The organism is Sphingosinicella xenopeptidilytica (assembly GCF_042676985.1).
Lineage (GTDB): Bacteria > Pseudomonadota > Alphaproteobacteria > Sphingomonadales > Sphingomonadaceae > Sphingosinicella > Sphingosinicella xenopeptidilytica.
This window is the reverse complement of the sequence record NZ_JBHTIK010000015.1, coordinates 395,427-449,834: the sequence shown is the minus strand read 5'-3', so window position 1 is coordinate 449,834 and position 54,408 is coordinate 395,427. Positions and strand designations below refer to the sequence as shown.

55 protein-coding genes and 3 tRNA genes (2 of these 58 running past the window's edge) are annotated in these 54,408 nt (G+C 64.0%); 35 read left to right on the top strand and 23 right to left on the bottom strand.

The window, feature by feature from the left end:
- Positions 1 to 1,574, bottom strand: partial view of a 3-hydroxyacyl-CoA dehydrogenase NAD-binding domain-containing protein gene (locus tag ACFQ00_RS18890; protein WP_381494628.1) — the 5' portion only. 493 nt of this gene lie to the left of the window's left edge; 1,574 of the gene's 2,067 nt are visible here — the first part of the coding sequence; its start codon is at positions 1,572 to 1,574; its stop codon lies beyond the left edge, outside the window.
- Between the two features lie 133 nt (positions 1,575 to 1,707).
- Between ACFQ00_RS18890 and ACFQ00_RS18885 the strand changes: the two genes are divergently transcribed.
- Both ACFQ00_RS18885 and ACFQ00_RS18880 read left to right on the top strand, forming a co-directional pair.
- On the top strand, positions 1,708 to 2,880 hold the full coding sequence (locus ACFQ00_RS18885; protein WP_381494626.1) for a multidrug effflux MFS transporter: 1,173 nt from the start codon (positions 1,708 to 1,710) through the stop codon (positions 2,878 to 2,880).
- 69 nt (positions 2,881 to 2,949) lie between these two features.
- A complete protein-coding gene (locus ACFQ00_RS18880; protein WP_381494623.1) occupies positions 2,950 to 3,726 on the top strand; it encodes an SDR family NAD(P)-dependent oxidoreductase in 777 nt (258 codons plus the stop codon).
- Positions 3,727 to 3,736: 10 nt separating this feature from the next.
- Here ACFQ00_RS18880 and ACFQ00_RS18875 read toward each other — a convergent pair whose 3' ends face one another.
- Entirely contained in the window at positions 3,737 to 4,219 is a 483-nt protein-coding gene (locus ACFQ00_RS18875; protein WP_293781529.1) for an Lrp/AsnC family transcriptional regulator, read from the bottom strand.
- Between the two features lie 157 nt (positions 4,220 to 4,376).
- Here ACFQ00_RS18875 and ACFQ00_RS18870 point away from each other — a divergent pair, with 157 nt between their 5' ends.
- The 6 genes from ACFQ00_RS18870 (at position 4,377) to ACFQ00_RS18845 (ending at position 11,665) form a co-directional block, all read left to right on the top strand.
- Entirely contained in the window at positions 4,377 to 6,119 is a 1,743-nt protein-coding gene (locus ACFQ00_RS18870) for a sensor histidine kinase (protein WP_381494620.1), read from the top strand.
- A 58-nt stretch (positions 6,120 to 6,177) separates the two neighbouring features.
- Positions 6,178 to 7,143 carry a thioredoxin-disulfide reductase gene (trxB, locus tag ACFQ00_RS18865; RefSeq protein ID WP_381494616.1) on the top strand — a complete coding sequence of 322 codons (966 nt, stop codon included), beginning with the start codon at positions 6,178 to 6,180 and terminating at the stop codon, positions 7,141 to 7,143.
- 2 nt (positions 7,144 to 7,145) lie between these two features.
- Positions 7,146 to 8,066, top strand: coding sequence for a LysR family transcriptional regulator (locus ACFQ00_RS18860; RefSeq protein ID WP_381494614.1), 921 nt, complete (start codon positions 7,146 to 7,148; stop codon positions 8,064 to 8,066).
- Between the two features lie 242 nt (positions 8,067 to 8,308).
- Positions 8,309 to 9,340, top strand: a complete 1,032-nt coding sequence (locus tag ACFQ00_RS18855; protein WP_381494611.1) for a polysaccharide deacetylase family protein — start codon at positions 8,309 to 8,311, stop codon at positions 9,338 to 9,340.
- A gap of 40 nt (positions 9,341 to 9,380) precedes the next feature.
- Positions 9,381 to 9,456 (top strand) — tRNA-Ile (locus tag ACFQ00_RS18850).
- An 85-nt stretch (positions 9,457 to 9,541) separates the two neighbouring features.
- Positions 9,542 to 11,665, top strand: a complete 2,124-nt coding sequence (locus ACFQ00_RS18845) for a transglycosylase domain-containing protein (protein ID WP_381494608.1) — start codon at positions 9,542 to 9,544, stop codon at positions 11,663 to 11,665.
- Here ACFQ00_RS18845 and ACFQ00_RS18840 read toward each other — a convergent pair.
- The 3 genes from ACFQ00_RS18840 to pgsA are packed head-to-tail and all read right to left on the bottom strand — an operon-like array spanning position 11,662 to position 12,912.
- Complete coding sequence (locus tag ACFQ00_RS18840) at positions 11,662 to 12,102, bottom strand: molybdenum cofactor biosynthesis protein MoaE (protein ID WP_381494604.1); 441 nt, start codon at positions 12,100 to 12,102, stop codon at positions 11,662 to 11,664. The genes ACFQ00_RS18845 and ACFQ00_RS18840 overlap by 4 nt on opposite strands.
- A complete protein-coding gene (moaD, locus tag ACFQ00_RS18835) occupies positions 12,099 to 12,350 on the bottom strand; it encodes a molybdopterin converting factor subunit 1 (RefSeq protein WP_381494601.1) in 252 nt (83 codons plus the stop codon). The genes ACFQ00_RS18840 and moaD overlap by 4 nt, the downstream gene beginning before the upstream one ends.
- 4 nt (positions 12,351 to 12,354) lie before the next feature.
- On the bottom strand, positions 12,355 to 12,912 hold the full coding sequence (gene pgsA / locus ACFQ00_RS18830; protein ID WP_381495297.1) for a CDP-diacylglycerol--glycerol-3-phosphate 3-phosphatidyltransferase: 558 nt from the start codon (positions 12,910 to 12,912) through the stop codon (positions 12,355 to 12,357).
- Positions 12,913 to 12,969: 57 nt separating this feature from the next.
- On the opposite strand from pgsA, the gene ACFQ00_RS18825 reads away from it, so the two are divergent.
- Both ACFQ00_RS18825 and ACFQ00_RS18820 read left to right on the top strand, forming a co-directional pair.
- Positions 12,970 to 13,641, top strand: coding sequence for a nitroreductase (locus tag ACFQ00_RS18825; protein ID WP_381494598.1), 672 nt, complete (start codon positions 12,970 to 12,972; stop codon positions 13,639 to 13,641).
- Positions 13,638 to 14,117, top strand: coding sequence for a hypothetical protein (locus ACFQ00_RS18820; RefSeq protein WP_381494595.1), 480 nt, complete (start codon positions 13,638 to 13,640; stop codon positions 14,115 to 14,117). Before ACFQ00_RS18825 ends, ACFQ00_RS18820 begins: the two co-directional genes overlap by 4 nt.
- Here the strand turns inward: ACFQ00_RS18820 and ACFQ00_RS18815 are convergent.
- The 3 genes from ACFQ00_RS18815 to uvrC are packed head-to-tail and all read right to left on the bottom strand — an operon-like array spanning position 14,114 to position 17,195.
- On the bottom strand, positions 14,114 to 14,509 hold the full coding sequence (locus ACFQ00_RS18815) for an MAPEG family protein (RefSeq protein WP_381494593.1): 396 nt from the start codon (positions 14,507 to 14,509) through the stop codon (positions 14,114 to 14,116). The genes ACFQ00_RS18820 and ACFQ00_RS18815 overlap by 4 nt on opposite strands.
- Positions 14,510 to 14,533: 24 nt before the next feature.
- The gene (locus ACFQ00_RS18810; protein ID WP_381494591.1) at positions 14,534 to 15,226 is read right to left on the bottom strand and encodes a glutathione S-transferase family protein; all 693 of its coding nucleotides are present in this window, start codon (positions 15,224 to 15,226) and stop codon (positions 14,534 to 14,536) included.
- 49 nt (positions 15,227 to 15,275) lie between these two features.
- A complete protein-coding gene (uvrC, locus tag ACFQ00_RS18805) occupies positions 15,276 to 17,195 on the bottom strand; it encodes an excinuclease ABC subunit UvrC (RefSeq protein ID WP_381494588.1) in 1,920 nt (639 codons plus the stop codon).
- Positions 17,196 to 17,342: 147 nt separating this feature from the next.
- Between uvrC and ACFQ00_RS18800 the strand changes: the two genes are divergently transcribed.
- On the top strand, positions 17,343 to 18,158 hold the full coding sequence (locus tag ACFQ00_RS18800; protein ID WP_381494585.1) for an SDR family NAD(P)-dependent oxidoreductase: 816 nt from the start codon (positions 17,343 to 17,345) through the stop codon (positions 18,156 to 18,158).
- Positions 18,155 to 18,568, top strand: a complete 414-nt coding sequence (locus tag ACFQ00_RS18795; protein ID WP_381494582.1) for a dihydroneopterin aldolase — start codon at positions 18,155 to 18,157, stop codon at positions 18,566 to 18,568. The genes ACFQ00_RS18800 and ACFQ00_RS18795 overlap by 4 nt, the downstream gene beginning before the upstream one ends.
- On the opposite strand, the gene ACFQ00_RS18790 is transcribed toward ACFQ00_RS18795, so the two are convergent.
- Complete coding sequence (locus tag ACFQ00_RS18790; RefSeq protein WP_381494579.1) at positions 18,556 to 19,374, bottom strand: hypothetical protein; 819 nt, start codon at positions 19,372 to 19,374, stop codon at positions 18,556 to 18,558. The two genes, ACFQ00_RS18795 and ACFQ00_RS18790, sit on opposite strands and share 13 nt — an antisense overlap.
- Positions 19,375 to 19,688: 314 nt before the next feature.
- Between ACFQ00_RS18790 and ACFQ00_RS18785 the strand changes: the two genes are divergently transcribed.
- From ACFQ00_RS18785 to ACFQ00_RS18770, 4 genes are all read left to right on the top strand, one after another.
- Positions 19,689 to 20,339: an energy transducer TonB gene (locus ACFQ00_RS18785; RefSeq protein WP_381494576.1), complete on the top strand. Its 651-nt coding sequence runs from the start codon at positions 19,689 to 19,691 to the stop codon at positions 20,337 to 20,339.
- Between the two features lie 144 nt (positions 20,340 to 20,483).
- The gene (locus ACFQ00_RS18780) at positions 20,484 to 21,221 is read left to right on the top strand and encodes a MotA/TolQ/ExbB proton channel family protein (protein ID WP_381495294.1); all 738 of its coding nucleotides are present in this window, start codon (positions 20,484 to 20,486) and stop codon (positions 21,219 to 21,221) included.
- Between the two features lie 77 nt (positions 21,222 to 21,298).
- On the top strand, positions 21,299 to 21,766 hold the full coding sequence (locus ACFQ00_RS18775; protein WP_381494573.1) for an ExbD/TolR family protein: 468 nt from the start codon (positions 21,299 to 21,301) through the stop codon (positions 21,764 to 21,766).
- A gap of 19 nt (positions 21,767 to 21,785) precedes the next feature.
- The gene (locus ACFQ00_RS18770; RefSeq protein ID WP_381495291.1) at positions 21,786 to 22,205 is read left to right on the top strand and encodes an ExbD/TolR family protein; all 420 of its coding nucleotides are present in this window, start codon (positions 21,786 to 21,788) and stop codon (positions 22,203 to 22,205) included.
- Between the two features lie 82 nt (positions 22,206 to 22,287).
- Here the strand turns inward: ACFQ00_RS18770 and ACFQ00_RS18765 are convergent, their stop codons facing one another.
- On the bottom strand, positions 22,288 to 23,508 hold the full coding sequence (locus ACFQ00_RS18765; RefSeq protein ID WP_381494570.1) for a polyhydroxyalkanoate depolymerase: 1,221 nt from the start codon (positions 23,506 to 23,508) through the stop codon (positions 22,288 to 22,290).
- Between the two features lie 165 nt (positions 23,509 to 23,673).
- Between ACFQ00_RS18765 and ACFQ00_RS18760 the strand changes: the two genes are divergently transcribed.
- From ACFQ00_RS18760 to ACFQ00_RS18720, 9 genes are all read left to right on the top strand, one after another.
- Complete coding sequence (locus ACFQ00_RS18760) at positions 23,674 to 24,468, top strand: 3-hydroxybutyrate dehydrogenase (protein WP_381494566.1); 795 nt, start codon at positions 23,674 to 23,676, stop codon at positions 24,466 to 24,468.
- Complete coding sequence (locus tag ACFQ00_RS18755; RefSeq protein WP_381494563.1) at positions 24,465 to 25,223, top strand: SDR family NAD(P)-dependent oxidoreductase; 759 nt, start codon at positions 24,465 to 24,467, stop codon at positions 25,221 to 25,223. Before ACFQ00_RS18760 ends, ACFQ00_RS18755 begins: the two co-directional genes overlap by 4 nt.
- A gap of 96 nt (positions 25,224 to 25,319) precedes the next feature.
- A complete protein-coding gene (locus ACFQ00_RS18750; RefSeq protein ID WP_381494559.1) occupies positions 25,320 to 25,652 on the top strand; it encodes a hypothetical protein in 333 nt (110 codons plus the stop codon).
- A gap of 41 nt (positions 25,653 to 25,693) precedes the next feature.
- Positions 25,694 to 27,475, top strand: coding sequence for an ABC transporter transmembrane domain-containing protein (locus ACFQ00_RS18745; RefSeq protein WP_381494556.1), 1,782 nt, complete (start codon positions 25,694 to 25,696; stop codon positions 27,473 to 27,475).
- A 1-nt stretch (position 27,476) separates the two neighbouring features.
- Positions 27,477 to 28,313, top strand: a complete 837-nt coding sequence (locus tag ACFQ00_RS18740; RefSeq protein ID WP_381494553.1) for a c-type cytochrome — start codon at positions 27,477 to 27,479, stop codon at positions 28,311 to 28,313.
- A gap of 75 nt (positions 28,314 to 28,388) precedes the next feature.
- Positions 28,389 to 29,033: a PepSY-associated TM helix domain-containing protein gene (locus ACFQ00_RS18735; RefSeq protein WP_381494550.1), complete on the top strand. Its 645-nt coding sequence runs from the start codon at positions 28,389 to 28,391 to the stop codon at positions 29,031 to 29,033.
- A gap of 12 nt (positions 29,034 to 29,045) precedes the next feature.
- Entirely contained in the window at positions 29,046 to 29,561 is a 516-nt protein-coding gene (locus ACFQ00_RS18730; RefSeq protein ID WP_381494548.1) for a DUF2271 domain-containing protein, read from the top strand.
- Between the two features lie 13 nt (positions 29,562 to 29,574).
- Positions 29,575 to 30,393, top strand: coding sequence for a DUF4198 domain-containing protein (locus tag ACFQ00_RS18725; RefSeq protein WP_381494545.1), 819 nt, complete (start codon positions 29,575 to 29,577; stop codon positions 30,391 to 30,393).
- Positions 30,394 to 30,485: 92 nt separating this feature from the next.
- A complete protein-coding gene (locus ACFQ00_RS18720) occupies positions 30,486 to 31,382 on the top strand; it encodes an FAD:protein FMN transferase (RefSeq protein WP_381494542.1) in 897 nt (298 codons plus the stop codon).
- Here ACFQ00_RS18720 and ACFQ00_RS18715 read toward each other — a convergent pair whose 3' ends face one another.
- The 5 genes from ACFQ00_RS18715 to ACFQ00_RS18695 all read right to left on the bottom strand — a co-directional run bounded on the left by ACFQ00_RS18715 (position 31,383) and on the right by ACFQ00_RS18695 (position 39,892).
- A complete protein-coding gene (locus ACFQ00_RS18715) occupies positions 31,383 to 32,138 on the bottom strand; it encodes an energy transducer TonB (protein ID WP_381494539.1) in 756 nt (251 codons plus the stop codon).
- A 93-nt stretch (positions 32,139 to 32,231) separates the two neighbouring features.
- A complete protein-coding gene (locus ACFQ00_RS18710) occupies positions 32,232 to 32,915 on the bottom strand; it encodes a Fe2+-dependent dioxygenase (protein ID WP_381494536.1) in 684 nt (227 codons plus the stop codon).
- Positions 32,916 to 33,160: 245 nt separating this feature from the next.
- The gene (locus tag ACFQ00_RS18705; RefSeq protein ID WP_381494533.1) at positions 33,161 to 35,518 is read right to left on the bottom strand and encodes a TonB-dependent receptor; all 2,358 of its coding nucleotides are present in this window, start codon (positions 35,516 to 35,518) and stop codon (positions 33,161 to 33,163) included.
- Between the two features lie 350 nt (positions 35,519 to 35,868).
- The gene (locus ACFQ00_RS18700) at positions 35,869 to 38,028 is read right to left on the bottom strand and encodes a TonB-dependent receptor domain-containing protein (RefSeq protein WP_381494530.1); all 2,160 of its coding nucleotides are present in this window, start codon (positions 38,026 to 38,028) and stop codon (positions 35,869 to 35,871) included.
- A gap of 91 nt (positions 38,029 to 38,119) precedes the next feature.
- Positions 38,120 to 39,892 carry an ABC-F family ATP-binding cassette domain-containing protein gene (locus ACFQ00_RS18695; RefSeq protein ID WP_381494526.1) on the bottom strand — a complete coding sequence of 591 codons (1,773 nt, stop codon included), beginning with the start codon at positions 39,890 to 39,892 and terminating at the stop codon, positions 38,120 to 38,122.
- A gap of 128 nt (positions 39,893 to 40,020) precedes the next feature.
- On the opposite strand from ACFQ00_RS18695, the gene ACFQ00_RS18690 reads away from it, so the two are divergent.
- From ACFQ00_RS18690 to ACFQ00_RS18680, 3 genes are read left to right on the top strand one after another with little or no spacing between them, the layout of a single operon-like run.
- The gene (locus ACFQ00_RS18690) at positions 40,021 to 40,329 is read left to right on the top strand and encodes a PepSY domain-containing protein (RefSeq protein ID WP_339711231.1); all 309 of its coding nucleotides are present in this window, start codon (positions 40,021 to 40,023) and stop codon (positions 40,327 to 40,329) included.
- Positions 40,330 to 40,339: 10 nt separating this feature from the next.
- A complete protein-coding gene (locus tag ACFQ00_RS18685; protein ID WP_293781605.1) occupies positions 40,340 to 41,008 on the top strand; it encodes a response regulator transcription factor in 669 nt (222 codons plus the stop codon).
- 1 nt (position 41,009) lies between these two features.
- On the top strand, positions 41,010 to 42,395 hold the full coding sequence (locus ACFQ00_RS18680; protein ID WP_381494519.1) for a sensor histidine kinase: 1,386 nt from the start codon (positions 41,010 to 41,012) through the stop codon (positions 42,393 to 42,395).
- Between the two features lie 48 nt (positions 42,396 to 42,443).
- Here the strand turns inward: ACFQ00_RS18680 and ACFQ00_RS18675 are convergent, their stop codons facing one another.
- From ACFQ00_RS18675 to ACFQ00_RS18665, 3 genes are all read right to left on the bottom strand, one after another.
- Complete coding sequence (locus ACFQ00_RS18675; protein ID WP_381494516.1) at positions 42,444 to 42,776, bottom strand: hypothetical protein; 333 nt, start codon at positions 42,774 to 42,776, stop codon at positions 42,444 to 42,446.
- A 97-nt stretch (positions 42,777 to 42,873) separates the two neighbouring features.
- The gene (locus ACFQ00_RS18670; protein ID WP_381494513.1) at positions 42,874 to 43,545 is read right to left on the bottom strand and encodes a DUF4197 domain-containing protein; all 672 of its coding nucleotides are present in this window, start codon (positions 43,543 to 43,545) and stop codon (positions 42,874 to 42,876) included.
- Between the two features lie 86 nt (positions 43,546 to 43,631).
- Positions 43,632 to 43,705: transfer RNA gene (locus tag ACFQ00_RS18665), tRNA-Gln, on the bottom strand.
- Positions 43,706 to 43,896: 191 nt separating this feature from the next.
- Here ACFQ00_RS18665 and ACFQ00_RS18660 point away from each other — a divergent pair.
- Genes ACFQ00_RS18660 through aguB form a run of 4 tightly spaced genes read left to right on the top strand, consistent with a single transcriptional unit; the run spans position 43,897 to position 47,513 of the window.
- A complete protein-coding gene (locus tag ACFQ00_RS18660) occupies positions 43,897 to 44,952 on the top strand; it encodes a Ppx/GppA phosphatase family protein (protein ID WP_381494510.1) in 1,056 nt (351 codons plus the stop codon).
- Between the two features lies 1 nt (position 44,953).
- Positions 44,954 to 45,697, top strand: coding sequence for an RlmE family RNA methyltransferase (locus ACFQ00_RS18655; RefSeq protein ID WP_381494507.1), 744 nt, complete (start codon positions 44,954 to 44,956; stop codon positions 45,695 to 45,697).
- Positions 45,694 to 46,668, top strand: a complete 975-nt coding sequence (locus ACFQ00_RS18650) for an agmatine deiminase family protein (RefSeq protein WP_381494503.1) — start codon at positions 45,694 to 45,696, stop codon at positions 46,666 to 46,668. The genes ACFQ00_RS18655 and ACFQ00_RS18650 overlap by 4 nt, the downstream gene beginning before the upstream one ends.
- Positions 46,665 to 47,513, top strand: coding sequence for an N-carbamoylputrescine amidase (gene aguB, locus ACFQ00_RS18645; RefSeq protein WP_381494500.1), 849 nt, complete (start codon positions 46,665 to 46,667; stop codon positions 47,511 to 47,513). Before ACFQ00_RS18650 ends, aguB begins: the two co-directional genes overlap by 4 nt.
- A gap of 6 nt (positions 47,514 to 47,519) precedes the next feature.
- Here the strand turns inward: aguB and ACFQ00_RS18640 are convergent, their stop codons facing one another.
- Positions 47,520 to 48,098 (bottom strand): lambda-exonuclease family protein, encoded by a 579-nt coding sequence (locus ACFQ00_RS18640; protein WP_381494496.1) that lies wholly within the window; start codon positions 48,096 to 48,098, stop codon positions 47,520 to 47,522.
- A gap of 4 nt (positions 48,099 to 48,102) precedes the next feature.
- Complete coding sequence (locus tag ACFQ00_RS18635; protein ID WP_381494493.1) at positions 48,103 to 48,756, bottom strand: uracil-DNA glycosylase; 654 nt, start codon at positions 48,754 to 48,756, stop codon at positions 48,103 to 48,105.
- Between the two features lie 23 nt (positions 48,757 to 48,779).
- On the opposite strand from ACFQ00_RS18635, the gene folK reads away from it, so the two are divergent.
- From folK to ACFQ00_RS18620, 3 genes are all read left to right on the top strand, one after another.
- Positions 48,780 to 49,304 (top strand): 2-amino-4-hydroxy-6-hydroxymethyldihydropteridine diphosphokinase, encoded by a 525-nt coding sequence (folK, locus tag ACFQ00_RS18630; RefSeq protein WP_381494489.1) that lies wholly within the window; start codon positions 48,780 to 48,782, stop codon positions 49,302 to 49,304.
- Between the two features lie 51 nt (positions 49,305 to 49,355).
- Positions 49,356 to 49,431 (top strand) — tRNA-Lys (locus ACFQ00_RS18625).
- A 289-nt stretch (positions 49,432 to 49,720) separates the two neighbouring features.
- Complete coding sequence (locus tag ACFQ00_RS18620; RefSeq protein ID WP_381494486.1) at positions 49,721 to 50,791, top strand: phosphatase PAP2 family protein; 1,071 nt, start codon at positions 49,721 to 49,723, stop codon at positions 50,789 to 50,791.
- Between the two features lie 180 nt (positions 50,792 to 50,971).
- Here the strand turns inward: ACFQ00_RS18620 and ACFQ00_RS18615 are convergent.
- The 3 genes from ACFQ00_RS18615 to ACFQ00_RS18605 all read right to left on the bottom strand — a co-directional run.
- A protein-coding gene (locus tag ACFQ00_RS18615; RefSeq protein WP_137708757.1) for an IS5 family transposase occupies positions 50,972 to 51,729 on the bottom strand; the annotation gives its coding sequence in 2 pieces (ribosomal slippage) (positions 50,972 to 51,396 and positions 51,396 to 51,729; 759 coding nt in all).
- Between the two features lie 124 nt (positions 51,730 to 51,853).
- The gene (locus tag ACFQ00_RS18610; RefSeq protein ID WP_381494483.1) at positions 51,854 to 53,563 is read right to left on the bottom strand and encodes a hypothetical protein; all 1,710 of its coding nucleotides are present in this window, start codon (positions 53,561 to 53,563) and stop codon (positions 51,854 to 51,856) included.
- Between the two features lie 9 nt (positions 53,564 to 53,572).
- A protein-coding gene (locus tag ACFQ00_RS18605) for a GtrA family protein (RefSeq protein WP_381494480.1) crosses the window boundary here: on the bottom strand, positions 53,573 to 54,408 show its 3' portion. 1,072 nt of this gene lie beyond the right edge of the window; only the last 836 of its 1,908 coding nucleotides appear in the window; the start codon falls outside the window, past its right edge; it ends in the stop codon at positions 53,573 to 53,575.

The window sequence follows — 54,408 nt, the reverse complement described above, 5'->3', positions numbered from 1 at the left end:
GCGAGATCGGCCATCTGGAAGGGCCCCATCGGAAAGCCGAAGTCGTAGAGCACGCGGTCGACGTCCCACGGCATCGCGCCTTCGAGGATCAGCGCCTGCGCCTGATCCTGACGGGCACGAAGCATACGGTTGCCGATGAAGCCGAAGCAGACACCGGCGACGACCGCAACCTTGCCGATCGTCTTGGCGAGCCCCATCGCGGTGGCGAGCACGTCGGGCGCCGTTTTCGCGCCGCGCACGACCTCGAGCAGCTTCATCACGTTTGCGGGCGAGAAGAAGTGGAGGCCGACGACGTCCTGCGGCCGCGACGTGGCCGAGGCGATCTCGTCGACGTCGAGGTACGAGGTGTTGCTGGCGAGGATCGCGCCGGGCTTCGCGATGCGGTCGAGCTTCGCAAAGATCTCCTTCTTGACGGCCATGTCCTCGAACACCGCCTCGATGATGAGGTCGCAGTCCTTCAAAGCTTCAAGGTCGAGCACGGGGGTGAGGCGCCCCATGTTGGCTTCGACCGCTTCGGGCTTCAGGGCACCCTTGGCGGCGCTTGCCGCATAGTTCTTGCGCATGATGCCGACGCCGCGCTCGAGCGCTTCCGGGTTCGTTTCCACGATCGTGACCGGGATGCCCGCCGACAGGAAGTTCATGGAAATGCCGCCGCCCATCGTGCCCGCGCCGATCACGCCCACCGACTTCACGGGGCGCGGCGAGGTGCCTTCCGGCAGGTCCTTGATGCGCGCGGCCTGACGTTCGGCGAAAAAGATGTGGCGCTGCGCGGCGGACTGCGTGCCCGTCATCAGCTCCATGAACAGCTCGCGCTCGCGCTTCATGCCCTCTTCGAAGGGCAGGCTGACGGCGGCCTCGATACACTTGATGTTGGCTTCGGGCGCATCGAAGCCGCGGAACTTGCGGGCGTTCGCGGCGCGGAATTCGGCGAACAGCGCGGGCTCGGCAGTAACGCTGCGGTCGCGAATCTTCTTCAGCGGGCGATTTTCGGCGACGACCTTCTGCGCGAAGGCGATCGCGCCGCCGCGAAGATCAGCTTCATCGACGAGTTCGTCGACGAGGCCCGAATCGAGCGCTGCCTTCGCACCGATGGGGTTCCCGGACGTGACCATCTTGAGCGCAGCCTCGGCGCCGACGACACGCGGCAGGCGCTGTGTGCCGCCCGCGCCGGGAAGGAGGCCAAGCTTCACTTCGGGAAGGCCGAGCTTCGCGGACGGCACGGCGACGCGGTAATGCGCGCCGAGCGCGGTTTCGAGGCCGCCGCCAAGCGCGGTGCCGTGGATCGCGGCGATCACGGGCTTCGTCGCGCTTTCGATCACATCGATCATCTGGTGCAGGCTGGTACCGCGCGGCGGCTTGCCGAACTCGGTGATATCGGCGCCCGCGATGAACGTGCGGCCCGCGCAAATCAGCACGATCGCCTTCACTTCGGCATCGGCCACGGCAGACGTTACGCCCTCTGCGATACCGTCGCGCACCGGCGCCGAGAGCGCGTTCACGGGCGGTGAATTCACCGTGATCACGGCGATTTCCCCGTCGCGGGAAAGGTCGACAACGTCGTTGATGGCAGTCATAGCGGCAGTCTCCATCCGATGGCCCGAATCGGCGATCACGCATAGTGACACCTGTGCGGAGAGTCACCCGCCTAGAGGAACAGGAAGCGTGCACGGAACTTCACGAGAAAACGCGTCGAAATCGACGCTGGGCATGGTCGTCCTGCTGGGCGGCCTGACGGCGTTTGGGGCGCTCTCGATCGACATGTACCTGCCGGCGCTTCCTGTGATCGCTGCGGATTTCGGCGCGTCCGACGGTGTCGTCGAACGCTCTCTGGCGACGTTTCTTGCAGGCCTCGCACTCGGGCAGTTGTTCTACGGGCCGCTTTCGGACCGGATTGGGCGGCAGCCGCCGCTGATCGCGGGCATCGCCATTTATGTGCTGGCATCCGTGCTGTGCGTTTTCGCGACGTCTCCCAACATGCTGGCCGCACTTCGCTTCGGACAGGGGCTGGGAGCGTGCGCGGGTATGGTGATTTCACGCGCCATCGTTCGTGATGTGTTCGATCATCAGGAATCGGCGCGTGTGTTCTCGCTCATCATGCTCGTGTTCGGGCTGGCGCCGGTGCTGGCGCCGCTGCTCGGCAGCTATCTGATGGTGCTGACGAGCTGGCGGGCGATTTTCGTCTTCATGACGCTGTTCGGTCTCCTGATGCTCTATGCCGTCCTGTTCCGTCTCGGCGAGACGCGCTCCGATGCGACCGAAGCGACAGCGCGGGGCGAGCATCCGATCGCCGCGCTGACGCTGCTGGCGACCAACCGCAAGCTGCTCGGCTATATGCTCGCGAGCGCCTGCAACAGCGCGTGCCTCTTCACCTATATCTCGGCGTCCCCGGCGCTCATAATGGGCACCCACGGCGTTTCGCCGACCGGTTTCGGTTGGCTTTTCGGGATCAATGCCCTCGGACTTGTGCTTGCCAGCCAGTTCAATCGCTTTGCGCTTGCGCGCTTCCGGGCGGACAGCATCCTTGCCGTTGCGAGTATCATCGCCGCCTTGTTCGGGTTCACGTTCCTCGTGTTTGCGCTTCTGGACGTCGGCGGGCTTCCGGTGGCCATGGTGATGCTGTTCGGCATCCTTTCCAGCTTCGGCTTCATGATGGGCAATGCGAGCGCGGGTGCGCTTAGCGTGGACCCGTCTCGGGCGGGCTCGATCAGCGCGTTGATGGGCGCTACCGGTTTTACGGTAGGCGGCCTCGCGATGACGATTGCCAGCCTGTTCGCGGACGGAACCGCGGTTCCCATGGCGGCGGTGATGTGCGTGTCGCTCACGATCGCTGCGGTGGCCTTTTTCGGGCTGACACGCGGCGCCGCAGCCGCCCGTGGATGACCGTTTTCATAGCTGACGCCGCGGTGATGTGACGTCACAAATAGCCTCCGGACCAGAGGGAGGCGCGATATGGGCAAGCTCGCAGGCAAGACGGCGATCATCACGGGCGCGGCGAGTGGCATCGGCCGCGCCAGCGCACGGCTTTTCGCGGAGGAAGGCGCGCGCGTCTTCATCGCCGACCGCAGCGATGCGGTTCGCGATGTCGCCGCCGAGATCGGGAACGCGGCCACGGCCTTCACGGGAGACGCTGGCGACAAAAGCTTCGTCGATAGCCTCGTGGCGGCGGCGACGGCGGACGGTCCGCTCGACATCGCCTTTGCCAACGCCGGCATTTCCGGCGGCTTCAACCGGCTGCTCGAACTTGAGGTCAGCGAGTGGGAACAGGTACTGCGCGTGAACCTGATCGGCGTGTTCCTGCTGGTGCAGGCCGCCGCGCGGGAGATGGTGAAGACAGGGAGGGGGGCAATCCTCTGCACGGCCTCGGTCGCGGGTATCCGATCTGGCGCGGGCGGCTCGCCGTACAGCGCTTCCAAAGCGGGCGTGATCAATTTCGTGCAGACGAGCGCCTACCAGCTTTCCGGCACGGGCATCCGCATCAACGCGATCTGCCCGGGCGTCATCGAAACCGGGATGACGCAACCGATGTTCGATATGGCGCGCGAACGCGGCACCGAAGGCAAGATCGGCCAGCTCAACCCGCTGAAACGCGCTGCGCAGCCGATCGAGGTCGCGCGGCTGGCGGCATTCCTCGTTTCGGACGATGCGTCCTATGTGAACGGGCAGGCGGTTGCGGTCGACGGCGGATTGTCCGCCTCGCATCCGGTCATGCCCGGCAAAATCTGGTAAGTTCGCCCGGTCAGGCGTCGTCGACGGGGATGCCCGGCTGGTTCTTCGAAGTGCGGATGGTGAGCGACGTTTTCACGTGCTCGACATTCGGCGCCGAGGTGAGATGTGCGGTGAGGAAGCGCTGGAACTCCTGAAGGTCATGCGCGACGATTTTCAGGATGAAGTCGATCTCGCCGTTCAGCATGTGGCATTCGCGAACGGGCGGGAGCTGCGCGACGTGCTCCTCGAAGGCGCGGAGGTCGTTCTCCGCCTGACTCTTGAGGCTGACCATCGCGAAGACCATGATGCTGTAGCCGAGCGCCTCGGGATTGAGATCCGCATGGTAGCCGCGGATGATCCCGGCGGTTTCCAGCGCGCGGACGCGGCGGAGCGTCGGGGGAGCGGTGAGTCCGGCGCGTGCGGCGAGATCGACATTGGTGAGGCGGCCCTCGTCCTGAAGGCTTTTCAAAACGATCCGGTCGGTTTCGTCGATAATATGTCGATTCGACGGCATTCGCCGCAACCTTTCAATGATTTCTTGCGAACGGTTATAATATAGTTGCGAAGAAGCGCAATTCGAACACGTCGTAAAGGCGGATTTAACCGGAAGACTTCAAAACTCGCGCCAAACGGGACACATTACGTTCCCGAAAGGACTGCGCGATTCCGCGATGCGCCACGACGATACAATAAGAACGGCCGTTGCGCTGGCGGAGCGGGATTCTCCCGACGCCCGCGCGGCTGCCTTTCGTCAGCTCATCGACCTGTCGCTCCAGCGCCGGGATTGCGCGGATGCGCGCCTGCGGCGGCGTGCGCTGCGGGCGCTGTCGCGGCTGAGCCGGGATGTACCCGAATCGCTCAGGAACGCGATGATCGACAAGGCGGCGCGCGCGGGTGCGCGGAGCCTGCATCTGCGCCTGTTCCGGGGCCATGTTTCTCACCACTACGATCGGATGCTGCAGGTCGCACGCCTCGACGAGCCGGAATGGTGGCGGCTGGCTAGGCGCGCGCCAAGGCACCTCCATGCCGGGATGCTCTCTCGCCGCGATCTGCCGGGGCCGGTGCGTGAGCTGCTTTCGGGCGGTGCGGGGCCTGCTGCCGGAGGTGGGGCCGAACGGCTGTTCGTGCCCGATGCCGCGATTGCCGTGACGCCCGCCGCAGTGGTCGACAAAGCCCGCTTCGCGCCCACGATGCCGCCCGCAGTGCTCGATGAACCGGCCGCCCCGGCGCTCGAATCGGGGCGCAGCCAGATAAAGGAACTGCTGGACCGGATTTCGGCATTTCGCTCGCGCGGGCACGAGCCTGAAGAGGGCGAAGCCCCAGGAGAAGCGGCCTTCGAACCGCGTGAAAGCCCGCCTGTCGAGGAGCTGGAACGCCGATGGACCTGGCGCTGCGACGAGCAGGGCGTCCTCATCGAAAGCCCGGCGACGCCGCCGCAGCTTGTCGGCCACTGGCTTGTCGAGTTCGATACGCCGGACGGCAGCGGGCAGGTGCGCCGCGCGGCGGAGCGCCGCGTGCCGTTCCGCGACGTGATCGTCACCTGCCAGCCGGAGCTTGGGCTTCCCGGCCGCTGGCGCATGTCCGGCCTGCCGCAGTTCGATCGCAAGACCGGACGTTTCACGGGCTATTGGGGAAGCGCGATCGCGCTCGATCCGCCCGAGCGCATCGCCGTGGCGGCATCGCAGGCGGCGGGCCTCTTCGGCACGGGCGCATCGAGCGAGGCGTTCGCGACGATGGCGCACGAGGTGCGTACGCCGCTCAACGCCATCATCGGCTTCGCGCAGCTGATCGAGGGTGAAATCCTCGGCGAGGCGGGGGCCGAATACCGATCGCAGGCGGGCAGTATCCTGAAGCAGGCTGAGAAACTGCTGAGCGCGTTCGACGACCTTTCGGATGCCGCACGCATCGAACAGGGACGTTACCGGCCGGGACTCGGCACGTTCGACGCGGCCGCGAAGGCGCGTGAGGTGATCGCGCGCTACGAGGGGCTCGCCGGGGATCGCGGTGTGGCGCTGGTGCCCTTCGTGGCCGACAATATCCCCGCCGTCGCCTCCGATTCGTCGATTTTCGAGCGCGCGCTGGCGCGGTTGCTCACTGCCGCGGTGGCCTCTGCAGCGGCCGACGAATCGGTGCTGGTGATCGTGCAGGCCGAAGGCAGTGCGCTTCGCGTTGCGGTGACCCGGCCGCGCGCCACGCTCGGCAAGAGCGAGGACGAGCTGTTCGATCCTGCGGGCATCCCTCGCGGCGAGGATGCAGCGCCCATTCTGGGCGTTGGCTTCGGGCTCAAGCTTGTCGGCAGCCTTGCCGCGACCGTGAGCGGCACGTTCCGGCTGGCGCCGCACGTTTTCGAGCTTTCCATCCCGCTCGGGCAGCCGCGGCAGCGTCAGGATGAAGACGCAAGCGAGGCCTCGTAATTCGCGCATCCAGCGACTACATCTCCTGTCGACTTTTGGGCAGCAGGGATGAGGTGTGATGGGTGATACAAAGCAGGTTCGCGTTGCGGTGATTGGTTCGGGTCCGGCCGGATATACGGCCGGCGTCTATGCGGCGCGCGCAGCGCTCAATCCCGTCATCATCCGTGGCCTGCAGCCGGGTGGACAGCTCACCATCACCACGGATGTCGAGAATTGGCCGGGCGAATCGATGATCATGGGCCCCGACCTCATGGAGAAAATGGCCGCACAGGCGAAGCACGTGGGCGCAGAGATCGTCGACGACATTGTCTCCGACGTGGATTTCTCGCAGCGGCCGTTCCGGCTGACGCTCGATTCGGGGAATGTCTACCTCGCCGATACGGTCGTGATCGCGACCGGCGCGCAGGCGCGCTGGCTCGGGCTTGAGAGCGAGGGACGCTTCCGCGGCTTTGGCGTTTCGGCCTGCGCGACCTGCGACGGCTTCTTCTATCGCGGCAAGACCGTCGCGGTGGTCGGCGGCGGCAATACGGCCGTGGAGGAAGCGCTGTTCCTCACCAACTTCGCGCAGAAGGTGTATCTCATCCACCGCCGCGACGAACTGCGCGCGGACAAGACGAACCAGGCGCGCCTGCTCGCCAATCCGAAGGTCGAGGCTGTCTGGAACGCAGAGGTCGCCGAAGTGATCGGCGCCAGCGATCCGCTTGGCGTCACCGGCCTCAAGCTGCGCGGCACGAACGGCGGGTCCGACCGTACGCTCGATGTCGACGGCCTGTTCATCGCGATCGGTCACGATCCGGCGACGGCGCTGTTTAAGGGCAAGCTGAACATGGACGGGGAGGGCTATATCCTCACCGCGCCCGACAGCACCGCAACCTCCGTGCCCGGCGTGTTCGCGGCGGGCGACGTGAAGGACAAGGTGTTCCGTCAGGCCGTGACGGCCGCCGGCATGGGCTGCATGGCGGCGCTGGAGGCTGAGCGCTTCCTTGCGCACAATGAAGCCGGACTCGCGGAAGCGGCCGAGTAGCCGTGCTCGACTGGGAAAAGCTCAGGCTTTTTCATACGGTATCGGAAGCGGGCAGCTTCACCGAGGCTTCGCGCCGGCTTGGCATGAGCCAGCCGGCGCTGTCGCGCCAGATCGCATCGCTCGAGGAGACGCTCGGCGCCAAGCTGTTCCATCGCCACGCGCGCGGCCTCGCGATGACGCATGAGGGCGAGCAGCTTGCCGCCACCACTACCGAGATGTTCGAAAGCGTCGAACGCACGCGCCAGGCGATCGATCTTTCCAAAGACCGGCCGACCGGTGAGATTCGGCTGACGACGACCATGTCGTTCGGCTCGACGTGGCTGCCGACCATGCTTCCCGAATTTCTGGAGCGTTACCCGGATATCGAGATCAACATGGTGCTGGCGGACGACGATCTCGACCTTCAGAGGCGAGAAGCGGATGTCGCCATCCGGTTTCATCCCTCCACGCAGAACGATCTGGTGCAGCGGCAGCTCGCGGCGATCCGCTACCGCCTGTGCGGTTCGCCCGACTATTTCGCGCGCTACGGCGTGCCGCAAACGATCGCCGATCTCGATCATCACCGCATCATCGCCTTCGGCGAGACCGCGCCATCGACGATTCGCGGCGTCAACTGGATTCAGGATGTCGGCCATCAAGGACCGCCACGCCGTCCGGTGCTCGTCGTCAACAGTGTTTTCGGGATCCTGCAGGCGGTGGAAGCCGGTGTGGGCATTGCAGCATTGCCGAGCTATCTGATCCGTGCTTCCGGCCGTGTGAAGGTGATCCTGCCGGAGGTGCAGGGGCCTGTATTCCGAACCTATTTCGTTTATGTGCCTGAGCTTAGAAATGCTATAAGAATCAAGGTGTTACGTGATTTTCTCATCGAGAAGATGACCCCCGCGACGCTCGACATCGACGAGAGTTATGCGCTGGGCGCATAGCTGCATTGTGATTTGCGGCAGTGCACAATAGAGCCGGCTTTCCGTACATCACTCCCAACGCAGCAACACACCGCTGCAACGGAAATCGAAGGCCCGCTCCCCTCCCTCCCCGCGGGCCTCGGTAGACGGGTCCCCGGCTTCACCTCCCTCCCTCCCAAGAAGCCGGGGACCTAACCCTTTCCGAAACCTCCCCTTTTTGCAGCTTTACTTGCCGGAAACGTCCGAACGCTTATTGTCGCGACATGCTGGCCCCTTCGGACAATCAATACATCTCTTTCGGCCCGGAATTCGGCCAGCGCGTGCTCGTTTTCGTCGATACCGAAGAGGAGTTCGACTGGACGCAGCCGAAGAGCCGCGATTCGACATCGGTGAAATCGGTGAAGTCGCTGCGGAAGGTGCACAGCCTGATGCGCGGCTTCGACATCAAGCCCGCGTACATGGTCGACTATCCGGTGGCGACGACCCCCGAGAGCGTCGAGGTGCTGCGCGCGCTTTCCGAAAATGATGGCGCCACGATTGGCACGCAGCTGCATCCGTGGGTGAACCCGCCGTTCCTCGAACGTGTGGGCGGCCCGAACAGCTTTCCCGGCAACCTGCCGCGCGAGGTGGAGCGCGCCAAGATCAAGGCGCTGACCGAGGCCATCGACGAGAACTTCGGCGCGGCGCCGATCGTCTACAGGGCAGGGCGCTATGGTGTGGGGCCGAACACCGAGGCGCTGCTCGATGAACTCGGCTACCGGATGGACGTGTCCGTTCGGCCCTATTTCGATTATAGCGACGAAGGCGGTCCCAGTTTCCGCAACATCCGCCCGCAGCTTTACTGGACAGGGCCGGAACGCCGACTTCTCGAACTGCCGCTGACCTCCACCTTCACCGGCGGTCTGCGCGTGTTCGGCGAGCGCGCGTTTGAACTTGCAACGCGCGTACCGCGCCTGAACGGTCTCCTCTCGCGCACGTCGCTGCTCGGCCGCGTGGCGCTGACGCCCGAAGGCATACCGCTCGACGAGGCGATCCAGGCGATCGAGCTGCTCGTCGAGGCCGGAACGCAGATCTTCTCCATCTCCTTCCATTCGCCTTCGGTCGAGCCGGGCCATACGCCCTATGTGCGCGATGCGCGCGACCTCGCCGATTTCTATGCCTGGTGGGATGGCGTGCTGACGACTTTGACGCGCGCCGGCGTGAAGCCCGCCAGCGTCGAGGAGGTCGTCGCCGTAGCCCATGCCCAGCGCGACGGGAAGGCCGCCACTCTTGCGGAGCACGCCCTGAGCGTCTAAGCGCTGCGATCGTCCGGCACGGGGGAAAAGGCGGGGCGACGGGCCTGTAGCTCAATGGTTAGAGCTGGCCGCTCATAACGGCTAGGTTGGGGGTTCGAGTCCCTCCGGGCCCACCACGCATCGCCCCATCGGCCGCCCACGACTGATTGAACGGGCCACTGTTTTGCGTAAGTATGACAGTATGAGAATGGCGACTCCGCAATGATATTCCGCCGCCCGCGCGTCGAGTCGCTCGATCCGGATGATTACCGCGCATGGTCCGCCGAGTTTGGCGGAGAGGAGGCCCCCCCTCCCGACGAGCCCCAGAAACCCCGCCGACGCTGGCTGCGCTGGCTCCCCAAGATCGCGGCGGGCGTGTTGCTCGTGTTCTTCGGCATCGTCGCGTGGCTCGCGATCACGGCGCCGCTCGGCAAGGCGCTCGAACCGCTGGAAACGCCCGCGCTGGTGCTGACTGCGGCCGACGGCACGCCGATCGCGCGCCGGGGCAGTTTCAAGGCCGAGCCGGTCGACGTGACGAAGCTGCCCGATCATGTCGGTGAGGCGTTCGTCGCGATTGAGGACCGGCGCTTCTACGATCACATCGGCATCGACATTCGCGGCATCCTCCGCGCCGCGCAGGCGAACGCGGCGGCGGGCCGCGTGGTGCAGGGCGGCTCCACGATCACGCAGCAGCTCGCCAAGACGAGCTTCCTCAGCCTCGACCGTAGCCTGACGCGCAAGGCGCAGGAGGTGATCATCGCCTTCTGGCTGGAAGCCTGGCTGACCAAGGACGAGATCCTCTCGCGCTACCTCTCCAGCGTCTATTTCGGCGATGGCGCCTATGGCCTGCGCGCGGCGTCGGAGCAGTATTTCAGCAAGGAGCCCGAGCAGCTGACGCTCGGCGAGGCGGCGATGCTGGCGGGTCTCGTGAAGGCGCCCTCGCGGCTCGCGCCGACCAATAACTATGAAGCGGCGCGCGAACGCGGAAAGCTCGTCATCGCCGCGATGAAGGAACAGGGGCTCATTACCGACGCCGAGTGGCGCGGCGCCCGGCGCGCGGCGCTGCTTCCGGGCCGGAAAGGCCTGCCGACCGGGAGTTATTTCGCCGACTGGGCCTGGGGTGAGGCCGCGAACAGCGCGCCCGACACGTTCGGCGAGGTGAAGGTCGCGACCACGCTCGACAGCCGCCTGCAGAAGCTCGCCGAGCGCGTCGTGAAGCGCAATCTCGACCGTGCGGGCTGGCACAATGTCGGCGAGGCGGCGATCGTCGCCATGCATCCGGACGGCCGCGTCGTCGCGATGGTCGGCGGCCGGGACTACCAGAAGAGCGAATTCAATCGCGCCGTGCAGGCGAAGCGGCAGCCGGGTTCCGCGTTCAAGCTGTTCGTCTACCTCGCCGCGCTGCGCAGCGGCATGGACGTCGACACCGAGATCGAGGACGAGCCCGTCACCATCGGCGACTGGAGCCCCAAGAACAACGACGGCAAATACCGCGGCCCCATCACGCTGAAGCGCGCATTCGCGCTGTCCTCCAACGTCGCGGCGGCAAGGCTGGCGAACGAAGTGGGGGCAGGGGCGATCCGCAAGGCGGCGCGCGACCTGGGCATCAAGGACGAGATCGGCGACGACCTCACCATCGCGCTCGGCACCTCGACGATGTCGCTGCTCGATCTCACTTCGGCGTATGCGTCGGTTGCGGGCGGCACGCCGCCGGTCGTGCCCTATGCGGTCTCGGCGCCGCCGCGTGAGGAAGGCGTGATGTCACGCCTGCGCGCGCTCGGTGGCGACAGCCTCCCCGAACGTGCTGCACTGCGCGAGATGATGCGCGCAACGATCGACTACGGCACGGGTACGCGCGCGAAGCTGCCGGTCGCGGCCTTCGGCAAGACCGGCACGACGCAGGATTCGCGCGACGCGATCTTCGTGGGTTTCGCGGGCGATCTCGTCGTCGGCGTTTGGGTCGGCAACGACGACAATTCGCCGATGAAGGGCGTGCTCGGCTCCACAATGCCGGCCGTGATGTGGCACGAGTTCATGATGGAAGCTCTGCCGGAAGTCCGCCAAATCTCGGAGCGTCAGGCCGAAGAGCGGCGCGCGCGCGAGGAGGCGGACGCCGCCGCGCAGGTCGATCTCTCGGTCCTGCTCGGGCCGGACGCGGAGGCGGTGATGCGCGGCGAACAGATTGATGTCGCGCGGGCGGCGGCGCTGCTCGGGCAGCTCGGCAATGTCATCGCCAATACGCCGGAGGATGCGGAGGGTATTCGTGCCGCCGCGCGCGCTCTTTCGGACCGGATCAACAAGGCGGTTACGGAAGACGCGCCGGCAGAGCCGCCGGCCACACCCTAACGCCAGCGATCGCGCGCGGCGTCGTCTTCGGCCCTGGCCTCCACCCACCGGCTTTCGCCGCCGGTTTCCTCTTTCTTCCAGAACGGCGCGCCCGTCTTCAGGTAGTCCATGATGAAGGCGCACGCCGCGAAAGCGTCGCCGCGGTGCGCGGCGGCGATGGCGACGAGCACGATGGGATCGCCGGGAAGCAGCCTGCCGTGCCGGTGAATGACCGTTCCGTCCAGCAGCGGCCAACGCCCTGCAGCCTCGGCGGCGATGGCTTCAAGGGCCTTCGCGGTCATCGCGGGATAATGTTCCAGCGTCATCGCCTCGATCTCGCCGCCGCGCACGAGGCCGACGAAGCTGGCGACGGCACCGATATCGGTGCGCCCGTCCGAAAGCGCGTGGGTCTCTGCTCCCAGATCGAAGGCTTCGGTCTGGACGCGGACGGTGATCATCCGCCGGTCACGGGCGGGAAGATGGCAAGCTCCGCGCCTTCGCGAAGCGCCGCGTCGGCATCGACGAAATCCTGATCGAGCGCGAAGCGCAGGCGGTGCGGCTCGGCGAATGCGGACGCATAGCCGTCGCCGAGCGCGGAAAGCGCCGTGAGCGCTTCGCCGACCGTGTGTGCCGCAAGGTCGCGCGTTTCGCCATCAAGGCCGATGCGTTCACGCACCCATGCGAAATAGAGGAGATCGAGCTTCACCGGTTCAGGCCATGTGCTTGAGGCCGACCCTCAGATAGTCGTAGCCCGTGACGAGCGTGAGGATCGCGGCCGCCCAGAGCGAGGCAACGCCCACTTCATAAGCCGGGAGCCACGTGAACCTGATCTCCGCCGCGCCCGCGAGGATCAGCGCGCCGATCGATATCATCTGAAACGCGGTCTTCCACTTGGCGAGCTGGCTGACAGGCACGGAAACTTGGATCCCGGCGAGATATTCGCGAAGCCCCGAAACCGTGATCTCGCGGATGAGGATGATGATCGCGGCAATCACGGTCCAGCCGCGAACGATATTGTTCTCGACCAGCATGATGATCGCGCCCGCCACCATGATCTTGTCCGCGATCGGATCGAGAAACACGCCGAGCTTCGAGACCGTACCCTGCGCGCGCGCCAGATATCCATCCAGATAATCGGTTGCGCCGGCGATGCAGAAGACAACGAAGGCAACGAGATAGCCAAGCCAGCTCGCATTCCACATCAGGATGACCAGAAGCGGCACCGCGAGGATGCGCGAGAGCGTGAGCAGATTGGGGAGGCTGGACAGCATGGGCGGACGTTAGGCTATCGTATGCGCCTGCTCAACATGGCTTTGGGAGATGAAGTGGACGTCAGCGAAGCAATCGCAACCCGGCGCTCGGTGCGCGGCTTTCTCGATCGGCCCGTCGATCCCGCGTTGCTGCGCGAGATCATCGAGAAGGCGGCGCGTGCGCCTTCGGGCGGCAACCTGCAGCCGTGGCACATCTACGTCGTCGGCGGCGACGAACTGACGCGGCTGAAGGAGATCATGGCGGGGCGTATCGTCGAAGCGCCGCGCGGCGAGGACATGGAATACGACATCTACCCCAAGGCGCTCGGCGAACCTTATGCCTCTCGCCGTTTTCAGGTCGGCGAGGAGATGTACGGCCATGTCGGGATTCCGCGCGAAGATCGGGAAGCGCGGCGGCGCTGGTTTGCGCGCAACTTCATGTTCTTCGGCGCGCCGGTCGCGCTGTTTTGCTACGTGAGCCGCACGATGGGGCCGCCGCAATGGTCCGATCTCGGCATGTATCTCGAAAACGTGATGCTGCTGCTGCGCGAGGCGGGACTCGATTCCTGCCCGCAGGAATGCTGGGCGATGTATCCCAAGACGATCGGCACGTTTCTCGGCGCGCCGGACGCATGGATGCTGTTCACCGGCATGGCGATCGGCTGGAAAGATCCCGACGACCCGGCCAACAAGCTCCATGCGAAGCGCGTACCGCTCGCCGAATTCGCGGAGTTCAGGGGTTTATGAAGCGCGTCGCCGCGCTTGCGATGTTGCTGCTCGTCGCAGCCTGCGCCACGCGGGCGCCAACTTACAATCGCGGCTGGGCGATCTTCGATGCCGAGCCGTCAGAGGGCAATGCCGTGAAGCTGGTCTACGGCGTGCCGAACAGCGATGATCTGGACCTGTTCGCGGTTTGCGACCGTGACGCCAAGGTCTTCGAACTTGCGTTCTTCACGGCGGATTCGGATCGGTCCGTGGCGGAAGGGACGCGTACCCAGCTTCTCATCGGGCCGCCGAATCGAATCACGCCGCTGATGGCGTCGGTCCAGTATCATTCCTCGGGCGAGATGATGGTCGTCGCGCGGGCCAGCGTGCCGCCGACCTTCGTGCGCGACTGGGTCGGCAAGCGTGTAACGCTGGCGGGGCAGGGGACAGCGATGACGCTGCTTGCCCGCCCCGACAAGGCGTTGATCGAGGATTTCCTGAAGCGTTGCGGCGGTTAGCGGACCAGGTCGATCACTACGGCGACAATCGCGCCGACCAGTGCTGCGAGGCTGGCGAGGCTCGAGATGAGGAAACCCGCGCCGCGCTTTTCCGCATCCTTGATGTAGCCGATCACATAAGCGATTCGGCCCACCACCCAGGCCGCCGAATAGATGCCGCCCCAAAGGTCGCCGAACAGCGTCGCCACGATCCAGACGAGCGGCAGGAAAAGGACGATCTGCTCCATCGTGTTCTGGTGGGCGCGGAAGGCGCGCTCGAACTCGGGATGGCCTGTGACGGCGGGTGCCTTGACACCGTGCTTGCCGCGCGCCTGCCCGACCGGGATCGACGCCCATACGAAAACGGCCAGCGCGGCGAGCGTGCCGAGCAGCGTCAGCGGGTACATCTGCATTGTTTCCCCCCTCCTTGAAGGCGATCAGGCGGGCTTGCCCGTCACCACGATCTTGCGTGCCTGTTCGGCGAATTTCTTGGCCGAATCCTCATCGTCGTCGCGAATCCGCGCGCGCATGTCCTCGGGCACGGTGATGCCCTTCTGCACACCGGGGCGCGCCATGATCGCTTCAAGCCAGCGCTGGAGGTTCGGCAGGCCGTCGATCGGGATGCCCGACCATTTGTGCGTGCGCACCCAGCACCAGTTGGCCATGTCTGCGATCGAATAGTCGCCCGCGAGATATTCGGTGCGCGAAAGCTGACGCTCCAGCACTTCGAACAGGCGGCGGCCTTCGTTCTGATAGCGGTCGATCGCGGGCTGAATCTTTTCGGGGAAGTAGCGGTAGAAGACGTTCGCCTGACCCATCATCGGGCCGATGCCGCCCATCTGGAACATCAGCCACTGCTCGACACGGCTCTGTGATTTGGCATCGGTGCCATAGAATTTGCCGGAAAGCCGGGCGAGGTAGAGCATGATCGCGCCCGATTCGAAGATCGGGAAATCGTCGTGGACGAGCGCCGGGATGCGGCCGTTCGGGTTGATCTCCAGGAACCAGTCCTGCTTCTGCACACCGCCGGTGAGGTCGATCTTCTCGAATTCGTAATCGAAGCCCATTTCTTCGAGCGCGACCGAGGCCTTGTAACCGTTCGGCGTCGCTGCGGTGTAGAGCTTCATCATACGGAACGCCTCCCCAAAGGCCCGATTCGAGTCGCGCTCACGTTAGCCTTTATCCGCGCGGATGGAAGTGGTCGTAGATCGCCTCGGCCATCGCCTTCGAAATGCCCGGCGCGGCCATCAGCGATTCGAGCGCGGCGGAGCGCACGGCCTTCGCCGTGCCGAAGTGCATCAGCAGCGCGCGCTTCCGGGTCGGGCCGATGCCGGGCACGTCGTCGAGCGGATTCGCGGCGATCGCCTTGCTGCGCTTGGCGCGGTGCGCGCCGATGGCGAAGCGGTGCGCCTCGTCGCGCAGGCGCTGGAGGTAGAACAGCACCGGCGAATTGAGCGGCAGGGTGAGTTCGCGGCCGTCCATCAGGTGGAACACCTCGCGCCCGGCGTTCCTGTCCGGCCCCTTGGCGACGCCGACGAGCGTCACGTCATCGATGCCCTGCTCGGCGAGGATATCCATGGCCGCAGACAGCTGCCCCTTGCCGCCGTCGATGAGCACGAGATCGGGCCAGTCCGAGCCCTTGCGGTCGGGGTCTTCCTTGCCCAGCCGCGCGAAGCGGCGGCCCAGAACGTGGCGCATCATGCCGAAATCGTCGCCGGGCGTGATCGATGCGTCCTTGATGTTGAACTTGCGGTAGCTGTTCTTGAGAAAACCCTCGGGCCCCGCGACGATCATGCCGCCGCCCGCATTGCTGCCCTGAATGTGGCTGTTGTCGTAGACCTCGATGCGACGCGGCGGTTCGGGCAGCTCGAAGATGTCGGCAAGCTCGGCGAGCAGCTTCGTTTGCGTCGCACCCTCGGCGAGGTTGCGGTCGAGCGCCTCGACGGCGTTGCGCGCTGCCTGATCGACGAGGCGTTTGAGCGCGCCGCGCTGCGGTTGGCGGATCGCGACCTTGCGGGGGCCGCGGCTGGAGAGCGCCTCCGCGATCAGTTCGCATTCGGTGGGCAGGCGGTCGACGAGGATTTCGGGCGGCAGCGGCATGTCCTCGTAGAACTGCACGATGAAGCTGCCCAGCACCTCCTCGGGCGTGCTGCCCGCCGTGTTCTTCGGGAAGAAGGCGCGATGGCCCCAGTTCTGGCCACCCCGGATGAAGAACGCCTGGATCGAGAACTGCCCGGCCTTTTCGGCGAGCGCGATGACATCGACGTCCTTCACGCCTTCCGCGGTGCCGGTCTGGCCCTGGATGTAGGTGAGCGCGCGCAGGCGGTCGCGGTAGACCGCGGCGAGCTCATAATCCTGCTTCTCGGCCGCGAACTGCATCGCTTCGCCGAGCTTGCGCTGCACGGCCTGGCTTTTGCCCGCAAGGAAGTCCTTCGCGTCTCCGACGAGTTCCGCGTAGCCCGCCGCGTCGATCCGGTCGACGCAGGGCGCCGAGCAGCGGCGGATCTGGTGGAGCAGGCAGGGGCGGGCGCGATTCGCCATGAAGCTGTCCGAACAGCTTCGCAGGAGGAACACCTTCTGAAGCGCGTTCAGCGTGCGATTGACCGCGCCCGCGCTCGCAAACGGTCCGAAGTAGACGCCTTTGCCCTTCCGCGCCCCTCGATGTTTGGAGATGCGCGGGAAAGCATGATCCTCGTTGAGGAAGATGAACGGAAAACTCTTGTCGTCGCGCAGCAGCACGTTGAACGCGGGCCGGAAGCGCTTGATGAGCTGCGCTTCGAGCAGCAGCGCCTCCGCCTCGCTCGCGGTGGTGACGATCGTCATCGCGCGCGTCAGCGACACCATGCGCTGCAGCCGCTTCGGCAGTCGCGCGACCTGCGTGTAGTTGGTCACGCGGTTCTTCAGGCTCCGCGCCTTGCCGACGTAGAGCACATCGCCGCCCGCATCGAGCATCCGATAGACGCCGGGGCGCACCGGCAGCGTCTTCAGCACGTTGCGGATCGCCGCCACACCCGCGTCGAGATCAGGCGTGTCGCGCCCGCGCACGGCATAGGTCGCCTGCTCCTCGGAAAAGCGATCAATCTGCGGGGGTTCAGCCATCGCCTTCAGATGTAGGCGAGGGATGCGGCGCTCTCAACTGTCACGGAAATGACTTGTCCCCGACGCCTGTGGATAAGTCTCTGGAGATGTCCCGCTCACCGGCGCTGGCACTGACGCGTCTCGACTGCCGAAAAAAAGGGCAGCGGCTTGCCCGTTGGTACGCCGGCGGGTAAGCGCTCGCCGATGACACCCGAGTTCGGCACTTCTGCAAGCGCGCTTGTCACCGGCGGCGCGAAACGCATCGGCGGGGCGCTGTCGCGGGCGCTCGCGGCGGACGGCTGGCACGTCCACGTGCACTGCAACGAATCGGTGGCCGCGGCGGAAGCGCTCGTCGCCGAAATCCGCGCGGGGGGCGGCAGCGCGTCGATCGTCCGCGCGGACCTTGCGGATGCGGAGGCGTGCCGCACGCTGTTCGACCGGTTGGAGCCCGGAAACCCGCCGGTTTCCTTGCTTGTCAACAACGCTTCCGTTTTTCGCTACGACACGCAGGCGGACTTCAGCGCTGCACAGTGGGACGAGCAGATCGATGTGAACCTGCGTGCGCCGGCGCTGCTGACGCAGCAGTTCGCGGCGCATTGCGCTGGGCGGAACGGCCTCGTCATCAATCTGCTCGACGCGAAGGTCGCTGCCCCGAATCCCGATTTCTACAGCTACACGGTGAGCAAGCTCGGCCTTGCCGGCCTCACCGAACTGCAGGCGAGGGCGCTTGCGCCCAATATCCGCGTGAACGGCATCGCACCTTCGGTGACGTTGGTCAGCGGCCCGCAGACGCGGGAGAACTTCGATCGCGCGCATGTGTATAACCCGCTGCGGCGCGGCGTGCTGGTGGAGCATGTTGTCATGACGATGCAATATTTGATCGCCCTTCCAACCCTAACGGGCCAGGTGATCGTGCTCGATGCCGGGCAGCGTATGCTCGGTATGCCGCGCGACGTCGCCTTCATGGTGGGAGAGGGCGCATGAGCCCCGCGCCGCGCGGCCTCGTTCCCGAAGCGCTGGCGCCGAAGGCGCGGCGGATTCGGCTGCACGGCTATGAACTGCTCGTCGATATCGGCTTTCACAGCTTCGAGGTCGGCGCGCCGCAGCGGCTGCGCGTCGATGTCGATCTCTGGGTGGACGAGGCGTCGTTTCCCACCGACGATCAGGTGAAAAGTGCGTGGAACTACGATTTCCTGCGTGAAACCGTGAAGACGCTGGCGGCTTCGCGGCGTTTCAACCTGCAGGAAACCTTCTGCCGCGCGGTCTACGACATCATCGCGGCGCGCAAGGGCGTGCTGGCGCTGCGCGTCGCCACCGCGAAGCCCGACATCTATCCCGACTGCGATTTCGTGGGCGTCGAGCTGTCGTCGCTGCCGATGGCTTATTCCGAATAGGCCCGGTCGCAGGCGCCGAGCGAATCGAGCACGAAACGATAGTCCGTCTTCGCGGCGTCGGCAGTTTCCGAATCGAGTGTCGATGTGCTCGCGGCGGGCAGGCTGCGGGGCAGGCTGCAGGCAAGCCGATACCAGAGCAGGCTGCCATCCTTCACGCCGGCGGCGGCATCGTCGATGATATCGCCCGTGGCCACGCTGAACGCTTTCGGTTGGCCGGGGCGTGACAGCACGACCAGCGACATTGGTTCGCCCGCCTTCGTCTGGATGAAAATCTGGCTTTCGGATTCGCCCGGAAGGCTGCCGGGGACGTGGAAGGCCTGCCCGAGCCCGGAAATCTGCATGTCGCGAATGTCTGGAGCCGTGACGGCTTCGGCTGCGACGGCGCGCACATAGGCGTCGCGCTCGGCGGTCCAATCCACCTGCGCCCACGGACGGACGAGCTGGTACTGCGCTTCACGGCCCCCCGGCGCCAGGAACAGCAGAACGGGAAGTCCCTTGAGTTTCGGCGCCTTTCCACGCGGATCGGCACCGATATCGACGAGATACTCGATATTTTTCGGAACGAATCCCGGCGCGATCAGAACGTTGCTGATTTCGGCGGTGATCAGGAAGCGGCGGAAGCCGGGCGCGAGGCCGGGGGACAGTTTTTCGCTCAGTCTCGAGGCCTTGGTGACCGTCGCGCGGACGATGATCGGCGCTTCGGTGGTCAACGCTACGAGGTCCGCCCGCCCCGGGTTCGCGGACACGCCGGTAAGCGGAATCAGTGCCCCGGAGAGGAGAAGCGCAAAAAAAGCCCACAGACGCATCCGGTCGTCCCTTTTGTTATGAAATCGAACAAAATCCATATTTGCTGGCAGCTTAACGTATTTGAGCCATGTTTGACATGACCGTGGCATGAATTGGGCAAGCGGCCAATCGCGCCACAACCCTGCCACAAAGCAGTTGCGGGTATAGGGCGCCCAAGCTAGTAGGTCGCTCAGGGACGGTTTGAGCCGGTTTTCAACCGCTTCATGAGCGTTGCAAAAAGGGATAAGATTGCGGTCAAAGCCGCAACTGGTTTCTGATCGATTCTTATGGGATCGATGGTTAAGGGTCAGCTAAGAGGGAGTAACCCGCGTCCATGGCATATGCAGATCAAGGCGTAAGCTCAAAGCGCATGGTCTCCTTGGCGCTCGTTGCGCTACTCCACGCCGTTCTCGGCTACGCCTTCATAAGTGGCCTTGCGCTGCGTGTGGTTAAGGTCGTGACGGGTCCGATGGAGACGTTCGAGGTCGAGGAGCCCACGGTCGATGAAGAGCCGCCGCCTCCGCCGCCGGAACTCGAAGAGATTCCGCCGTATGTTCCACCGCCGGAAGTGATCGTCGAGACGATCGCACCGCCGCAGCCGACGATTACGATTCAGACCGAAACGCCGCGTCCGGATCCGCCTCGTGTTGCGCCGCCGGCACCTCCCGCACCGCCGCCTGCCGGTCCGACCACGCGTGCACAGCCGAGGGGGCGCCTTGGCGCCACCATCACGGCTGACGATTATCCGCAAGCCTCGATCCGTGCAGAGGAAGAGGGCTCGGTGGTTGCGCGCTACACCATCGATGTCGATGGCAAGATCGTGAAGGGCAGCTGTTCGATTCAGACATCGAGCGGCTTCAACCGCCTCGATACCCAGACTTGCAGCCTGATCGAGCGGCGCTTCCGGTTCAATCCGGCGCAGCAGAACGGCCAGCCGGTTCAGGAGACGCGCAGCCAGGCGTTCCGTTGGCAGATTCCGAAATAAGCAGGATGTCGCCGTGGGCCGGGCAAGACCGGCCTGCGGCCTTTCCGTTTTCAAACCAACATTTCTATTCAGTCTAGGGGACTACACATGAAGAACTTTGTTTCGCGCGCCAGCCTCACGGCAAGTGTTGCGCTCGGCACGCTGATGGTTTCGGCTCCGGCGTTTGCGGCGGAAGAGATCGCGACCGAAAACCCGTACGGCCTCCGCGCCGCGCTCGAGCAGGGCGGTCCGATCGCCCAGGGCACGTTCGCCATTCTCGTGCTGATGTCGCTGACCTCGTGGTACGTCATCTTCACGAAATGGTGGGACCAGCGGAAGCTGCTCATCGAAGCCAAGGAACTGGACAAGAAGTTCTGGTCGGCGCCGAGCCTGAAGGACGGCGCAGCCAAGCTCGACAAGAACTCGGCTTTCCGTCAGATCGTCGACGATGGCCTGCGCGCTGCCGATCATCATGAAGGCCGCCTCACGGACAGCATCGACAAGAACGAGTGGGTGACGATGTCGATGGCGCGCTCGACGCATGCGATCAACGGTCGCCTGCAGAGCGGCCTTGCCTGGCTCGCGTCGGTGGGTTCGACCTCGCCGTTCGTCGGTCTGTTCGGTACCGTCGTCGGTATCTACCGCGCGCTCATCAACATCGGCGTCGCCGGTCAGGCCTCGATCGACAAGGTCGCGGGTCCGGTCGGTGAGGCGCTCATCATGACCGCGCTCGGCCTTGCCGTGGCCGTTCCGGCCGTGCTCGGCTACAACTGGCTGATCCGCCGCAACAAGGACGTTCAGGACCGCCTGAACAACTTCTCGGCCGACGTGCATGGCTACATGATGTCGGGTTCGCGCGTGGCACGCACGGGCGTGACTCCGGCTGCGGCTCCGAAGGCCTGATCGTACGAAGGGGGTGTCGGCGGTTCTGCTGCCGCGCCCCCTCCCGATTTGTTTGATATCAGGAAGGATCGCTAGACATGGCGATGCAAGTAGGACCCTCGGACGACGATGACGCGCCGATGGCGGACATCAACACGACGCCCCTGGTGGACGTCATGTTGGTTATGCTCATCATCTTCCTCATCACCGTTCCCGTGGTCATCCAGACCGTGCCGCTCGAACTTCCCAAAGTGAGCAGCATGCCGACGACGACGAAGCCGGAAAACGTGCTGATCGCGGTCAACAACTCCGGTGACATTTTCTGGGGTGTGCAGCGTCTCGACAGCAAGCAGGAGCTCTTCGACAAGGCGGTTACGCACCTGAAGAAGGAAATCGAGCGTCAGGAGAAGGCCGGTACACCGATTGAACTGCCTGAAGTCCATATCCGCGGCGACGCGGGCACGGAGTTCAGCAACATCGGCGGCGTCATCTACACGATGCAGCGTGCCGGTTTCGTGAAGGTGGGCTTCATTTCAGAACCGCCCGCCGGTTCTGTCAGCCGCTAAGGAAACCAAAACTATGGCAATGAACGTAGGAGGCGGAGCCGAAGGCGGCGAAATGGTGGACATCAACACCACGCCGCTGATCGACGTGATGCTGGTGCTCCTCATCATGTTCATCATCACGATTCCGATCCAGACGCACGCGGTGAAGCTCGACCTCCCGTCGAACCAGAACCAGCCGCAGAACTCTCAGGTCGATCCGGTGATCAACCGCGTGAGCATCGACTTCCTGAACACGATCTACTGGAACGATCAGGAAGTGGACCTTGCGACGCTGCGCACGTATTTCAACGACGCGGCCCGCATGGAGCCTCAGCCCGAAATCCATCTGAAGCCCGACGCGCTGTCGCGCTACGACGTTGTGAACAACGTCATGGCGCAGGCGCAGATGTCTGGCGTCACCAAGATCGGTTTCGTCGGCAACGAGGCCTACGCCAACTAGGGCGAGGTCTCCGATCCAAAAGAAGAGGGGCGGACTTTCGGGTCCGCCCCTTTTTTTGTCTGCGCGTGTTAGGCGGGATGAGTCAGTCGTGCTTCGCGATGAAGTCCTCGACGACGGGCGCAATCTTCTCGCGCCAGCGGCGTCCGTTGAAGATGCCGTAGTGGCCGACCTCCATGGCAAGCAGGTAAGTCTTCTTCGTGTCGGGAAGCGCGGTCGCGAGCGTCAGTGCGGCCTTCGTTTGTCCGACGCCGGAGATGTCATCGCGCTCGCCTTCCACGGCCAGCAGCGCGACATCGGTGATTGCGCCGGGGTCGATCCGCGTGCCGCGATGCATGAACTCGCCCTTGGGCAGCAGATGGCGCTGGAACACGGCATCCACTGTTTGCAGGTAGAATTCTGCGGTCATGTCGCAGACGGCGCGGTACTCGTCGTAGAAGGCCTTGGTCGAATCGGCGCTTTCGCCGTCGCCGACGACGAGATGTTTGAACATCTCCCAGTGGCTCATCATGTGGTTGCCGAGGTTCATCGACATGAAGCCGGCCAGCTGCAGGAAGCCCGGATACACGCGCCGTCCGGCACCGGCGTAGATCGGCGGCACGGTGGTGATGGCGTTGTGCTCGAACCAGCTGTGCTGGCGTCCGGTGGCCAGGGTGTTGACCTCGGTCGGCGCCTCGCGCGTATCGATCGGCCCGCCCATCATGGTCAGCGAGCGCGGCCGTGCCTTGTGTTTCTTCGCGGACATCAGCGCCGCCGCCGCATAGGCAGGCACCGAAGGCTGGCACACGGCGATCATGTGCGTGCCGGGGCCGATGTGTTCGAGGAAGGCGACGATGTAGTCGATGTATTCGTCGAGATCGAAGCGGCCTTCATCGAGCGGGACGAGCTTCGCGTCGCGCCAGTCGGTGATGTAAACGTCATGGCCGGGGATCATGCGCTCCACCGTGCCGCGCAGCAGTGTTGCGTAGTGGCCGGACATCGGCGCGACGATAAGCAGCTTTGGCCCTGCCGCCACGCCATTCTGCTTCACGAAATGCTTGAGCTGCCCGAACGGCAGGCGGAAGCTGATCTCTTCATGCACGGCGACATCGGCGTCGCCGATCTTGACGCTGTGGATGCCGAATTCCGGCTTGCCGCGCGGTGCCGAAGCGTGGGCGAACACGTCGAGTGCGGATGCGATCACGGGGCTCATGCCGATGTAGGCGAGCGGATTCGAAGGATGCGCGAGCCAGTTGGCCCCAAGGCTGGCGAAGGCGCTGGCCCCGGCCATCATGGAACGATGCAGCTCGTAGCTGTGATAAATCATTGCAATACCCCGCTCAGAAAGCCGGCGTTTTCATCGAACACCGATCGTTTCCCGCGCAGCTTACCCCGTGCAAATCGCGAGTCCATCGATTATTGCATTGCACAATGAGCGGGCCGTTAACGACGGTTCTGCAAGCGATTCGCAAATGCTGCAAAGGAGAACGCCATGACCGCCAGAACGCTTCAGGGCCGCGTCGCCCTTGTCACCGGTTCGACGAGCGGAATCGGACTCTCGGTCGCGCGCGGCATGGCCGCCGCGGGTGCGAACATCGGCATCAACGGTTTCGGCGATGTCGACGCGATCGAACGCGAGCGCGCCGCGATCGAGGCGGACTTCGGCGTGCGCTGCGTGTTCCTGCCCGCAGATCTCTCCAAGGGCGCCGAAGCGACGAAACTCGTCGTCGATTGCACGGCCGCGCTCGGCGGGGTCGACATCCTCGTCAACAATGCCGGCATCCAGTATGTCGCCCCGGTCGATGAGTTCCCGGCGGCGAAGTGGGAGGCGATCATCGCGATCAACCTTTCCGCTGCTTTCTACACGACGCAGGCGGCGCTCCCGGCGATGAAGGCGAAGAACTGGGGCCGCATCATCAACATCGCGTCGGCGCACGGCCTCGTCGCCTCGCCGTTCAAGGCGGCCTACGTGTCGGCAAAGCACGGCATCGTCGGTCTCACCAAGACGGCGGCGCTCGAACTCGCCGAAACCGGTATCACGGTGAACGCGATCTGCCCCGGCTACGTGCGCACGCCGCTCGTCGCCGGGCAGGTGGCTGATCAGGCGAAGGTGCACAATATGTCGGAGGAGGAGGTCGTGCGGAACGTCATCCTCGCCGCGCAGCCCAACAAGCGCTTCATCGAGCCCGAGGAAGTCGCAGACTTCGCCGTGTTCCTCGCGGGCGAGACCGGGCGTTCGTTCACCGGCGACATCCTGTCGATCGACGGCGGCTGGACCGCGCGGTGAGTTTTCCCGCAGGCGCCTCGGTCCTCATCACCGGCGCCGCATCCGGTATCGGCAAGGCAACGGCCGAGCGGCTCCATGCCGAAGGCGTCCGGCGTTTCGCGCTGATCGACATAGACAGTGCCGAGCCGACGCTCCCCGGCGCCGATATCCTGCAGCTCACCGGCAATGTCGCAGACCCATCCACCTGGGAAGAAGCCGAACGCGCCATCACGCACCGTTTCGGTCGGCTCGATCTCGCCGTCGTCAACGCCGGAGTCTCCGGCGCCGGCCCGATCGCCGACCTCGCGTTCGAAGAATGGCGCCGTGTGCTCTCCGTAAATCTCGACGGCGCCTTCCTCACGCTGCGCACGGCGATGCGACTGATCCCCGGGGCCGGTGCAATCGTGATCGTATCCTCAATCTCCGGGATCAAGGCCGAGCCCGGCGTCGCTGCCTACGGGGCGTCCAAGGCGGCGGCCGCACACCTGGCAAAGGTTGCCGCAAAGGAAGGCGCGCCACGCGGGCTCCGCGTGAACGCAATCTTGCCGGGCGGGGTCGACACGCCGATATGGAACGGCATGGATTTCTTCGAGGCTATGGTCCTCGATCTTGGCAGCCGTGAAGCGGCGCTAAAGGCAATGGCCTCCACCGCAACTCCGCTCGGGCGCTTCGCAACCGCGGACGAGATTGCGGGACAGATCGCATTCCTGCTTTCGGACGGTGCAGCGACGATCACCGGCGCACTCCTGACGAGCGATGGTGGGTATTCACTGTAGGTTGTGTCTGTCACGAAAAATTCACGGGCACTTTTCCGAAACCGGAAACCATTGAGCGGCAATGCGGGCGTGTGATCCATCTCGCAGGAGCGGTGCGTGCGTCTGTTCATTGTGTTTCTGGTTTTGGCAGGCGTGGCGCCGGCGGCGGCTGCGACAACGTGGCCCGAGGCAGCCTCTGGGGTGATGCGGGCGGCGCAGGCGATGCCGCGCTCGGCGGTGGTGCGGCGTGCGACCTGCGTGGCACGGGTGCGGGTTGCAGTGGACGGCAACGGGCTCATTACGCGCTACGACATCGTGAAACCGTGTGCAGAGCCGATCCTCACGCGCTCCACCGATGACCTTTTCTTCAAGGTCGGCCAGCTGCCGCCGCCGCCCGCGCGGCGCCCGGCAAACCTTGAGATCGAAGTGCACTGGCCGCCAAAGGGCTGACCGGCATTGAGCGTGAGCGCGGGCACTGCTAATCCGCCGCAATGAGCACCAGCGAGTCCGGCAAAGAGCCAAAGGAAAAGCGTTCCCTCAGCAACCTGCAGTTGCTCTGGAGCTTTGCGCGACGTTATCCTGTGCAGGTGACGGCGTTCTTCGTCTCGCTGTTCATCGCCGCGCTCGCGACGCTGGCGATTCCGCGCAGTTTCCAGCGTATCGTCGACAACGGCTTCGGTGCGGAAACGGACACGACGATCGCGCCCTACTTCTACGGTATGCTTGGCGTGGTCGCCGTGCTCGGTATCGCCACGGCGGTGCGCTTCTACTACGTGTCGTGGCTTGGCGAGCGGGTCGTGGCCGATCTGCGGCAGAGCGTACACGCTAATCTCCTGACGCTCGATCCGGCCTTCTTCGAGGAAAATCGCCCCTCAGAGATCGCCTCGCGGCTGACGGCGGACACCGCGATCATCGAGCAGGTGGTAGGCACGAGCCTGTCGATGGCGCTTCGAAACGTCATCCTCGGTATCGGCGGCGTGATCTACCTGTTCACGATCAGCCCGAAGCTGACCGGAATGCTGCTGCTCGGTATCCCGCTTGCAGTGTTGCCGATGGCGCTGATGGGGCGCCGTGTTCAGGCACTGTCGCGTAGCTCGCAGGACAATGTCGCAAGCGTCGGCACGATCGTAAGCGAGGTGCTCGGCGCGATCCGCATCGTGCAGGCGTTCACGCAGGAACGGAACGAAGTTGCGCGTTTCACGCGTGCCGTGGAATCGACGTTCGCGGCGGCGCGGCGACGCATCCGGATGCGCGCGCTGCTGACCGCCATCGTCATCACCATCATCTTCGGCGGCATTACGATGGTGCTGTGGGAAGGCGCGACCGACGTGATCGACGGGGTGATGACGGGCGGCGAAATCACCGCGTTCGTGCTCACCGCCGCGATCGTGGCGGGTGCTTTCGGTGCGCTCACAGAAGTTTACGGCGACGTGATGCGCGCGACGGGCGCAGCTGGCCGCATGATGGAACTGCTGAATGCAGTGCCGCAGATAACGGCGCCCGCGAACCCCATGGCACTGCCACAACCGCCGGTGGGCCGCGTGACTTTCGACAATGTCAGCTTCCGCTATCCGACGCGAAAAGACACGGCGGCCCTCAGCGACTTCTCCCTGGACATCGCGCCCGGCGAGACCGTTGCGGTGGTCGGGCCTTCGGGTGCCGGTAAATCGACATTGTTCCAGCTGATTCAGCGCTTCTACGATCCCGAGAACGGCACCGTGCGCGTGGACGGCGTATCGCTTCGCGACGCGGATCCCTCCGCCGTGCGCGGCCGCATCGCGATGGTGCCGCAGGAAAGCGTTGTGTTCGCCGAGAGCGCCTACAACAACATCCTTTATGGCCGTCCGGACGCGACTGAGGCCGAGGTTTGGGCCGCGGCGGACGCAGCGAACGCTTCGGAATTCCTGCGCGCGCTGCCGGAGGGTATCCACACCTTCCTGGGCGAGGCGGGGACGCGGCTTTCGGGCGGGCAGCGCCAGCGGCTTTCGATCGCGCGCGCAGTGCTGCGCAATGCACCAATCCTGCTGCTCGACGAGGCAACCTCGGCGCTCGATGCCGAAAGCGAGCGGCTGGTACAGGAAGCGCTCGACCGGCTGATGCGGGGGCGCACGACGCTGGTGATCGCGCACCGCCTTGCCACGGTGCGCGGCGCGGATCGTATCGTCGTGATGGAAGATGGGCGGATCGTGGGGCAGGGACGGCACGATGAGCTCATGACTAGCGGCGGCCTCTACGCCCGGCTTGCGCGCCTGCAATTTGAGGATGCGGCCTGAGATGGCAGGCCGCGGCCGAGCGCTTTTGCGTTGGGCTGCGATTTCGGTTGCCATCCCTGTTGGCCTCGCAGGCGTGGCGGCTGCGGCGGTCTATGCGATTGGAGAGATGCGGCTCGATAAGCGCTTCGAAGCTGTGCCGGTAACGCCGCTGCGCGTTTCAAAAGGTAACGCGCAGGAGGGCGCGCGGCTGGTGAGGGTGCTCGGCTGCGCCGGCTGCCACGGCACTTCTCTGGCTGGAGAGGATTTTTACGGCACCGCCGCGCCGAACCTCACCCGTATGGCACGCTCTTACGACCGCGATCATTTCGCACGACTGCTGCGTACCGGGGTGCGCGCGGATGGGACGAGTGTGGTGTGGGCGATGCCGTCCGATTTCTTCGCGAAGCTCGCCGACGATCAGATCGCCCATATTTATGCCTATCTGCGATCCATCCCGCAGGCCAAGGACGCGGTGGGGCCGCGCCGCTTCGGGCTTGCTGAGCGCTTTGCGTTTCTCACCGGCTCGTTGTTCTTGTCCGCCGAGGTCTCGCGGCCCGAGCAGCCGGCTGCAATTGCACCCAAGGCATCCGAGTCCGGCTTCGGGGCCTATTTCACCAGTGTGGCTTGCGCGGAGTGCCACGGGTTTGACCTTGCCGGGGGTGATGGGACGCCGCCACTGGCGCTCGCTATTCAAGCCTACACACCGGAGACGTTCGCGGCCTTCCTCAAGACCGGCAAGACGGCGGGAGGGATGGACAATCTGATGATGTCCGGCGTTGCGCGTGGGCGGTTAAGTGTTCTGACAAACGGGGAAGTCAGCGCCTTGTATACGTACCTCTCAGGGCTTCCAGTGGAATAGCCGCAATATGTATTGTAACTGATAATCGTTCGCGTTAACGCTGCTGCCGATCAGGAAAGGGAATAATTCTGCGCCATGCACAGTGTGACGCCTAAGAGAGTGGCGGCCAAGAAAAGCCGCAAGGCGTTCTGGCTGAAACAGCTGCATACGTGGCACTGGATGAGCTCTGCCATCAGCCTCGTTGGGCTCCTCCTATTCACGATCACGGGGATCACGCTCAATCACGCTGCCGAGATCGAGGCGGAGCCCGTGATCGAGGAGCGCACGGAGCAGCTTCCGGCGAAGCTGCTCGGCGTTATCGCACCGAAGGACGGCGAAGCGGAACGCGCGCCGCTGCCTGCACCTGTCGCCGCATGGGTCGCTGAAACGTTTTCCGTGAAGGCCGGGGGCGATGCGGAGTGGTCGCCCGAAGAGGTCTACCTCGCGCTGCCGCGCCCTGGTGGCGACGGCTGGGTCGCGATCGACCGGGCGACGGGCGAGGCGACTGCCGAGAGCACCGACCGCGGCTGGATCTCCTACCTCAACGACCTCCACAAGGGTCGCAATTCGGGCACAGCGTGGAAGTGGTTCATCGATATTTTCGCGGGCGCCTGCCTCGTGTTCGCCTTCACGGGCCTATTCCTGCTCCAGCTTCACGCCGCGAAGCGCCCGAGCACGTGGCCCATCGTAGGGGTGGGGCTCCTCATCCCCGTCCTCGTCGCCCTGATTTTCATTCACTGAAGGATTCCGCAAATGCAGCTTTCCACGCGTATCGTGATGACCGGCGCGGCGTTCGCAGGGCTGGTGGGGCCTGCCGCCGCGCAGAGCATCGACCTCACTGTCACAATCCCGCGCCTCAGTGTCGCCGAGTATCACCGGCCCTACGTGGCGATCTGGCTCGAAAAGGCCGGTGCGCCAGCGAAGACGCTCGCGGTCTGGTACGACCACGACATGAAGGACAACGAGGGCACCAAGTGGCTGCGCGACGTGCGCCAGTGGTGGCGCGCCTCGGGCCGCGGGCTGACGTTTCCGGCGGACGGCATCACCGGCGCGACGAAGGCGCCGGGCACGCACAAGATGAGCTTCGGCGCGGATGCGCTCGGGAAGCTCGAAGCCGGTGACTACACGCTGCTCGTGGAAGCCGCGCGCGAAGTGGGCGGCCGGGAGCTGGTGAAGCTGCCGTTCAGTTGGCCGCCGAAGCCGGGCCAGGCTGCGAGCGCGGCCGGGAGCGAGGAACTCGGTGCGGTCAGCGCCACCTTCAAACGCTGAAAGGACAATATTCATGAAAACCGAAATCCTGCGCGCACTCGCCATCTCGACAGCATTGTTCAGCGCAACCGCCGCTGAGGCACACCGCCAGTGGATGCTGCCCTCCTCAACCGTGCTTTCGGGCCAGTCGAGCTGGGTGACGGTGGATGCTGCCGTCTCCAACGACCTGTTTTATTTCGAGCACCAGCCGGTGCGGCTCGGCAACGTGAAGGCGTGGGCGCCGGACGGCAGCGAGGTGGCGCTGCAGAACGCATCGACTGGCCGCTACCGCAGCACCTTCGACGTCGAGCTGAAGCAGCAGGGGACGTACAAGATCGCCAACGCCGGCGGCGGTATCTTCGGCAGTTACAAGGAGAACGGCGAGGAGAAGCGGCTGCCGCGCGGCGCTTCGGCGGCGGATATCGAGAAGCTGATTCCCGCAGGCGCGACCGATGTGAAGCTCTCCGAAAGCTGGAGCCGGAACGAGATTTTCGTGACGCTCGGCGCGCCGACGGCTTCAGTGCTGAAGCCGAACGGAAAAGGGCTTGAACTCGTGCCGGTGACGCACCCGAACGACCTCGTTTCGGGCGAAGCGGCGACGTTCCAGTTCGTGATCGACGGCAAGCCCGCCGCCGGGGTCGAGATCGAGGTTGTGCCGGGCGGTATCCGCTACCGCGACCAGCTCGGCCAGATGGACCTCAAGACCGACGCCGAGGGTAAGGTGACGATCACGTGGCCGAACCCGGGCCTCTACTGGATGAGCGCTGAGGCCAGCGACAAGAACGTCAGCGTGAAGGGCGCCGAGCAGCGCCGCCTCGGCTATGTCTCGACGCTCGAGGTGCTGGCGCCCTGACCGCCCGCATCCTCGTCCCGAAGGCGCTCTCCGCTGCGGCTTTTGCGCTGAGGGAGCCTGCGGGGCACATTGCCACTCTTTCCGGCGAGACGATGGGGACGCGCTGGTCGGTGCGCCTCGTCGTGCCCGCACCGGGCAGGCTCGCGGAGATTGGCGCGGGCGTGCAGGGTGCGCTGGACGGTGTTGTCGCGGAAATGAGCACGTGGGAGGGGGCGTCCGACATCAGCCGGTTCAACCGCGCGGCGGTTGGGGCGTGGCAGTCGATGCCGCCGGGTTTCCTGACCGTGCTTTCCGCTGCGCTCCGGATCGCTGAGGAGAGTGGCGGGGCGTTCGATCCGACGATTGGGGCGATCGTGGATGCCTGGGGGTTTGGAGCGGCGGGGGCTGTCGCTTCGGCGCCGGATATGGAGACGACCGAGACGCTGCGTCTTGCGGCGGGTTGGCGGCGGGTGGAGTGTGATACGCTGCTGCAGCGGGCGCGGCGGACTGATACGCTTGCGCTAGACTTTTCCGGGATCGCCAAGGGGTTCGGTGCGGATCGCGTGGCGGCATGGCTGAAGAGCCGGGGGTTCCGGCACTTTCTTGTCGAGGTCGGCGGCGAACTCGTGGGGGAGGGCGTGAAGCCCGACGGGCAGCCGTGGTGGGTGGATATCGAGATGCCGCCGGGTGCGGCGCTGCTGCCGCTGCGGCTTGCGCTGCACGGCCTGTCGGCGGCCACCTCCGGCGACTATCGGCGCTGGTTCGAGGCGGACGGTGAGCGCTTCGCGCACACCATCGACCCGCGCAGCGGCAGGCCCGGGAACGGTGTCGCTTCCGTCACCGTCCTTCACGCGGAATGCATGTACGCCGACGCCTATGCGACCGCGATCACGGTACTTGGCGCAGAAGACGGCCTGCGGTTCGCCAACCGTCTCGGCCTCGCCGCGCATATCGTCTCTCGCGACGGGAGCGAAACAATGAGCCTTGCCTTCATGGCGATGCTGGACTGATCAACCCTGCAGGACGAAGGGAATTTCCACGGTGCCCCGCACGGCGACGGCGATGCCGTCGCGGATCGTGGGGGACCAGCGCCAGTGGCGGACGGCGCCAAGCGCGGCGCGGTCGAGCCGCTCGTAGCCGCTGCTCCTTGCGAGGCGCATGTCGGCAACGCAGCCGTCCGTGCCGAGCGTCAGCGCCAGAACGACGGTGCCCTGCTCGTGCTTGCGGCGCGATTCCAGCGGATAGGCCGGGGGTTTTGCCGAGATCATCGTGGCACCGAGATCGTCGGCCACCAGCGTCGGCGGTGCTGCCGGGCGCGGCGCGGAGACGGCCGGTGCCCTGATCAGAACAGGGGCGGGCGGGGCGGCCTGCGGCTGATCAGCGGTTGCAACGATGGGCGGCGGCGTGTCGCGCGCGAACTCGACGGCGGGCGGCGGCACGTAGATTTCAGGCTCGGCAAGCTCCGGAGGCGGCGGCGCCTCTGGCGCGGGCGGCGGTGCCGAGAGATCGAGCAGGTCCATCGCCGTCTGCACGCTGTGCGGCGGGATCACCTGCGTGCGGATGAGAACCGCACCGAGCGCGACGTGAAGAGCGGCGACAGCCAGTATTGCGCGCCAATCGAGACCACCCGGTGCATAGCCCCCCGAAGGTGCCGTGAATTGCGTGGAAGCAGCGGCCCGAACAGGCGCCACAATTGCCGATACGCGCTCGTGAAGATTGGTATCGTCGAACGCGTCGTCCGCGCTGCGTGCATGAACCCGATGCATTCGAACGCCCTGTTGCCGTGACCCCCTAGCCACGCAGGCTATATAAGGCTTCAAATAATGCGAATCAATCGCATTATTAACGCTTCGGCTGTGTCAGGTTGTCGCCCAGCGGCGGAGGAGATTGTGATAGACGCCGGTGAGCTGGATGATCGCGGCATCGTCGTGGCCGCGGTCCTGCGCGATCGTCTGAATTGCCGTATCGAGCTCGAACAGCGAGCGACGGGCTTCGCCATCGCGAACCATCGACTGAATCCAGAAGAAGCTCGCGGTGCGCTTGCCGCGCGTGACGGGCTCGACACGGTGCAGGCTGGACGCCGGATAGAGCACCATGTGCCCGGCAAGCAGCTTCACCTGCTGGACGCCGAACTGGTCCTCGATGGTGAGCTCGCCGCCGTCGTAGTCGTCGGGGTCTTCGAGGAACAGCGTTGCCGAAAGATCGCTGCGGATGCGGAATTCGCTGCCGCGCTGGATGCGGATGGCGTTGTCGATGTGAACGCCGAAGGTCTGGCCGCCCTCATAGCTGTTGAACAGCGGCGGATAGACTTTGAGCGGCAGCGCGGCGGCGATGAACAATGGTGCCTTGCCGAGCGCATCGAGGATGATCGTTCCCGCCTCGCGCGCTGCGGCGCTGTCTTCGGGGAGTTGCATGTTGCGTTTGGCAAGCGCGGACTGGTAGCCTGAGGTGACATTGCCGTCGACCCACGGGGCGGCATCGATGATCGCGCGGACGCGGGCGAGCGCCTCCGCATCGAGCACGTCGGGAATCGCGATCATCATGCCAGGAAACCGATCTTCGTTGGACCTACTGAGATATCAGCACCGGCGGTGCTGGTGGGCAAGAGCGATCCCCCTGAACCACTCTTGCCCATAGGGCCAATCGACATTCAGCCCTGACGGCCTGCAAATGGTGGCTCTCCGCGCTTCCGGTGCTCGCGTACCTTTAGTACGCTCCGCTCCGGGTCACGGAAATCCACCATTTTCGGCGCGTCATCTTCTGAATGTCGATCCGCCCTGGCCCATGCTCAGAAGCTGTAGAACAGGCTGAGCACGGCCGACCGCCCCTCGCCGGGCGTCGCCCAGCCGTTGTTGCGGATGCCGGTGTAGTATTTCTCGTCCGTGAAGTTCTGGACGTTCAGCTGCGCCGTCAGCCCGTTGCCGAACGGATAGGACACGAACGCGCGGTGCGTGAGCCAATCCTTCGATTTCGGGAACGGGGTTGCCGTGTTCGAGAGCAGGAAACTGCCCTGATAGGTGAACCCGTAGCCGACCTGCAGGCCGAAGGGGAGCGTGTAGGTGGTGAACAGGCTGCCCGAGTGCTTCGGCGTGTTGGTCAGTGGATTGCCGGCCTGCGTATCCGTGAGCGGGCAGGTGATCGCCGTGCCGCCCGGAGGCGTGAACGTCGCGCCCGGATTGGCAAGGCAGTAGTTCGAAACGCTCTGCTTCACCTTGCTGTCGAGATAGGTGTAGTTCGCGAAGATCGCCCACGCATCGGTGATGTTGCCCGTGGCGCCGAGTGCGAGACCATCCACGCGGCTCTGCCCGTCGAGCACCTGCAGCGTGCCGAGCGTCGGATCGTTGCTGGCCACCGGATAGTTGGTGCGTTCGTTCCTGAACAGCGCGGCGGTGAGCTGGAGCCTGCCGCCGACGAGATCGATCTTGCCGCCGATCTCGTAGTTGACGGCTTCCTGCGGCGCGACGGTGCAGGGATCGAGGTTCAGGTTCTGTGCAGTCGCAAGGCCGCAGCCGCCGCGAACGCTCGACGATGTCGGTGTGCGGCTGTTGCCGTAAGCCGCGTAGAGGCTGGCGTTGGGCACCGGCTTGTAGACGAGGCCGACGCGGTAGCTGAACAGGTTGTCGTCCGACCGCTGCACGACACCGCGGGTTACGTTGCCGAACGTCGGCCCCGGCGTGCCGATGATGGTATCGGCGCGGAAATCCGCCTTGTTGTTTTCCCAGCGGATGCCGCCGTTGATCTCGAACTGCTCGGAAAGCTTGATGGCGTCAAACAGGTAGAAGGCGATGTTCCGCGTGTCGCCCTGCGAGAACGCCGTCGGGATGTAGTTGATCGGGCCGCCGTAGATGGGATCGGGGTCCGAGATGTCGATCGGCGGCAGTGTCGGGTTCGGCGTCGCGCCGCCAGCATTCCGCAGCGAGTTGCCGTTCGACAGATCATAGTCTTCCTGCGCGTAGGAGGCGCCGATCGTCACCGTGTGCTCGATACCGCCCGTGTTGAACACGGCCTTCAGATCGAGCTGGTTGTAGAGCATCTGGTTTTCGGAGAAGCGCGACGTGCCGCGCGGCCCCGAGGGGTAATACATGCCGGGAAGCTGCCCGGCTCCGCACGCCGCGCCCGTGTAGAGCGTACCGCTATCGAGGCAGTAGGTGCCTTGCGGCGGATTGACGACGAGGTCCTGTTCCACGCGCTGCCAGCGCGCGAGGTTGCGAAGCGAGACCTTGTCGCTGAAGGCGTGCTCGAAGATCGCGGTTGCCTGATCGACCGTCTGCTTCTGATAATCGACATCCTTGTAGCCGTAGTAGCCGCCATAGTCGGCGCCCGGCAGCAGTCCGCCGACCGACGAGTAATAAGGCACACCGTAGATCGGCGTGTTGTCGTCCTTCTGATGGACATAGAGCAGCGTCAGGCTGGTCGTCCCGTCGATGCCGATGGTGACGGACGGCGCGATGCCCCAGCGCTCGTAGTGATCGAAGTCGCGGGCCGGAACGTCGTTCTCGTGGTACATGGCGTTGAGGCGGACGGCGACGAGGTCCGACAGGCGGAGGTTGCTGTCCACCGTGGCGCGATAATAATTGTCCGTGCCGATGCCCGCCTGAACGACGCTGAGGTCTTCGCCCTTCGGTCGCTTGGTGACGAGGTTGATCGTGCCCGAGATCGAGCCCGAGCCGCCGTACACCGAGTTGGCGCCGTTCACGACCTCGATCTGTTCGAGGTTGAACGTGTCCGAGCGGCTGTACTGTGCGCTGTCGCGCACGCCGTCGATCTGGAGATCGGTGTTGGCGCTTTGGCCGCGCAGGTTGATGCTGTCGCCGTAGCCGCCGCCGCCTTCACCGGCGCCGAAGGTGATGCCCGGAATGGTCGTCAGCGCCTCGCGCAGCGTCAGCAGGTTCTGCTGGCGGATGGTGGTGTTGCCGATGACCGTGATCGTCTGCGGCGTATCGAGGAGTGGCCGCACATATTTGGGGGATTCGGCCTTCTCGACCTTGATCTCCTCGTCGACGGCCGTGCTGGTGACGGTGACGCCGCCCAGTTTCTGCTGCTGTTCCTGCGCGTGCGCGGGCAGGGCGCTGGCAACGAAACCGACACAGGAAAGGGCCAAAAACGCTGGGCGCGTGCCAACGGCAAGAGATGTACGACTCGACATATGAAAAACCCCCGCAAGTTGAGTGCGAGGGGCTCGCTATTGAGAATGAATATCAGAGTCAATATCAACGAGATAAATCAGCAACAATCGCGCAATGTTTCCCCAGGACGTGTCCCGAGAAGCACAGCGGTACGAACGCTGGTGCCTTTCGATGGCCACAAAAAAAACGCGGGACTGCGAAAGCCCTGCGCTCGTCGTTGGGTCGAAGTTCGTGCCGGGGTTGTCCGCGGCGCTGTTTTCGGGCTGATTCAATCTGAAACGATCGCGGTTTCGAGCAAGCTGCACGATCTCGGAATCACGCAGCTTGCTCTGTCCCTTTGTTGGCGCATCGTTTTTTTGCGTACGAAGCTCTAGAAATCGACCTTAGCGGATAGCCACAGGCGGCGCGGTTCCTGGTTGTTGATGTAGCGGTTCACGAAGGTGGCCGCACCCGTGCTGCTTGTTGCCGGCTGATAGTCCACGAAATCGGTGTTGAGCACGTTGTAGACCGTGGCGCTGAGCGTGAACGCATCGATCTGGAACGAGCCGCCGAGATGGAAAACCGCGTAGGATTTGTAGTCACCATACAGCGCCTTCGCATTGCCGGTCCCGGTGTCGGGCGTCCGGTAGCGGCGGCTGCGATACTCGCCGCGTAGCCACAGATTCAGCATGTCGGTCGCCTGCCAGCGGGCCTGCCCGTTCAGCATGTGCTTGGGCGTGTTCGTCAGCGGTTCACCCTTCGATGGGCCGCTGCGCTGTTCGCTGTCCGTGTAGGTGTAGTTGCCCGACAGCGTCACCGACGGCACGGGTTCCCAGCGGATGGTGGCCTCGAAGCCTTCCGTGCGCGCCTTGTCGATGTTCACAGACTGACCGAAGGTCGCGACGGTTGGGTAAAAACCGACATCGACGCAGCCCGTCGTCTCATAATTTCCGGCCTCGTAGTCGACCGCACTGACACCGAAGGCGCAGTTGTCGACCGGATCGTCGCTCGACGAGATCTTGTCGTCGTAGTCGTTGCGGAAGACGGTGAGGCTGGCGCGGAAATTCTCGCGGTTGTCGTAGAAGACGGCGAGCTCGGTCGCGATGCTGGTTTCCGGGGTCAGGCCGGGCGTGCCGATCAGCGGCAGACGCCCCTGGCTGCCGAAACCGTTGATGCCGGGCGCGAGCTGCTCGAGGCGCGGCGCCTTGTAGCCGGCGCTGACGCCGCCCTTCACGGTCCAGTTGTCGGTGGCGTTCCACACGGCGTAACCGCGCGGGCTGAAATGGCTGCCGAAGGTGGAATGGTCGTCGTAGCGTCCGCCGACGGTGAGGGCGAAATTCTCGACGAGGCGCCATTCGTCCTCGGCGAACAGCGACCACTGCTCGAAGGTGAACGGCGCGGATGCGACGCCGTCGATCATCTCCGCGTCCCAATACTGGCCGCCGAGCGTGAAGGTGTGGTTGGCGATCTGCGACGAGAACTTGGTGTCGAAGATCGTGCTCGTGCTTTCCAGCGTGCGCGGGCCGCCGCCTTTCACCGGGACCAGCGCCGGGATCAGGCGACCGAGCGTTTCCGTCACGTTGTGCGACAGCGTGCTTTCCAGCGTGCCGAACGGCAGCCGCCAATTGTGGGCGAGGACATATTGCTCGCGTTTGAACTCCAGCACGTCCTCGTAGCCGCCGGCGACGGTATTCGTGCCCATCTGGGCCTTGGAATTGTCGTACCACTGGTCGGCGAAATCGATGTCGACCCACACGTCGTGATCGGCGTGCGGCGTGAGGTTGATGCGCCCGCCCGCCGACCAGATCCGGTTCTTGGTCGGGTTCGGGCCGAAGCCCGTGACGGGCGTCGGTACGCCCGCGAGGTTGAGATACGCGATCTCCGACTGCGCGCGCTCCGAATAGCTGCCGCGCAGCGCGACGCCGATCAGGGAGGGCACCAGCGGGCCGTTCAGATAGACGTTGCCGGCCTTGATGTCGCCGAAGTCGCGGTCGCCCTGAATGGTCGTGTGCCCGGTGATCGAGCCGCCCCAGCGGTCGCCGATCTTGCGGGTGATGATGTTGACGACGCCGCCCATCGCGTCCGACCCGTACAGCGTCGACATCGGGCCGCGCACCACTTCCACGCGCTCGATCGCGGAGACCGGCGGCAGGAAGCTCGTGGCCGTCTCGTTGAAGCCGTTCGGCGTGACGCTGCCCGCCGTGTTCTGACGGCGGCCGTCGATCAGGATCAGCGTGTTCTCCGACCCCATGCCGCGGATGCTGATCTGCGCGCCGCCGCTCTTGCCGACGGAATCGCCGACGTCGACGCCTTCGATGTTCTGCAGGATTTCCGTGATCGAGACGGCGCGGATGGTTTCGATTTCCTCGCGGCCGATCACGCTGATCGAGGCGGGCGCCTGCTCGATCTTCTGTTCAAAGCCTGCGGCGGTGACGACGATGGTGTCGGCAACGACATTGTCGTCGGCCTCGTTCGCCAGGGCGGGCATGGCAGAGAGTGCAAGCGTAAAAATAGAGACGCCCGACAGACGGCGTGAACGCGAAATCGACATCAAAACAACCCCCGGTAGTCAACGGAAGGGGCTTGTTATTGAGAGTGATTTGCAGAGTCAACGCTATTAGGAGTCAGTCGCAATAATTGAATTATCCAAGCGCCTCTGACATTTCGGCGAGTTCGAGCCAGCGATCTTCGCAGGTGGCGAGGCGCGCACGCGCCGCGTCGAGCGCCGCCGAAATCCGCATGAAGCCGTCCGGGTCGCGCGTGTAGAGCGCGGGGTTGGCGAGGCTTTCTTCGTGCAGGGCGATCTCGGCGTTCAGGGCCTCGATTTCGCCGGGAAGCAGGTCGAGCTCGCGCTGGTCCTTGTAGCTGAGCTTGGTGCGGGCGGTGCGCGGGGCTTCGGCGGCGGGGGCGCTGCTTGTCTTGGGGGCGATGCGCTGGGTGCGCTTCTTCTCCCAGTCGGCAAAGCCGCCCGCGACGACATCGGCACGGCCGCTGCCGTCGAGGCCGACGACCATCGTGACGGTGCGGTCGAGGAAGTCGCGGTCGTGGCTGACGATGAGCACGGTGCCCTCGTAGTCGGCGATCACCTCCTGCAGGAGGTCGAGCGTTTCGAGGTCGAGGTCGTTGGTGGGCTCGTCGAGGACGAGGAGATTGGAGGCGCGGGCGAACTCGCGCGAGAGCAGCAGCCGGGAGCGTTCGCCGCCGGAGAGCGCATCGACGGGCGCATCGGCGTAGGCGGGATCGAACAGGAACTCCTTGAGGTAGCCGATGACGTGCTTTTTCTCACCACGCACATCGATCCAGTCGCCGCCGTCCGCCAGGATGTCGCGCACGCGCTTGCCCGGTTCGAGGAGCTTCCGCTGCTGATCGATGGTGATGCCCGCGAGCGTTTTCGCCTGCCTCACCGTGCCCGTATCGGGCGCGATCTCTCCGGTGAGGAGCTTGAGGAGCGTCGTCTTGCCCGCACCGTTGGGGCCGACGATGCCGATGCGGTCGCCGCGCTGGATGCGGAGCGTCAGATCCTTGATGATCGTGCGGCCGTCGTAGCTCTTGCTGACGCCCTCGGCATCGATGACGATCTTGGCCTTAGCGTCGTCGCTTTGCAGGCCGAGCTTCGCCTTGCCGGCCTGCCCGATCATGCTCGCGCGCTGGGCGCGCATCTCCTGCAGCTTGGCGAGACGGCCCTGATTGCGGCGGCGGCGCGCGGTGACGCCGCGCTGGAGCCAGTGGAGCTCTTCGCGGAGCTTCGAATCGAGCTTTTCGGCGGCGCGCGCCTCTTCGGCGTAAACCTGCTCGGTCCACGCTTCGAAGCCGCCGAAACCGATCTCGGCGCGGCGGACCTGGCCGCGATCGAGCCAGAGCGAGGAACGCGTGAGGCGGGTGAGGAAGGTACGGTCGTGGCTGATCGCGACGAATGCGCCCGTGTAGCGGCCAAGCCAACCTTCCAGCCATTCGATCGCGGCGAGATCGAGGTGGTTGGTGGGCTCGTCGAGGAGAATCAGGTCCGGGTTTTCGGCGAGCGCGCGGGCGAGCGCAGCGCGGCGCCGTTCGCCGCCGCTCGCGGTTTCGGCGGAGCGGTCAAGGTCGAGGCCGATCTGGTCGGCGATGGCGTCCACCTCGTGCGCCTCCGGTGCGCCGGGGCCGCGCATGGCGAAATCGCGCAAGGTGGCGAAGCCGGTGACCTTGGGATCCTGCTCCAGCAGCACGATGTGCGTGCCGGGGCGGGCCTTGCGCTCGCCCTCGTCGAAATCGACGAGTCCGGCGATGAGACGGAAGAGCGTCGTCTTGCCCGCGCCGTTGCGGCCGATGAGCGCCAGCCGGTCGCGTTCGCCGATGAAAAGATCGAGGCCGCGTAGTAGCCAGCCCGTGCCTTGTACGAGGCCAATGGATTCAAGCGAGACAATGGGGGCGGACACGCGTTAGACTTCCAGGCGAGAGGAACGAGGGGGGAGTTAGGGTGATTGCGGCGTCTGCGCAATATTCATGGGCTATTCACCGCGCGGGCGGTAATCGTGACGGGCATTTCTACAGAATGAGTTCGCGTGTGAAGTTTCGTTTCGCCTTTGTCTGGCTTGCCCTTTGCGTTTCCGCAGCGACTGCGGCGCCGGCGCAGGCGCTCGATCCGAAGATGAAGGATCACGATGCGGCACGGGCGGCGACGAAGAGCGGCGAGATTCGCTCGCTCGGCGAGATCAAGAGCCGCGTCGGCAACCGCGTGGGCGGCGAACTCGTCGGCAGCAAGCTCGACATGGATCGGAAGCGCTACCGGCTGCGCTACCTGCGCGAAGGCTCGGTCGTCGAGGTGGACGTCGACGCCAAGACCGGCCATATCATCGACATAGACGGCAACTGAAGGTTTCCCCATGCGCCTGCTGATCGTCGAGGACGAACCCACGCTTGCACGCCAGCTTCGCGAGACGCTGGAAGGCGCCGGCTACGCGGTCGATGTCGCGAACGACGGCGAAGAGGGGCACTTCCTCGGCTCCTCCGAAAGCTATGACGCGATCGTGCTCGATCTCGGCCTTCCCGAGATGGACGGGCTCACCGTGCTCGACAAGTGGCGCAAGGCCGACATCGCCATCCCCGTGCTGGTGCTGACGGCGCGCGACAGCTGGTCCGACAAGGTGGCCGGGCTCGACGCGGGCGCCGACGATTATCTCGCCAAGCCGTTCCAGATGGAGGAGCTGATCGCGCGGCTGCGCGCGCTCATCCGCCGCTCGACGGGCAATGCCTCATCCGAACTCGAAGCGGGCGACGTGCGGCTCGATATGCGCTCCGGCCGTGTGACGCTGAACGGCACGCCGGTGCGGCTCACCGCGCAGGAATACAAGCTGCTCGCGTACCTGATGCACCACAAGGGCAAGGTCGTCTCGCGCACCGAACTGATCGAGCACATCTACGATCAGGATTTCGACCGCGATTCGAACACCATCGAGGTGTTCATCACGCGCATCCGCAAGAAGCTGGGCGCTGACCTCATCCAGACCATCCGCGGTCTCGGCTACAGCCTGGACGATCCGCAAGCTGCCTGAGGTGGCCGTCACCGCGCCACGCGAATCCCGTTTCGGCCAGCTTTTCCGGCGCGGTTCGCTCAGCCGCCGTATGCTGGCGGTATCGGCGCTGTGGATCATCACACTGCTGCTGATGGGGGGCTACGCGCTCGAACGCACGGTCGGGCGCATTATCGTCGACGGCTTCGACGAGCGCCTGCGCAGCGTGCTCACCGGGCTGATCGCGACCGTGGAGCTGGGCCCCGAGGGGGAAATCCGGCTGAATCGCTCGCTCGGTGATCAACGCTTTCAGGAGCCTTATTCGGGTCTTTACTGGCAGATCAGCATGGCGGGGCAGGAGCCGCTGCGTTCGCGCTCGCTGTGGGACCGCGCGCTGACCCCGAGTACGTTCGACGCCAGCAAGGAACCCGTGGCCTACGACAGCGACGCCTTCGAAGGCGAACGGCTGCGCATCGTGGAACGCGACATCGTGCTGCCCGACAGCCCGATCATGCTTCACGTGCAGGCTGCGCAAAACCGGGCGGAACTCGACCGCCAGCTCGCCCGCGTGCGCGCGACCGTGCTGTGGTCGCTCGGCGTGCTCGGCATCGGGCTCATCGGCATGGCGGGGCTTCAGACGGGCTACGGTCTCTGGCCGCTGCGCCGTATCAGCGACCAGATCGCGGCGGTACGCAGCGGTGCGGTGCGGCGCGTCTCCTCCGATTTCCCGGCGGAAGTGTCGCCGATGGTCGCCGAACTGAACGAACTGCTGGATCACACAGAGGCGCAGGCGGAAGCGGCGCGGATGCACGCAGGCAACCTTGCGCACGCCCTGAAGACCCCGCTCGCGATCGTGATGAACGAGGCAGAGGGGCAGGCGAACCCGCTCGCGGTCACGGTGCGCGGCCAGCTCGCCATCATGCGGCGCCACATCGATCACCACCTTGCCCGCGCCCGCGCGCTCGGCCGCCGATCGGCGGTGAACGCGCGCGCCGAGGTATGGCCCGCGCTCGAAGGCCTGCGCCGTGCGATCAGCCGTATCTATCCCGAGGTCACCATCGACCTCGACGGCGAGCGCGCAGCCGTGTTCCACGGCGAGCGGCAGGATCTTGAGGAAATGGCCGGCAACCTTATCGAGAACGCCGCGAAATATGGCGCCGGGCGCGTGTTCGTCTCGGTCTCGCGCACGGACAGGCCGGAACGCTTCATCGAGATTGTCGTGGAGGATGACGGCCCCGGCATCGCGGAAGCCGAGCGCGTCCGCATCTTCGGCCGCGGCGCGCGGCTCGACACCGAGAAGCCCGGCACGGGTCTCGGCCTTTCCATCGTGAAGGACGTGGCCGAAATCTACGGCGCCAGCATCACGCTCGGCAGCAGCGAGGATCTCGGTGGTCTCGCCGCGACACTGCGGCTACCGGCGGCGGTGTAAGCAAAAGCGAGGTTGAGCGGCGCGCGTCGCTCAACCTCGCTGCAGAGTCTACTTCTCGTCTTTCAGGCCGATGCACTGTTTCCAGATGCCGCCGACTGTCCCGAATTCCCGGCGATACTCGATGCGGCTGCCTTCGCCTTCCTTGAAAACCGTGAAAGCCAGGGAAACCCCGCCATAGCCGTTCTTGATGAGGATGACTTTCGAGCCGTCATCCCGGTCCAAAGCCGATGTGTTATTCTTGTTCGCAAGGCAGAACGCGACTTCGTTCTGGCTCTTTTCGGAGCGGAATACCTCCGTCGGCGCCTTGTCGAGAACGGCCTGGGTAGATGCGCAGCCAGATACAACGGCAGCCGCGCCGAAAATCAGCGAAAAGCGTTTCATAATGCCCCCATTACAATGGAGTGAAGACGCTATTTCGGCCGCATTGTTTCGACAACGATTCGATGTGAAGGGTGCTACGACTGCCGGCGGCAGTCCCCTACTTCTTGAGGGTCTTCAAGAGCTTCTTTCCGGCGTCGAGCGGGTTGGCGCGCAGCTTCGCCTCTTCGGTGCCGATATATTGGAAGATGCCCTTCAGCGCCTGATCGGTGACGCTGTCCGTCAGGCCGTCTCGGCTGAGGCCTGCGCCCGACAGGAGCGAGGAACCGGCACCGAGCTTGTCCAGCTGATCGAAGGCGCCGACTTTGCCGAGCGCGGCGGCGACGAGGGGACGGACCTTGGCTTGCAGGTCGTTGCCCGCGCTTTCCTCCAGATACCGGGTCGCGCCGTCGCTCTTCGAAACCACGCTGACGCCGTCCTGCAGCGTCATATCGTTGATCGCGCTGCGGAAGATCGGCTTGGCTTCCTTCGCGGCAAGGCCGGCGGCATCGTTCAGGCTTTTCGTGAGATTGCCCGTGAGGCCGGCCTGATCCGTGTATTTCATCAGCTTGGAAGCTTTCTTGAGCGGCCCCGGAAGCAGGATGCGGATCGCCTTGTCGGCATAGAAGGCGCCCGGCTGGGCGAGCTTGTCGAGCGCACTGTCCGATGCGTCGCCGAGGATGGATTTCACAGGCGCGCCAAACCCCTGCGCTGCGGCAGGCGGCGCGGCGGAGAGTGTTCCGACAAGAAGCGTTGCAGCCAGGAACCCACGGACAACGATGCTGCCGGTCATGCGCTTTCTCCCCACAAAAGATGTCGGGAGCTTATCACAGCGCTGCCGGACGGGAAATCGCGCGGCAGTCAATTCACGAGAGGAGATGGATGCCCCGCGAGGATTCGAACCTCGATTGACGGAGTCAGAGTCCGTAGTCTTACCATTAGACGACAGGGCACCAACAAGCGGCAGGTGCCGCCCGATTGCGGTGGGCGTAATATGGGGGCGGCCGCGCAATGTCAAACGGTCAGATGCGCGCGGGTTGTGCGCGGAGGTTGCGAATTTTCACAAAAGGGTGCTAGCCTCGCTTTCAAGTGAACGTCGGAAGCCTTTTCGGGTCTCCGGTGTCTTGATTACAGGGCGACCATCATGCCTTTCGACGTGAATACCGCGCCCGACACGGGCGTTACGGACTCCATACCTCCGCTGTCGCGGGGTGATATCGGGCAGACGCAGCGGCGCGCCTATGCCGCGCTCGACCTGGGCACCAACAATTGCCGCCTCTTGATAGCCCGGCCCGCGCGCGGCGGCTTCTATGTGGTGGATGCCTTCTCGCGGATCGTGCGGCTGGGTGAGGGGCTGCTGGAGACTGGGCGGCTTTCGGACGCCGCACAGGACCGCGCCGTTGCCGCGCTGAAGGCCTGCGCCGAGAAGATACGCCGCCGGGGGGTGTGGGTGAGCCGCAACGTCGCCACCGAGGCCTGCCGCCGGGCGAGCAATCGCGACGCCTTCGTGGACCGCGTGTTTGCCGAAACCGGCATCGCGCTCGACGTGATTTCGCCCGAGGAGGAAGCCCGGCTCGCCGTGCTCGGCTGCCAGACGCTGCTCGACCGCAGCGGGGGCCACGCGCTCGTTTTCGACATCGGCGGCGGCAGCACCGAGATCATCCTTGTCGAGATCGGCGCGGGCGGGCGCGAGCGGATCGTGAGCTGGGCGAGCGTGCCGTGGGGCGTCGTGTCGCTCACCGAAACGGAGCCGACGCATTTCGAGACCGCCCAGGAACGCGAGGCCGCCTATGAGCGGATGATCGCGCGCGTGACCGAGCATCTTGCGGGCGCGCGCGAACATCTGCATCCGCCGTGCAGCCCGGAAGCGCTGCAGCTTCTGGGCACATCGGGCACGATCACCACGCTTGCGAGCCTGCACCTCGGCCTCGCGCATTACGACCGGCGCAGGGTCGATGGCTGCAGCGTACCCGCCGCAGCGCTTCGCGAGGTGGGCGTTTCGCTCTCCCGCATGGCGCACGCTGAACGCGCCGCGCTCGCCTGCATCGGCAACGAGCGCGCCGACCTTATCATCGCGGGATGCGCCATCCTTGACGCCATCCTTGCGATGTTCCCGGCGCGAGAGGTGTGCGTTGCCGACCGCGGCATCCGCGAGGGCATCCTCCGCACGCTGATGCGGCGCGACGGTCACAGGCTTTAGCATGGCAAACGGTATCGGGGGCCGCTCCGTGGGCGGCAAGGTGCGGGTGAAGACGGCGCGGCGGCGATCGGCGGCCTCGACGCGCTGGATCGAGCGGCAACTCAACGATCCCTATGTGAAGGCGGCGAAATCGCAGGGTTATCGCTCGCGCGCGGCGTTCAAGCTGCTGGAACTCGACGAGAAGTACCATTTTCTGCGCGGCGTGCGCCGGGTGGTGGACCTGGGCGCTGCGCCCGGCGGCTGGTGCCAGGTGCTGCGCGAGAAGCATCCGAAGGCGGCGGTGGTGGGCATCGACCTTCTGGAAATGGAGCCGCTGGCGGGCGTGACCTTCCTGCAGATGGATTTCCTTGCCGATGAAGCGCCGGGTGCGCTGAAGGCGGCGCTTGGCGGGGCGGCCGACCTCGTGCTGTCGGACATGGCGGCGAACACCATCGGCCACAAGCAGACCGACCACCTGCGTACGATGGCGCTGGTGGAGGCGGGGCTCTATTTCGCGTGTGAGATTCTTGCCCACGGCGGCACGTTTGTCGCCAAGGTGCTGGCGGGCGGTGCAGACCATGCGCTTGTCGCGGAGCTGAAACGCAATTTCCGCACGGTGAAGCACTCGAAACCACCCGCGAGCCGCAAGGATTCGTCCGAATGGTACGTGGTGGCACAGGGGTTCAAGGGAACAGCGTTGCCCGGGGAGGGTTCGAGTGGCAGAGCCGCCGACGAAACCGGCTTCGCGCAAGAGGAGAATTCATGAAACGTCAGCCCGCCGAATGGGCGCCGCACGCCGCGATCTGGACGGCGTGGCCCTCCGACGCCTCGCTGTGGCAGGAAGACCTCGAGCCTGCGCAGGCCGAGGTCGCCGCGATGGTGGCCGCGATCATCGCGGACGGCGGCGAGCCCGTCGAGCTTCTCGTCGACGGTCCCGAGGCGGAGGCGACGGCGCGGCTCGCGCTCGCCGATCACCCCTCCGTGCGCATCCACCAGCGCAAGTTCGGCGACATCTGGCTGCGCGACACCGGCCCGCTGTTCCTTTCGGACGGCAGCGCGGCGGGTTTCCGCTTCAACGGCTGGGGCGGCAAGTATGAGCTGGAAGGCGACGACACGGTCGCCGAGTTCGTCGCTGAAACGCAGGGCGCGGCGCTCGCACGGCACGACTGGGTGCTTGAAGGCGGCGCGATCGAGCCGGACGGCACGGGCCGCGTGGTGACGACGCGGCAGTGCCTGCTCAATCCGAACCGTAATCCCGATCTGTCGCAGGCAGAGATCGAGGCGCGGTTGGCTGCCGATCTCGGGCTCGACACCGTGATCTGGCTCGGCGACGGGCTTCTGAACGACCATACGGACGGGCATGTCGACAACCTCGCGCGCTTCGTCGCCGAGGGTGTCGTCGTGGTTCCGGAGGCTGCGGGCGCGGATGATCCGAACGCCGATGCCTATGCCGAAGCGCGGCGGACGCTGGAGGCTGCGGGGCTTGAGGTGAAAACGATTCCGTCGCCCGGCCTTCTCGATGTGGACGGCGAGGCGATCCCGGCGAGCTACATGAACTTCCTGATCACCAACAAGAAGGTGATCGTACCCATCTATGGCCAGCCGAACGACGAAGCCGCCGTGGCCGCCGTGCAGGCGCTGTTTCCCGGCCGCAAGGCGGTGGGGCTTCCGGCCAGCCATATCCTGACCGGCGGCGGCTCCTTCCATTGCATCACGCAGCAGGTTCCCGCCCTATGAGCACCATGAACGTCGCCGCGCTTCAGCTTCCGCTCGGGGGTGACATCGACAGCAATATCGCGTGCGTCAGCGATCTGGTGCGCGAGGCGGCGGGGAAGGGTGCGAAGATCATCCTGCCGCCCGAGCTCTTCGAAGGGCCGTATTTCTGCCAGGTGCAGCATGAGCGTTTTTTCGCGACGGCGAAGCCGGTAGCCGAGCATCAGTCGGTGCTGGCCATGCAGAAGCTCGCCGCCGAGCTGAAGGTCTATATCCCGACGAGCTTTTTCGAGGCGGACGGGCCGCACTATTACAATACGCTCGCGATGATCGACGACAGCGGCAAGGTGATGGGCACCTACCGCAAGAGCCATATCCCGGACGGCCCCGGCTATACGGAGAAATTCTATTTCCGGCCCGGCAACACCGGTTTCAAGGTGTGGCCGACGAAGTACGGCACGGTGGGCGTCGGCGTCTGCTGGGACCAGTGGTATCCCGAAACCGCGCGCGCGATGATGCTGATGGGCGCGGACGTGCTGTTCTTCCCCACCGCCATAGGCGACGAACCGGCGGCGGAGGAACTCGACACCTCGCGACTGTGGCGGCGGGCGATGATCGGCCACGCGGTTTCGAATGTGGTGCCCGTCGTGGCCGCGAACCGAATCGGCAGCGAGGACGCGATGAGCTTTTACGGGCATAGCTTCATCACCGACGAGCGCGGCGATTTCGTTGCGGAGTTCGGCGCAGCGGAAACGGGCGTGCTGACGGCGGAAATCGATCTGGAGCGCGTGAAGAAACACCGCGCCGCGTTCGGCTTCTTCCGGGACCGGCGGCCGGAGCTCTACGGGCGGCTGGCGCAGGATATCTGAGGGGGCTTACCCCGCCAGCACCTCGTCCCAGAACGCGGCCTCGGTATCGAGCATCCGGTCGATATAGGCCTCATCGCGCGCGGCCACGATGTGCTGCGGCGCGCGGCCGGGCACCCAGCACCAGAAATCGATCTGCGCATAGCCGGTGACGGCGAGGATGTGCTGGAGTTGGCCGTAGTAGTAGCGCGGCACGGCGCGCTTTTCGGTGCTGTAGGCGTAGGCCTTGTCGCCGCACTTGATCTCGACGACAGCGCCCGCGGTAAAGCAGATGCCGTCGACGCTGGCGCGCAGCCATTCGTAGCGATTGCTCTGAAGGCAGGCCGGCGCGACGCTGTGGCCGGTATGGCCCGCATAGAGCCGCCGCGCTTCCGGCTCCAGCGCGTTCCCCCGCGACATTGCCGCATTGCCGCGCCAGTGCGAGACGACGCCCGCCATCGCATCCACCTTTTCCTTGAGCAGGCGCTTGCGGCTTTTCCAAGGATTCTCGCCCATCACGGCAGGCGCATCCGAGGCGCCCAGACCGCCGCTCCGCCATTGCAGCCAGCGCGCGTTCCCCTGATCGAGATCCACGATCGAGAAGGGCATGGGGTTATGCGGCCTCGTTCATTGCCATGCGGAAGACGTCCTCGAACATCGGCGCGGTGAGCCGTCCGGTGTTCGTGTTGTAACGCGAGCAGTGGTAACTGTTGAACAGGATGCGCCCGCCCGGCAACGCATGGCGCGCGCCGTGCCCGAACTTGTGATGCGAGGGTTTGAGCCCGAAGCTGCGCAGGGTCGACTGGTGCGCGATGAGGCCGAGCGCGATGAACGCGCGCGCGCGGGGCAGCGCGGCGATCTGCGTTTCAAGGAAGGGCCGGCAGGTGTTCATTTCCTCGGGCGTCGGCTTGTTTTCGGGCGGCAGGCACTTCACCGCGTTGATGATGATCGCGCCCTTCAGGCGGAGGCCGTCGTTCGGATCGGCGGCATAGGTGCCGGTCGACAGCCCGAACTTGTCCAGCGTCGCATAGAGAAGATCGCCCGCATAATCGCCCGTGAACGGCCGCCCGGTTCGGTTCGCGCCGTGCTTGCCGGGCGCAAGGCCGATGATGCCGAGCCATGCGTCGGGATCGCCGAAGGCGGGGACGGGGGCATTCCACCAATCGGGGTATTCGGCGCGGCATTCGGCGCGGAAATCGGCAAGGCGCGGGCAGCGCGGGCAGTCGCGCGGCGGCTCGGTTTGGGGAAGCGGGCTTTCCATGAACATGGCTTTCCGATTAAGCGGCGCGCATGGCCTTAGCAACCGCCGCAACACCCGCCGAGACATCCATCGTGATCGCCATCGGATCGAACCGCCCGCACGGGCGGCACGGACGCCCGGCCGGCGTCGTGCGCGCCGCGGTGAAGGCGCTTGGCGAGGCCGGGTTTCCAGCCGCTGCCGTGTCGCCGATCCTCGGCACGCGGGCCGTGGGGCCGGGTGGGCGCGACTATGCGAACGCCGTCATGACGTCATCGACGGTGCTGACACCGCCGGAGATCGTCGTGGCGCTGAAGGCCGTGGAGCGTGGCTTCGGACGGCGCGGCGGGCGGCGCTGGGGCGCGCGCGTGCTCGATCTCGACCTCATCGCATGGGGCGCTGGCGTATGGCCGGGGCGATTGCTTTGGCGGCAGTCGCGAGGCGTCGCCGCGCCGCACCGATCCATGCACCTCCGGGACTTCGTGCTGGCCCCTATGCTGACTGTCGTGCCGGACTGGAGGCATCCTGTCATCGGCCTCACCGTGCGCCAGATGCACGCCCGTCTCAGAAACGGTTGACCGAAGCCCCCGCGCTCCATAGATCAGCCCCGCACACGCCGCATGGCGCATGGGCCCTTAGCTCAGTCGGTAGAGCAACTGACTTTTAATCAGTAGGTCGCTGGTTCGAATCCAGCAGGGCTCACCATCACAGTTTCTTCCGATTTTCGATTCCTGGTGTCTGCAGCCCGGCAATACGGAAAAAATTGGCCCGACCGCTGGGACGGCCGGGCCAGTCAAACTGGGATGTAAACAACGCGAGAATAAGAAACTCGCGCGGCTCGGCTGCTCGCACACATGCGACGTATTATCAACATGTTATTGGAACGGTGTCGTAATGTGCCCGGGGGCGGTCGCACTGGAGACTGCCGCTTCCACGTATCGTTAATGCCTTCTGTATAGGGCTGGTCACACCAGCAGGTATCGATCGGGCGCCCATGTACGCTGTTCTCGGAAAGCCGTTTTCCATCGCGCGTGAGGAATGGGCATGGCTTGCGCCGCTGTTTCTGATGGTCGCCGGAATCTATGGCGTTTCCGAGGTGGTGGCGCAGTGGAACGGAGCCTCCACGGCCGCGCTGGTTGCCGACTACATGGGCAAGGCGCTGCGCGCGGTTCCGCTCGTTGTGTCGCTGGGGCTTCTCTATCATTTGATCCGCGCGCTGCTCTCCGGGGAGGCACAGCCGCTGTCCAGCATGGTGGTTTCGCTGCGCGCGCAGCTTCAGGATACAAGTGGGCTCGTCTCGCGGCTGCTGCCGCTCGCGCTGATGCCAGTGCTGTTCGCAGCGATGGGTATGCTGAAAATGCAGATCCCGCACATCATGCCGTTTTATCTCGACGACCTGTTTGCCGCGGCCGACAAGCTGCTGTTCCTGGGTCGACAGCCGTGGGAGCTGACGCACGCGCTCTTCGGCTCGGCCGATGCAACGCTGGTGATCGATCGCCTTTACACGCTGTGGGTGTTCGGGCTTTCCGTGGCGATCGGCTATTTCGCGCTCATCGCGCCGGGCGCCGAGCGTGCGCGCTTCTTCCTGAATTTCACGGCGATCTGGATCGTGCTCGGCGTGTTCGGCGCCTACATCGGCAGCTCTGCGGGGCCATGCTTCCTCGCGGCGCTGGCCTCTCCCTCCGCACCGGAGTTCGCCGGGCTGATGGAAAGGCTCACTGCGATCGACGCGGCGCTGAAGGCCAACGACGGCAGCGGCCTTGGCGCGCTGCACTGGCAGACCATGCTCTGGACCGCGCACGAGACGGACACGATCGCCTTCTCGATGGGCATTTCGGCAATGCCCTCGCTCCACAACGCGATCGCCTTCCTCTACGTGCTGCTCGCGTTCCGGATCGGACGCGTGGCGGGTCTCATCGCTTCGCTCTTCGCGCTCACGACGTTCGTGGGCTCAATCCACCTCGGCTGGCATTACGCCGTGGACGGGCTCGTCGCCTTTGCGGGGACGTATGCGGTGTGGTGGGGTGTGGAGCGGTATTTTTCCGCTTCAGCAGCAGCTAACTGAAGAGCGTTTATCAACCAAGCCTTCGTGGGGGAAGTGCTCGAGGCTTGTGCCGTTAGAAGCCTTGCGCCCTTGTGACAATCGTTCAGTAATAGCCCTCGCATGCAAATTGACGAACTACTTCGGTAATGACCCGTAGTTCAATCGGCAGGGAACTGACCTTTGACTAGGGTCGAGACTCAATCAAAGCCAGAAGGCGACAGCGGCAGCGAGGCTTACGGCTGACAGGAAGTTCCGGGCGAGCTTGTCGTAACGGGTGGCGATGCGCCGGAAGTCCTTCAGGCGACAGAACATGGCCTCAACGCGCCAGCGATCTTTATAGCGGCGTTCGTCATACTGGATCGGGCGCTTTCGATTACGACGACCGGGGATGACAGGGATAGTGCCTTGTTCGCGCAAGGCAGCCCTGATGCGGTTGGCATCGTAACCCCGGTCGGCGATCACCCGCTTCATGCCGATGGTCTCGCCGATCAGCAGGTCTGCGCCCTTCACATCCGACGTGTTGCCGGGCGTCAGGACGAGGCGGAGTGGTCGCCCAAGAACATCGACGAGCGCGTGGATCTTCGTTGTCCTGCCGCCACGCGAGATGCCAATGGCATTGGCCCGCGCCCCCCTTTTGCGCCACCGGCAGAGCGGTGAGCCTTGATATAGCTGCTATCGATCTGGCCGGTCTCAGCGATCCAGCCCTCCTCGGTCAGCGCCGCCAGGATACGCGTCCAGATGCCCCGGCGGCTCCACCGGTTCCAGCGATTATAGACCGTCGTCGAAGGGCCGTATTCAGACGGGCAATCCGCCCAGCGGCCACCACACTTGAGCATGTGGATGATGCCCGAGATCACCCTGCGATCATCGACACGCCGCGCTCCGGGCTGGTTCTTCGGCAAGTGCGGCTCAATCGCCGTCCACGCTTCATCCGACAACCAGAACAACGAACGCGACATTCCCAACAGCCTCCTGCCTCAGCGGAGACTCCCTGAATCAATGTGAACGCAGATTTTCAAGAGGCTAATTGGGTTTGGACCCTAGAAAGTTTCTGGTTAGGAAACAGCGGGGCTCACCATCCAATCAAGATGCTTTTGATCTGTAGATTCTGTTTGCGCCATCCCACGACCAATTCGGGTAGCGAGATCTTAGCGTCGCTTCCAACAGGCGGATTTCGGAGTCGGTGAGGGGCTGCACTCTTTTGAAGAGGTAGGCTTTACAACCATCCAGAAAATACGGGCCTTTAATAAGGCGATAGCCATTCGATAGCGGGCCGCCGTCGATGAGATCCGTGGCAACCACTGACACGACTTGTTGGTGTTGTGCTGGCAAATGAAGCGCGACCGGATCCGCTACGATAGCATATTCGGCCCGTAAAGGTGCGAGTGCGAAGCCGTCGCGCGCATCGACTTGCGAAATCCAGGCAATGGAAGGTTTTAGCTCCGGGCTGAGTGATGCGAGCAATGAGTCTGAAAGGTTGAAACCTGACGCAAAGATCGCAATTTTTTCGTTCTGCTGGAGATGTTGCCGAGTATCACTTATGAGGCGAAAATAATCTTCAGGTTTTTCAAGTCTGAGTGGCAGGAACTGTTGGCTGGAAAAAAGAAATCCTGCCGGAGCCAAAGCCGCCCGGACGCCAGGAGCGAATACGACGGCGAAGTTGGCTATGCTCCAGAGAATTGCGAGCATAGCGAAAGGCCATCGCCAGTTCGGTGACAGGTATATGGTGATCCTTGCATAGGCAAGTGCTATGGCTGGCAAGGTCCAAAAGAAGATCGGCAAAAGGTGCTGAATGCCGGGGGCTTGGGTCTGCGCGAAGAGTAGATAGGTGATGATAGAAGCCAATGAACAAAATTGGGTCGTGCGATTTCCTTCCTTCAAGGCGAATACGGTTCCGAGCATAAACAACAGGCAAAAAGGGATGCTCAGATTAAGAAGAAGCGTGCCGGCCTGTTTGAAGAAAGGCTGTTGATACGCAACGTATAAGTCTCCGTAGGAACTGGTGAGTATTTCCCGAACCAATGGCAGTTGGAAGGCTATAAGGCACGCGGCAACCGTGAACCCGGCTCGACCGAAACCGTTTGCACCGGCTTTCAGGGTGTCCTTTCGGCTTTTAAGGGTCAAAAGGATAAGCAAAATAATGAGTGCGCCGGCGGTAAAAGACCCGATGACCGCAAAGGCATACCAGCGGCGAAACAGGAATGCCGTCCATAGAAGCGTGCCAAAAGCGAGACCGCTGCGAAGCGGATTCTCGGTTAGTCCTTTGGAGCGAAGGAATATGAGGGTTGCGACTCCCAACGGTATCAAGCCGATGACGTCCGGCATGCCCCGGAGAGTTGGAGCCCAGAAGACTGGAAATAAAAAGGTGATAATCGTCAGAGAAGTGAAGATGTGTCCGGAAACAGCTTGCGCCTTTGAGCTTTCCAGAATGGCGCGGCGACATAGGGCCAAGCTAATAGCCATAGCGGGAAGCATATAGAGGGTTGATATGCCTAATATGTATCCAAAACGATTTGGTCCGAAAAATAGGTAAAATGGCGCTAAAAAGGTTATGCTTGAAAGATTGTAAGAATCTACTCTAATTGAATTGACCAGCCAATTCAGCCATTCAAAATTACCGCTCCAAAAATTTTCCATAAATTTTAAGTATAATTTATAATAATTACCCCAATCCCAGTAATATATATCTTGCTCACTATTTACATAAATATTTGATATTGAAAATGTAGAAATTAAGAAAAATAAAACTAAAAATGCATATTTTTTAGAAAAATTTATCTTATTAATTATCATTATTATTCTCTAAAATATGTTTCTACATTCTTTTAATATTTCTATATTATTATAATTTAAAACATAAGTTTCTAATCTTTCATCTTGTAATATAATTTTATAGTAATTGTCGAAAAATTTTCTAAATTTTAGGTCGCTTTTTAGAAATTCAAGCGGAGTCGATATATTGTATTCTATATTATTTAGTGTAGTTTGAGTATCAACTACGATGTATAAAGGTGGATTGCAGGCGATATCATTGAGAGTTTGTGTGATAATATGCTTGCCCAGAAGCTCTAGATCCTGTTCACCTCTTCTATCTTCGGAAGTGATCGTCGGCAGCATCCAGAACGCATAGTAGCGCAATGACCACTTCAGTTTGGCTTGTTCGATCGCAGGCCAGACAAGGCTGGGATTTACCAGAAAGGCAGCGACGTTCGTCCCCGCAGGAGCGCTTTGAAGAAGTGCAACCGTCTGTTTTCCGGTTGCTACTTTATAGGGCCCTCTCAAACCCACCACAATGACTGGCAAAAGGAGAGCGAAAATCAGAAGCGGGTGTTGTCGAGCGTTTTTGAAAATACCAGGCTTGCCGACTAGAAGTATGGCTAAGGCAACAAAAAGCAAACTCGTCGCCGGTGCGGCATGGTAGCCCCAGCCCTTGCCTTGAAAAAAATAAGACAGAGAAAATCCTGCAAAGGACAAGAGTGCTGATGGCAAAATGGCGCGTTCGAATAAGGTCCTGTTGGTGCGAAATACCGAAAAAATAGCAATAACTCCGACGAACCAAATTAATGTGTACTTCGATAGGAGAATTTTGATCGGAGACAGTGCGAAATCATCGTAGGCGAGTGCAACCATTGGTACGA

Coding starts and splice junctions, on each gene's coding strand:
- ACFQ00_RS18885 (WP_381494626.1), top strand. CDS start 1,708: ATGGTCGTCCTGCTGGGCGGCCTGACGGCGTTTGGGGCGCTCTCGATC.
- ACFQ00_RS18880 (WP_381494623.1), top strand. CDS start 2,950: ATGGGCAAGCTCGCAGGCAAGACGGCGATCATCACGGGCGCGGCGAGT.
- ACFQ00_RS18875 (WP_293781529.1), bottom strand. CDS start 4,219: ATGCCGTCGAATCGACATATTATCGACGAAACCGACCGGATCGTTTTG.
- ACFQ00_RS18870 (WP_381494620.1), top strand. CDS start 4,377: ATGCGCCACGACGATACAATAAGAACGGCCGTTGCGCTGGCGGAGCGG.
- trxB (WP_381494616.1), top strand. CDS start 6,178: ATGGGTGATACAAAGCAGGTTCGCGTTGCGGTGATTGGTTCGGGTCCG.
- ACFQ00_RS18855 (WP_381494611.1), top strand. CDS start 8,309: ATGCTGGCCCCTTCGGACAATCAATACATCTCTTTCGGCCCGGAATTC.
- ACFQ00_RS18845 (WP_381494608.1), top strand. CDS start 9,542: ATGATATTCCGCCGCCCGCGCGTCGAGTCGCTCGATCCGGATGATTAC.
- ACFQ00_RS18840 (WP_381494604.1), bottom strand. CDS start 12,102: ATGATCACCGTCCGCGTCCAGACCGAAGCCTTCGATCTGGGAGCAGAG.
- ACFQ00_RS18820 (WP_381494595.1), top strand. CDS start 13,638: ATGAAGCGCGTCGCCGCGCTTGCGATGTTGCTGCTCGTCGCAGCCTGC.
- ACFQ00_RS18815 (WP_381494593.1), bottom strand. CDS start 14,509: ATGCAGATGTACCCGCTGACGCTGCTCGGCACGCTCGCCGCGCTGGCC.
- ACFQ00_RS18810 (WP_381494591.1), bottom strand. CDS start 15,226: ATGATGAAGCTCTACACCGCAGCGACGCCGAACGGTTACAAGGCCTCG.
- uvrC (WP_381494588.1), bottom strand. CDS start 17,195: ATGGCTGAACCCCCGCAGATTGATCGCTTTTCCGAGGAGCAGGCGACC.
- ACFQ00_RS18795 (WP_381494582.1), top strand. CDS start 18,155: ATGAGCCCCGCGCCGCGCGGCCTCGTTCCCGAAGCGCTGGCGCCGAAG.
- ACFQ00_RS18790 (WP_381494579.1), bottom strand. CDS start 19,374: ATGCGTCTGTGGGCTTTTTTTGCGCTTCTCCTCTCCGGGGCACTGATT.
- ACFQ00_RS18785 (WP_381494576.1), top strand. CDS start 19,689: ATGGCATATGCAGATCAAGGCGTAAGCTCAAAGCGCATGGTCTCCTTG.
- ACFQ00_RS18780 (WP_381495294.1), top strand. CDS start 20,484: ATGGTTTCGGCTCCGGCGTTTGCGGCGGAAGAGATCGCGACCGAAAAC.
- ACFQ00_RS18775 (WP_381494573.1), top strand. CDS start 21,299: ATGGCGATGCAAGTAGGACCCTCGGACGACGATGACGCGCCGATGGCG.
- ACFQ00_RS18770 (WP_381495291.1), top strand. CDS start 21,786: ATGAACGTAGGAGGCGGAGCCGAAGGCGGCGAAATGGTGGACATCAAC.
- ACFQ00_RS18765 (WP_381494570.1), bottom strand. CDS start 23,508: ATGATTTATCACAGCTACGAGCTGCATCGTTCCATGATGGCCGGGGCC.
- ACFQ00_RS18760 (WP_381494566.1), top strand. CDS start 23,674: ATGACCGCCAGAACGCTTCAGGGCCGCGTCGCCCTTGTCACCGGTTCG.
- ACFQ00_RS18745 (WP_381494556.1), top strand. CDS start 25,694: ATGAGCACCAGCGAGTCCGGCAAAGAGCCAAAGGAAAAGCGTTCCCTC.
- ACFQ00_RS18740 (WP_381494553.1), top strand. CDS start 27,477: ATGGCAGGCCGCGGCCGAGCGCTTTTGCGTTGGGCTGCGATTTCGGTT.
- ACFQ00_RS18735 (WP_381494550.1), top strand. CDS start 28,389: ATGCACAGTGTGACGCCTAAGAGAGTGGCGGCCAAGAAAAGCCGCAAG.
- ACFQ00_RS18730 (WP_381494548.1), top strand. CDS start 29,046: ATGCAGCTTTCCACGCGTATCGTGATGACCGGCGCGGCGTTCGCAGGG.
- ACFQ00_RS18725 (WP_381494545.1), top strand. CDS start 29,575: ATGAAAACCGAAATCCTGCGCGCACTCGCCATCTCGACAGCATTGTTC.
- ACFQ00_RS18720 (WP_381494542.1), top strand. CDS start 30,486: ATGGGGACGCGCTGGTCGGTGCGCCTCGTCGTGCCCGCACCGGGCAGG.
- ACFQ00_RS18715 (WP_381494539.1), bottom strand. CDS start 32,138: ATGCATCGGGTTCATGCACGCAGCGCGGACGACGCGTTCGACGATACC.
- ACFQ00_RS18710 (WP_381494536.1), bottom strand. CDS start 32,915: ATGATGATCGCGATTCCCGACGTGCTCGATGCGGAGGCGCTCGCCCGC.
- ACFQ00_RS18705 (WP_381494533.1), bottom strand. CDS start 35,518: ATGTCGAGTCGTACATCTCTTGCCGTTGGCACGCGCCCAGCGTTTTTG.
- ACFQ00_RS18700 (WP_381494530.1), bottom strand. CDS start 38,028: ATGTCGATTTCGCGTTCACGCCGTCTGTCGGGCGTCTCTATTTTTACG.
- ACFQ00_RS18685 (WP_293781605.1), top strand. CDS start 40,340: ATGCGCCTGCTGATCGTCGAGGACGAACCCACGCTTGCACGCCAGCTT.
- ACFQ00_RS18675 (WP_381494516.1), bottom strand. CDS start 42,776: ATGAAACGCTTTTCGCTGATTTTCGGCGCGGCTGCCGTTGTATCTGGC.
- ACFQ00_RS18670 (WP_381494513.1), bottom strand. CDS start 43,545: ATGACCGGCAGCATCGTTGTCCGTGGGTTCCTGGCTGCAACGCTTCTT.
- ACFQ00_RS18660 (WP_381494510.1), top strand. CDS start 43,897: ATGCCTTTCGACGTGAATACCGCGCCCGACACGGGCGTTACGGACTCC.
- ACFQ00_RS18655 (WP_381494507.1), top strand. CDS start 44,954: ATGGCAAACGGTATCGGGGGCCGCTCCGTGGGCGGCAAGGTGCGGGTG.
- ACFQ00_RS18650 (WP_381494503.1), top strand. CDS start 45,694: ATGAAACGTCAGCCCGCCGAATGGGCGCCGCACGCCGCGATCTGGACG.
- aguB (WP_381494500.1), top strand. CDS start 46,665: ATGAGCACCATGAACGTCGCCGCGCTTCAGCTTCCGCTCGGGGGTGAC.
- ACFQ00_RS18640 (WP_381494496.1), bottom strand. CDS start 48,098: ATGCCCTTCTCGATCGTGGATCTCGATCAGGGGAACGCGCGCTGGCTG.
- ACFQ00_RS18635 (WP_381494493.1), bottom strand. CDS start 48,756: ATGTTCATGGAAAGCCCGCTTCCCCAAACCGAGCCGCCGCGCGACTGC.
- folK (WP_381494489.1), top strand. CDS start 48,780: ATGGCCTTAGCAACCGCCGCAACACCCGCCGAGACATCCATCGTGATC.
- ACFQ00_RS18620 (WP_381494486.1), top strand. CDS start 49,721: ATGTACGCTGTTCTCGGAAAGCCGTTTTCCATCGCGCGTGAGGAATGG.
- ACFQ00_RS18610 (WP_381494483.1), bottom strand. CDS start 53,563: ATGATAATTAATAAGATAAATTTTTCTAAAAAATATGCATTTTTAGTT.